This window comes from Acidovorax sp. CF316 (assembly GCF_000276605.1).
In the GTDB taxonomy this organism is placed as follows: Bacteria; Pseudomonadota; Gammaproteobacteria; order Burkholderiales; family Burkholderiaceae_C; genus Acidovorax.
In genome coordinates, this window is sequence record NZ_AKJX01000124.1 from 1 (window position 1) to 55691 (window position 55691).

Sequence of the window (55691 nt, forward strand, 5' to 3'; positions counted from 1 at the left end):
CTGCGCGAGTCGGGAGGGGGACGCCCCCAGTGCGGCGGGGCGGCCCTTGCACGGGGGCACTGGCTTGGGGCGCGCCAGTTTCCAGGAGGCTGCGCTAAGCCGACAACTTGCGGGCCATGCGCACGGCCTCCACCAGACTGGAGGCGTCTGCGATGCCCTGCCCCGCAATGTCGAAGGCCGTGCCGTGGTCCGGGCTGGTGCGCACGAGCGGCAGGCCCAGCGTCACGTTCACGCCCTTGTCCACGCCGAGGTACTTCACGGGGATCAGGCCCTGGTCGTGGTACATGGCCACCACCACGTCGAACTCGCCGGGGTGGCCGGGCGCGTGGCGTGCGCGCATGAACACCGTGTCGGGCGCGAACGGTCCCTGCACGTCCATGCCCTGCGCCCTGGCTGCCGCGATGGCCGGGGCGATGGTCTCCACCTCCTCCTGGCCGAACAGGCCGCCCTCCCCCGCGTGCGGGTTAAGCCCCGCCACGGCGATGCGCGGCGCGCGGCCCAGGGTGCGCAGCAGGGCGGCATGGGTGATCTGCAACGTCTGCGCCAGGTTGGCGGGTGTCACGGCCTCGATGGCGTCGCGCAGCGATATGTGGATGCTGACGAGCACCGTGCGCAGCTCGTCGCTGGCCAGCATCATGCGCACCGGCATGGCGGCCAAGGGCACGCCCTGGTGCTTCGCCGCCTCGGCCTGCAGCAGCTCGGTATGGCCTGGAAAGGCCACGCCAGCGGCCGACAGCGCCTCCTTGTGCAGCGGTGCCGTGACCAGCGCCGCCACCTCGCCGCGCAGCGCGGCCCGCGCCGCCCAGACCACGCATTCGGCCGCTGCGCGGCCGGCCTCGGCACCGATGCGGCCCCAGGGCTGCGGCCCGGGGAGCCCCGGCAATGGCAGCACTGGCACGCAGCGCAGGGGCACCTGCAGGGCCTGTGCCGGCGCCTCGATCAGCGCCACCGGCAGCGAAGGCATGCCGGGGCGCTCGATGCACTGCGCCGCCCGGCGCAGTGTGGCCACGTCGCCCACCACAAAGCAGCCGCGCAGATCGTCGGGCGCATCGCGGAAGGCCTTGGCAATGATTTCGGGGCCTATGCCGGCCGGATCCCCCTGGGTAATGGCAATGGCAGTGCTCATGCGGGGTTGTCCACCTCGATGAAGACATGCTCCACACCCGCCTGCTGCGCCACATGCGCAGCCACCGCCGGGGCGCCATAGCGCTCCGTTGCGTGGTGGCCGGCCGCGATGAAGCACACACCCGTCTCGCGCGCCAGGTGGGCCTGGGGTTCGGAGATTTCCCCGGTGATGAAGGCATCGGCCCCGGCGGCAATGGCCGGCTCGAAGTAGCCCTGTGCCCCGCCCGTGCACCAGGCCACGCGGCGAATCGGTCGGCGCAGGGCCGCCTCGGGCTGCACCAGCGTCACCGTTCGCCCCAGTGCTGCGGTGACATGGTCGGCCAGCGCCTGGCCATCGGCAAAATCCGCGTCCGCGGCACAAGCCAGGTCCTGCTCGCCAAAACGCGCATCGGCCGCCAGGCCCAACACACGACCGAGCTGCGCGTTGTTGCCCAGCTCGGGGTGGGCATCGAGCGGCAGGTGGTAGGCAAACAGGTTGATGTCATGCGCCAGCAGCAGTTGCAGGCGCTGCTTCATCCAGCCCACCACGCGGCCGTCCTGCCCGCGCCAGAACAGGCCGTGGTGCACGAAGATCGCGTCGGCCCGCTGGGCAATCGCTGCCTCGATCAGCGCTCGGCTGGCCGTCACGCCGCTCACGATGCGGGTGATGGTCTCCTTGCCCTCGACCTGCAGGCCGTTCGGGCCGTAGTCCTTGAAACGCGCGGGTTGCAGCAGCGCATCGAACGCCTGCAGAAGTTGGTGCCGGGAAATGCTCATGCGCCTATTGTCGCGCGGGTGCGGCACCACCCCCTCGCCCCCCAGCGGCATGCATGGAGGACAATGCGGTCATTCCCGCGCCGCGCGCGCCCGTCCTCCCGATGTTTTCCCCGTCCAACCCATGAAGCGACTCTGGCTGCTGTTTTCCCAAACCGTGACGGTGCTCGTCGCGGCCTATTTCGTCGTGGCCACCCTGCAGCCCGGCTGGCTGGGGCGCGGCACGGTGCGCTCGGGCGCCGGCATCGCGCTGATCGAGGCACCCGCCAACACCTCCGCCGCAGGCCAGCCACCGGCCGCCGGCAGCTTCAGCGCCGCTGCGCGCAAGGCCGCGCCGGCCGTGGTGAGCATCAACACCAGCAAGGCCGTGCGCCACCCGCGCAGCAACGACCCGTGGTTCCAGTTCTTCTTCGGCGACCAGGGCAACAACCAGCAGCAGCAACAGCAGGCGGGCCTGGGCAGTGGCGTCATCATCAGCCCCGAAGGCTACATCCTCACCAACAACCACGTGGTGGAAGGCGCCGACGAGATCGAGGTCACGCTCACCGACAGCCGGCGCGCCCGGGCGCGCGTGATCGGCACCGACCCCGAGACCGACCTGGCCATCCTCAAGATCGAGCTCGACAAGCTGCCCGTGATCGTGCTGGGCAACTCGGACACCCTGGACGTGGGCGACCAGGTGCTGGCCATCGGCAACCCTTTCGGCGTGGGCCAGACGGTGACCAGCGGCATCGTCAGCGCCCTGGGCCGTACCCAGCTCGGGATCAACACCTTCGAGAACTTCATCCAGACGGACGCAGCCATCAACCCCGGCAACTCCGGCGGCGCCCTCGTGGACGTCAACGGCAACCTGCTGGGCATCAACACCGCCATCTACTCGCGCTCGGGCGGCAGCATGGGCATCGGCTTTGCCATCCCGGTATCCACGGCACGCCTGGTGCTCGACGGCATCGTCAAGGACGGCCAGGTCACGCGCGGCTGGATCGGCGTGGAGCCCAACGAGCTCTCGCCCGAACTGGCCGAGACCTTCGGCGTGAAGGCCTCCGAAGGCGTCATCATCACCGGCGTGCTGCAGGACGGCCCCGCGGCCCAGGCCGGCATGCGCCCGGGCGACGTGATCGTGAAGGTGGACGGCAAGAACGTGGGCAATGTCTCCGAACTGCTCACGGCCGTGGCGGCCCTGAAGCCCGGCACGGCGGCCCCGTTCAACGTCAGGCGCGCCGACGCCCTGGTGGAGTTGAACATCACCCCAGGCCTGCGCCCCCGACCGCAGCGCAATGTCAAGAGGTGAGCCCTCCCGGAGCGCTTCGAGCCATCCTTCCAAGGTAAGCGAAGCACCACATCCAGCCTGCGGGCACCCATGAAAAAAGCAACTGGCGCTCCTGGCGGCAGTTGCTTTTTTTGCTCCGCCCCGTCGCGGGACGGGCGCCCCTCGGTCAGGTCAGGAGGAAGAGGACGACGAGGCCGTGCTCTCGGCGTCTTCCGGCGCCTTGGTGTGCTTGATGAAGATCTGCGCGGCCCAGATGCCCACCTCGTAGAGGATGCACATGGGCACGGCCAGCGCGAGCTGGGAGACCACGTCCGGCGGCGTCACGATGGCCGCGACGACGAAAGCACCGACGACGAAGTAGCCGCGAAAGCTCTTGAGCTTTTCCACGCTGACGATGTTCATGCGTGCCAGCACCACCACGGCAATAGGAACCTCGAAAGCCATGCCGAAGGCCAGGAACATCGAGAGCACGAAGCTCAGGTAGGCCTCGATGTCTGGCGCAGCCGTGATGCTCTTGGGCGCGAAGCTCTGGATGAACGCAAACACCTGCCCGAACACGAAGTAATAGCAAAACGCCACGCCGATGAAGAACAGCAGCGTGCTGGAAACCACCAGCGGCAACACCAGTTTCTTCTCATGCGAATACAGGCCCGGCGCCACGAAGGCCCAGACCTGCCACAGCACGACGGGCAGCGCCAGCAGGAAGGCCGACATCAGCAGGATCTTGAGCGGCACCATGAACGGCGAGATCACCGAGGTGGCGATCAGCGTGGCGCCCTTGGGCAGGTGGGCCACCAGCGGGGCCGCCAGGAAGTCATAGAGCGCGCCAGGACCGGGAAAGAAGAACAGGATCGCCGCCGCAATGGCGATGGCGATGATGGCCTTGACCAGCCGGTCGCGCAGCTCCATCAGGTGCTGCACGAACGGCTGCTCGGTGCCGGCCAGTTCGTCTTCTTTGGGGGGAGTTTCGGACATGTTGGATTTTCAGGGGCGTGGGGGCCGCCCATGCAGCGCGCACCGGGTGCTGCGCGGCATCGTCAATGGAATTTCTGGGGCCGGTAGCGGGCAACGCGTGCCGCGCCGGACTGTGCCTTGGTGCGCACGCCGCTGCGCGACTTGTACCACTGGGGCGTGGCTCCGCGCTTGAGACGCCAGTTCTTGCCCGGGTGCTTGTAGGCCGGCACCACCACCGAAGTCTCGAAGGGCTCGGCAGCCGTCATGTCCGTCGCCGCGGCCCAGTCCTTCTCGAACTCGCTGGCGCCGGTCTGGATGGACTGCTGCACGTCGCGTGCGGCACCTTCCACCGTGTCCTTCATCTTGCGCAGCTCGTCGAGCTCCATGGACCGGTTGACCTCGGACTTGACGTCGGCCACGTAGCGCTGCGCCTTGCCCAGCAAGGTGCCCACCGTACGCGCCACGCGCGGCAGCTTCTCGGGGCCGATGACGATCAACGCCACGGCGCCGATCAGCGCCATCTTGGACAGGCCAATATCAATCATGAAGCAGGTGTCCGCTCAGCGGTCAGCTCTTTTGCTTGGCTTCGACGTCGATGGTGGTCTTGTCGGTCGCCTGGCTGGCAGTGACCTGGCCAGCGGGAGGATTGACCGCACCGCTCTCGGCCGTGGAACCGTCCTTCATGCCGTCCTTGAAGCCCTTGACGGCGCCCCCGAGGTCGGAGCCCATGTTCTTGAGCTTCTTGGTGCCGAACACCATGACGACGATCAGCAGCACGATCAGCCAGTGCCAGATGGAAAAAGAGCCCATGGAATATCTCCTAACGTATTGCAATCATTTTAGACCCCGGCAGTGACCGGAGTTCAGGCCCCCTGTTGCGAAACAGGGGTCTATCGGGTCGAAACATCAGCTGGGGTCAGCCTTTGAGCCACGGGCGGGGGCCACCCATCACGTGGATATGCAGATGGTGGATTTCCTGCCCGCCTTCAAGCCCCGTGTTTACCACGATGCGAAAACCGCCATCCGGGTAGGGGTTGCAGCCCTGCTCCAGGGCCAGCTTGGGTGCCAGCGCCATCATGCGCCCCAGCACACCGGCATGCTCTTCGGTGACCTGGGCCATCGAAGGGATATGTGCCTTGGGGACCATCAGGAAGTGCACCGGTGCCCAGGGATGGATGTCATGGAAGACGAACATGTCATCGTCTTCATGGACCTTCTTCGAAGGAATCTGGCCCGCGATGATTTTGCAGAAAAGGCAGTTCGGATCGTGCATGGTGGAAAAGGGAGGACGAAATCTGGCTGCACGAAGGCAGGTTCACGCATTGTCTGCGATCTTGATGCTCGGCCGCACTCCCACGTCCCGGCGGTGCGCCTTCATCCAGTCCTTGCCCGCCCGGCGCCCGAGCTCGAACAGCTGGCGCACGAAGGCCGTGTCCGCACGCACCTTGCTGTCGGCGCCAAAAGGGGCCAGCACCGCCCCCCCGTCAATGCGGTGCATCAGCACGTTCTTGTAGCGGCGCGCATCGAGCTTGCCCTCGGCCAGCAGCCGGCGCACGAACTCGATGGCGCGCAACTCGGCCAGCAGGCTGGCGTTGAAGGTCACCTCGTTCATGCGCTCCATGATCTCGTGCGCGTTGTCGGGCACGGAGAGGTGCTCGATGGGGTTGATCTGCACCAGCAGGATGTCCGACGCCTCGGTCTGGTAGATCAGCGGGTGCAGCGCCGGGTTGCCCGAGTAACCACCGTCCCAGTAGTGCTCGCCATCGATCTCCACGGCCTTGAACACCATGGGCAGGCAGGCCGAAGCCATCACGGCGTCGGCGCTCAGGCGCGGACCCGCAAAGATCTCGCCGCGCCCGGTGCGCACATTGGTCGCACACACGAATACCTGGGGCACCACGCTTTCGATGCTGGCGCGCGCTGAACACAGCAGGCCGAAATCGACCTCGCGCTCGAGCAACTGGCGCAGCGGATTGAAGCCCAGGGGGTTGGTCTGGTAGGGCGAGAACCACTGCGCCATCATGCCCATCAGCGGATTGGCCGCCGACAGCGGCGTGCCCCAGGTCAGGCTGCCCAGGGAACCCACGCCCTCCCACAGCCGCGTGAGCGACTCGCGCGCCAGGGCGCAGCCCGCGGCGTGGGCCTCGAGCGGGTCCTTGTGGGTTTCGACGGCGCGGGCAAAGCCGTGCGCCAGGGCCACGGCATTCATGGCCCCCGCGCTGGTGCCGCTGATGCCCTCGAACTGCCATCGCCCGTCTTCGAGCAAGGCGTCGAGCACGCCCCAGGTCAGCGCACCATGCGAGCCCCCGCCCTGCAGCGCCAGGTTCAGGCGCCGCGGCGCGTGGGGTTCAGGCATCCACCGCCTGGTTCTTGCTCATCGCCAGCATGCCGCGCACGATGCGGTACAGGAACCACAGCGAGATGATGCCCCAGGCGATCCAGCCGGGGATGAAGAACAGCAGCCACAGCGGCGCGGTCACCGCGTACAGCACGCCCGCCCAGATCACCGAACGGATGCGCCAGGAGAAATGGTTCTCCTGCCAGGTGCCCTGGGCGTCACCGCGCTTGACCAGGTCGAGCACCAGGGCGATGACCAGCAGCAGCGCGCTGGCCTGCGTGCCCGGCAGCACGGCGCCCAGCGCCACGATCAGGTGCAGCGCATAGCTGACCCAGCCGATGTTCTTGAGGCTTTCGGCCTTCTGGTCATTGGTTCGCACGTCGATGATGTCGCTCATGGGGATCCTTCCTCGTGGGCTGCACGCGCAACGGCCTTGCGCAGGGCTTTCTCCTCGATGCCGCTGGTGCCTTCGCGGCGCTCGAGCTCGTTGACCACGTCGGCCGGCGACAGGCCATAGTGGGCCAGCGCGATCATGGAATGGAACCACAGGTCGGCCACCTCGTAGACCAGCTTGCTGGCGTCCGCGCCATGGTCCACGTCCTTGGCGGCCATCACCACCTCGGTGGCCTCCTCGCCGATCTTCTTGAGGAAGGCATCGGGCCCCTTGTGCAGCAGGCGCGAGACATAGCTTTTCTCGGGGTCGCCGCCGTTGGCGGGCTTGCGGCTTTCGATGACGGCCGCCAGGCGTGCCAGGGAATCGTTGGAACTCATGGTCTTACTTGTAGATGGATTCGGGGTCTTTCAAGACCGGATCGACGGCTTTCCATGCGCCGTCCCTGAGCACGCTGAAGAAACAGCTGTGGCGGCCCGTGTGGCAGGCGATGCCGGGCTCATGGCCCAGCTGGGTCACCTTGAGCAGCACCACGTCGTTGTCGCAGTCCAGGCGGATCTCGTGCACCGTCTGCACGTGGCCGGACTCCTCGCCCTTGAACCACAGCTTGCCGCGCGAGCGGCTGAAATACACGGCGCGGCCGAGTTCGGCGGTCTTTTCCAGCGCCTCGCGGTTCATCCACGCAAACATCAGCACGTCGCCCGTGCCCTGCTCCTGCGCGATCACGGGCACCAGGCCCTGCGCATCCCATTTCACTTCGTTGAGCCAGTTCATGGCCCGGATTGTCGGCGATTTGAATGACCGACCCCGGGCATGGCATTGCCAGCGCCCCAAAAGGCAAAAGGCCCGGGCCCCGCCTGCACGGGACAGGCGGGGCCCGGGCCGGGCGGCACAACACCCTTCAGCGCAGGTTCAGGACATTGGAGTAGCGCCCCGCGCGCAGCATCTCATAGAGCGCGGCCAGGGAATTCACCCCCAGGCCATACCCCAGGTAGAGTTGGCTGCCCGCCAGGGAGCTCAGGTCCATGCCGTTGATGTCCAGGACCGGGGCCGACACCGGCAGGGCCCCCGTGTACAAGGCAGCCATGGCGGGCACGAAACTGACCGTTGCGCCATCGAGCATGAGCAGGCGGCCATCGGACAGCAGCAGGGCCACGAAGATGGCGCCAGGCTGGCCCGCATGGGAGGCAGGCAGGGTGACACCGGCCTTGGCCGTGAGATTGTTCAGCGGACCGCTCTGGGCCGTGCTGAAGGCCGGCTCGGTGCCGGGTGCCGGCGTGCCGGTGCCCGGGTTCGTGCCGCCCGGATTGCCGACGTTGCCCGGGTTTGCGCTGTTGTCCACGCCGGCGTTGAGCGCAATGCGCGTGGGCGTGCTCACGATCCCGTTGGCAGTGGTCACCCCGTTGCCCAGCACGCCGCCGTCGGTACGACCCCAGGTGTAGACCGTGCCATCGGGCATGAGCGCTGCGGCGGCAAACGCACCCGTGAAGACATACGACACCGGGCCCGGCAGGCCCTGCACCCGCACCGGGCCCGCCTTGGCGTTGGCCGGCACCGAATCCCACTTGGTGGACACCGTGGTGCCGTCCCCCAGCAGGCCTCGCTCCCCCTGGCCGCAGGCGAACACGGCGCCGGCGCCGTCCACGAACAGCGCAGCACCACCGCCCGCGGCGATCTGGCGCAGGTTGGACAGGTTCTTGATGGTGTAGGGCTGGGCCGCCGTCTGCGCGCTCTCCTGGCCGCAGGTCAGCATGCCGCTGTTGGTGTCGCCCCAGGCCAGCGCCTGGCCATTCTTGATGCCGTAGTACAGGCCGGCGGCATTGCCCGTGGCGGTCGCGTCGATGAACGACAGCCCGACGGGCTTGAGGGCCGTCACCCCCAGCGGATCGGTGGCGGCGGTGACGGCCTGCAGCGGGTTGTCACGGCTGCTGTTGCTGCCCCAGCCGATCAGGCTGCCGTCCTGGCGGCGGCCAATCATCTGCGTTCCCGTCACGGCCAGCTGCACGATGCCGGTGGCACCGGCCACGGGCAGCGGCTGGCCCCGCTGCTGCGGGCCTCCCGGGCCCAGTCCCAGGTTGCCATAGCCGCTGTCATAGCCCCAGGCCCAGATCTGGCCATTGCTGTCCGTGGCGTAGAGCGAGTAACCGTTGGTCGCGGCCAGCACCGATACGATGCCCGAGAGACCCGGTACCTGGACGGGCTCGTAGCGGAACTGGCCGCCCGAGGTATTGGCGCCGATCAGCCCGTCCGAGACATTGCCCCAGACCCACACGCTGCCATCGCGCTTCACGGCCGCGGACAGTTGCCCCCCGGCGGTCAAGGCGACCACCTCGTTGCCCAGCGATGCGATCTTGGCGGGCGCAGGGTTGCTGCGGTCGGCCTGGCCACGGCCCAGTTGTCCCGAGTCGCCGCGTCCCCAGGAGGTGACGCTGCCGTCCGCATTGAGCAGCAGCATGTGGTAGTCGCCGATGACGACATGCGGAATGGCCGCCATCGCCGGGCAGGCCAGCCCGGCCAGGGCACCGGCCAGCACGAGGGCCCGGCGCAAGAACCGGTTCAAGGAATCAGACATGGAGCAACTCCTGCGAGCAGTGAAGGTGCATGGATTCTTCCGCCACCTGCCGTATCCGTCTGTCCCTCGAACACGGGACAAAACGGTTCATGTGCAAGCAGCTGTGACAGCAGGCCCCGCGTATCATGAAACGCACCGCCGAGCTTCCAAGGCCTGTCCACCCATGTCCGCTTTGCTCTCCGTGCTCGTGATCGAGGACGACCCGCTCTTCAGGCAGCGCCTGTGCGACAGCATTGCCGCCGCGCCCGACCTGCGCCTGGTGGGCGCCGCCGGTGACGCCGCCTCGGGCCTGGCCCTGCTGGCCCGGCACCAGCCCCAGGTGCTGCTGCTGGACCTGGGCCTGCCCGACCTCAACGGCATCGAGGTGATCGCGCGCAGCGCGGACGTCGCGCCCCATTGCGAGGTGGTGGTGGTCACCGTGTTCGGCGACGAGGCCCATGTCATGCAGGCGCTGGCGGCCGGCGCCACGGGCTATGTTCTCAAGGACACACCGGCCCTGGACCTGGCCGAGATGGTGCGTGCCGTGCACGCGGGCGGCAGCCCCATCAGCCCCGTCATCGCGCGCCGCCTGCTGACCCGGCTGGCCCCCGCGGGCCCCTCGCGCCAGCGTGCGCAGGCCGGCCCGCCGGACACCGCGGTGAGCGAAGCCGATGCGGGCCTGCTCAGCGAGCGCGAATGCGAGATGCTCGGCATGGCCGCCAAGGGCTACAGCTACCGCGAGATCGCACAGATGATGGGCGTGACCCAGCAGACCGTGCTCACCTACGTCAAGCGCAGCTACCGCAAGCTGCAGGTGCACTCCCGGTCGGAAGCGGTCTACGAAGCCCGCAAGCGCGGGCTGATGGGCGACTGAAGGCCCTGGCACTGTGATGCCCGTGGCGCGCGCCCCCCGCACCAGACCGGCACACCCCGGCCTGCCCTGGTTGGTGGCCGCCAGCCTGGTCCTGGCGGCGATGCTGGCACCGGCCCGCACGGCCGCAACCGGCGTCCCCGAGACCACCGACTCCCTGGTGGTCACACGCGTGGAGCGCTGGACCCCGGCACCGGGGACCGAGCCCTCCATCGGCCCGCCGGCGGATGCCGCGCAAGGCGCCTGGCAGCCGGTCGAGCTGCCGCAGGCGGTGCGCCGCGACCCGACCACGCGGGCCGCCGTCAACCTGCCCCTGCCCACCGTCTGGTACCGCACCGCATGCCCGGCACCCGTCGCGCAGGAAACCCTGGCCCTGTACCTGCCGCGTGTCAACGGCGGCCCCCTGCAGGTCTGGCTGCGCACCGGGCAAGGCACGCGGCAGCTGCTGGACAACAGCCCGGCCTGGCCCTCGCAGTGGAACCAGCCCATCCTGCTGCGCCTGCCCAGCGCCGCCTCCCAGCCGGGCGGCAGTTGCCGGCTGTTCCTCGCGCTGCCGCCGCGCGCCGACGGCAGCTATGCCCTGAGCCGCCTGTGGATGGGGCCGGAGCCCGAGGTCCAGGGCCTGTGGTCGGCACGCCAGCGCTGGGTCGTCACCGTGCCCCTGGCGGCCAGCACCACGCTGGTCATGCTGGGGCTGTTCTCGCTGGCCTTCTGGTGGCGCCGACGACAGGACACCGCCTATCTGTACTTCGGGCTCGCGTCGCTGGCCTGGTGGTTCCGCAACCTGCACTACGGCATCGAGCTGCCGCAGAACCTCGACGCCCTGCGCTGGTTCTGGTGGGCCACCGATGCCTCGATGACCTGGGTCATGCTGCTGGTCTACCTGTTCTCGCTGCGCTTTGCGACGCGCAGCTTCCCCTTTGTGGAGCGCCTGCTGCTGGGCTTTGCACTCCTGGTCTCGGCCGTGTCGATGCCGGTGCTGCCCTGGGCGCTGGACACGCCGCTGCTGCTGCATGCCGCCAATACGCTGGTGGCGATGGGCGTGACCCTGCTCATCGCCTGGTCGGCCTGGCGCGGTAGCCGCGAACTGCGCGTGCTGGCACTGGCGCTGTGCATCTGCCTGGGCCTGGGCGTGCACGACCTGGCGCTGCTGCAGCTGCGCATCCCGCCCGAAAGCCTGTACCTGATGCCCTACGCCATGGTGCTGGTGCTGGGCGCCTTTCTGTACGCCGTGAACCGCCGCTACATCGGTGCGCTGGAGCATGCCGAGGGCGCGGCCCAGGTACTGCAGGACCGGCTGGCCGAACAGCAGCGCGCGCTGGAGGCCAATTTCGCCCTGCTGGCCGAGGTGGAGAACGAGCGCGTGCGCCTGACGGAGCGCCAGCGGCTCACGCGCGACATGCACGATGGCCTGGGCGCGATGCTGGTGTCATCGCTGGGCCAGATCGAGCAGGGCCGACTGTCGCAGGGCGAGATGGCCCAGGTGCTGCGCGAATGCCTGGAAGACCTGCGCCTGACCATCGATTCGATGGAGCCCATCGACCAGGACCTGACCACCCTGCTGGCCACTTTGCGCCAGCGCGTGGGCCACCGCCTGGCGCAGGGCGGCATCGCCCTGCACTGGCACATGGACGACCTGCCGCCGCTGCCCTGGCTGGACGCCCCCGCCGCGCTGCACGTGCTGCGCATCGTGCAGGAGGCGCTGGCCAACGTGGTCAAGCACTCCGGGGCGGCCAACGTCACGCTGTCGGCCACGCTGGATGCGGGGCCGGGGGTGTGCGTGCAGATCGAGGACGACGGGCGCGGGCTGCAGGCCCGGCCGGATGGGCACCAGGGCCGCGGGCTGGGCCACATCGAGGAGCGCGCACGGCAACTGGGCGGCCATGCGCGGATCGTGCTGGGGGCCGGGGGCGGTACGGTGGTGCAGCTGTGGCTACCGCTGCAGGGCCCACCCCCTGCGTTGGACGGGTTCAGGCATTCGCACTGGCCTGCGCCCTGACCGTTCGGGGCCTCAGGGCTTGGCTACAGTCAGGAAGACCCGCTTGCGGTCCCAGTTCTTGCGCCCCAGGTACTTGATGGCCATGGCGTAGCGCCCTGGGGGCAGGAAGTCTTGCGTCAGAGTGTCCTGCTGCGTGACCACGGGCTGGCCATTGACGCGCACATCCTGGCGCGCCACCAGCTCGGGTTCGCTGTCCAGGTCCTGGCCATCGAGGGCATAGACCGTGACATCGGGCTCTTCCTTTTCTTCGCCCACGTGGGGCAGGCCCATGGCGCTGGGACGCGTGAGCACGTCCAGGGCCACCTTGCCATCCACCGGCTCGCGCACGATCCAGTAGACCTCGCGCACGTTCTCGTTGAGTTCGGCCAGCAAGGCCTTGAGCTTCTCGAACTCGGCCTTGTCGGCGATCACCTCGACAGCCTTGCCACCGATGGTCGCATCAAAGCAGCGGCCGATGCGGTCCACGCAGGGCAGGCGGTCAAAGTAGCCGCGTGCATAGGATGGCGCAGGCACCTGCTGCGCAGCGGCAGGCACGGCCATCGAGCCCAGGCACAAGGCCATGGCGGCAGCGGCCAGCGCCCTCACAGCCGCACCGGGATGCCGCGCCCCGCCATGTGCCGCTTGGACTGGCCCACGGTGTATTCGCCGTAGTGGAAGATGCTGGCGGCCAGCACCGCATCGGCACCGCCGATCTGGATGCCGTCGGCCAGGTGGTCCAGGTTGCCCACACCGCCCGAGGCGATCACGGGCACGCTGACTGCATCGCTCACAGCGCGCGTGAGCGCCAGGTCGAAGCCGGCCTTGGTGCCGTCGCGGTCCATGCTGGTCAGCAGGATCTCGCCCGCGCCGCGGCGCGTCATCTCGGTGGCCCAGGCCACGGCATCCAGGCCCGTGTTCTTGCGCCCGCCATGGCTGTAGACGTCCCAGCCAGCGCCCACGGGCCGGCCGTCGGCACCGGTGCGCTGCGCGTCCGCGTCGGAGCGGCGCTTGGCGTCGATGGCCACCACGATGCACTGCGCGCCGTACTTGGCCGACACCGCATCGATCACCTCGGGGTTGGCGATCGCGGCCGAGTTGAAGCTGGTCTTGTCGGCGCCTGCATTGAGCAGGCGGCGCACGTCCTCGACCGTGCGCACGCCGCCACCCACGGTGAGCGGAATGAACACCTGGCTTGCCACCGCTTCGATGATGGGCAGGATCAGGTCGCGCCCGTCGCTGGTGGCGGTGATGTCGAGGAAGGTCAGTTCGTCGGCGCCCTGGGCGTTGTAGCGCGCGGCGATCTCGACGGGGTCGCCCGCATCGCGCAGCTCGACGAAATTGACGCCCTTGACCACGCGGCCTCCGGTCACGTCCAGGCAGGGGATGATGCGTTTGGCAAGCATGTCAGAGGTCCAATGGGGCGGCGCTGCCACCCCGGGGGTTATCCATTGAGTTCGTCGGCGCGCGCCTGCGCGGCCGTGAAATCGAGGTCGCCGCTGTAGATGGCACGGCCGCAGATCACGCCTTCCACGCCTTCGCCCTCGACGGCGCACAGCTGCTCGATGTCGGCCATGTTGGACAGGCCGCCCGAGGCGATCACCGGGATGCTCAGCGACTGCGCGAGCTTGACGGTGGCATCGATGTTGATGCCCGAGAGCATGCCGTCGCGGCCGATGTCGGTGTAGATGATGGACTCGACGCCCCAGTCCTCGAACTTCTTGGCCAGGTCCACGACCTCGTGGCCGGTGAGCTTGCTCCAGCCGTCGGTGGCGACCTTGCCATCCTTGGCATCCAGGCCGACGATGATGTGGCCGCCGAAGGCACTGCAGGCGTCCTTGAGGAAGCCGGGGTTCTTCACGGCCGCCGTGCCGATGATCACGTAGCGCAGGCCGCCGTCGATGTATTTTTCGATGGTGTCCAGGTCGCGGATGCCGCCGCCGAGCTGCACCGGGATGTCCTCGCCCACTTCCTTGAGGATGGACTTGATCGCCGTGAAGTTCTTGGGCACGCCGGCGAAGGCACCATTCAGGTCCACCAGGTGCAGGCGGCGCGCGCCGGCCTCCAGCCACTTGCGCGCCATGGCGGCAGGGTCTTCACCGAAGGTGGTGGATTGGTCCATATCGCCTTGCTTGAGGCGTACGCAGTGGCCGTCCTTGAGGTCGATGGCGGGAATGAGCAGCATGGTGGGTTCGGGTGGAAAGGGGCGAGGCCGGGCTCGGCCCGAACAGGGTTGTGAAGGGTTGGGAACGTGGGGACGTTCTCAGGGATTCCAGTGGAGGAAGTTGCGGTACAGCGCCAAGCCGTGCTCCGCACTTTTCTCGGGGTGGAACTGGGTGGCAAAAATATTATCGCGTGCAATCGCCGCGGCGAACACACCGCCGTAGTCCGTCTCGCCCGCGCAGTGGGCTGCGTCCTTGGGACGGGCGTAGAAGCTGTGCACGAAGTAGAAGTAGCTGCCATCGGGCACGCCGGCCCAGACCGGGTGCACGCCAGCAGCCCCGTGGGGCACCTGGCGCACCTGGTTCCAGCCCATCTGCGGCACCTTGAAACGGCTGCCATCGGGCTGGTTGCGGCCGACCAGGTCGAACTTGCGCACTTCGCCGGGGACCAGCGACAGGCCAGGCGTATCGCCCTCGGCGCTGTGGTCGAGCAGCATCTGCATGCCCACGCAGACGCCGAACATCGGCTTTTGCGCCGCTGCTTCAAGCACCGACTCCTGCAAGCCGGAGTCACGCAGCTCGCGCATGCAGTCGGGCATGGCACCCTGCCCCGGCAGCACGATGCGCTGCGCGGCACGCACATCTTCGGGGCGCGAGGTGACGACCACGGTCCAGCCCGAGCCCTCGGCCGCGGCCTGCACGGCCTGCGATACCGAGCGCAGGTTGCCCATGCCGTAATCAACCACGGCGACGGTTTTTGCTTCCATATTCATAGCTATCGGCGCTTGGTGAAAAAGCGGTAGCGGCCTTTTTCTTGGCGAAGGGGGATCAGAGACTGCCCTTGGTGGACGGAATGGTGCCGGCGGCGCGCGGGTCGCGCGTGAGGGCTGCGCGCAATGCGCGGGCGAAGGCCTTGAACACCGTTTCGCACTGGTGGTGCGCGTTGATGCCCTTAAGGTTGTCGATGTGCAAGGTCACGCCCGCATGGTTCACGAAGCCCTGGAAGAATTCGTAGGTGAGCTGGGTGTCGAAGCCACCGATGCTGCCCGCCGTGAAGGGGATGTGCAGGTGCAGCCCGGGGCGGCCCGAGAAATCGACCACCACGCGGCTCAGCGCCTCGTCCAGCGGCACATAGGCGTGGCCGTAGCGGGTGATGCCCTTCTTGTCGCCCACGGCGCGCGCGAAGGCCTGGCCCAGGGTGATGCCCACGTCTTCCACCGTGTGGTGGCCGTCGATGTGCAGGTCGCCGTCGCAGTCGATCTCCAGGTCGATCAACCCGTGGCGGGCGATCTGCTCGAGCATGTGGTCGAAGAAGCCGATGCCGGTGTGCAGCTTGGCCTGGCCGGTGCCGTCGAGGTTGATGCGCACGGTGATGTGCGTCTCGGCGGTGTTGCGGCTGACCTCGGCGGTGCGATCGGCCTGGGGATCGGCCGATGCGGAAGGTACGAGAGCAGAAGAAGTCATAGGGAGGCTTGGAGCGCAGCGAGCATCTGCGCGTTGTCGTCGGCGTTGCCCACCGTGAGGCGCAGGCAGTTGGCCAGCAATGGGTGCATTGTAGAAACGTTCTTGACCAGGACCTTGCGCTTTTTCATGCCCTCGTAGGTTGTGGCGGAATCGGCCACACGCACCAGCACCATGTTGGCCTCGCTGTCCCAGCATTTTTCGATGCCCGGCATGGCCTTGAGCGCCTGCACCAGGACCGTGCGCTGGGCACGCAGCTCGGCCGCCTGGCCGGCGAACACGTCGGCATGCTCCAGCGCGAACAGCGCGGCCTCGCAGTTGAGCACGCTCACGTTGTAGGGCGGGCGCACCTTGTCGATCTCGGCCACCGCGGCGGCCGGACCGATGAGGTAGCCCAGGCGCACGCCGGCCAGGCCGAACTTGCTGAGTGTGCGCATGAGCAGCACATGGGCATTGCGGTCGGGCTCGGCACGCATGCGGTCGATGAAGCTGCGGCTGGCGAAGGGCTGGTAGGCCTCGTCCATCACCACGAAGCCGCCCTGGGCACCCACCGCGTCGACGATGCGCTGCACGGCGCCCTCGTCCCACAGCGTGGCCGTGGGGTTGTTGGGGTAGGCGATGTAGGTGATGGCCGGGCGGTGCTGCGCAATGGCGGCCAGCATGGCGGGTTCGTCGAGCTCGAAATCGGGCGTGAGCGGCACGCCGACGAAGTCCAGGCCCTGCAGCTGCGCGGAGAGCGGGTACATCACGAAGCCCGGCATGGGCGCCAGCATGGTGGCACGCTCGCCGGGCTGGGCGCAGGCCAGGGCCAGCAGGGTGATGAGCTCATCCGAGCCATTGCCCAGCACGATGCCATGGCCCTCGGGCAGGCCGGCGTACTTCGCCAGCGCGGCCTTGAGGTCGTTCAGGCGCTCGCCCGGGTAGCGGTTGAGCGCCAGCCCACCCAGGCGCTGGCCCAGCGCCGCCTGCAGATGGGCCGGGAGGCGAAACGGGTTCTCCATGGCATCCATCTTGAGCATGCCGGTGGAGGGCTGCACGCCATAGGCGTGCATGGCACGCACGTCGGCACGGATGCGGTTCAGGGCGGCGGGAAGGCTTGCGGGAGTGGTCATTCGGCGGTGTCCAGTTCGTTGGGGGCCACAAGGAAAGGGTTGATGCAGCGCACGGCGTCCAGCACCTGGTCGTGCGGCAGGGCTTCGGTGAGCAGGTAGCGGCAGCCCTGCTGGTGCGCGGAGGAGACGATGAGCGCGTCCCAGTAGCCCAGGCGGTAGCGGTCCTGCAGGTCCCAGGCACCGTCCACGGTGTAGGCATCGAGGTGGGGCGGCAGCCACACGCGCAGCCGGCGCACCTGGGCACGCACCAGTTGCACGGTGCGCGGACCCTCGAAGCGCTGGATGGCCTGGTTGTACAGCTCGTTGAGCACCTGGGAGCTGATGCGCCCACTGCGCGTCTGCCAACAGAAGCCGAGCCACTCCCGTGCACGGACCTGGCGGGACGGGTCGCGCTCGTCCACGCTGGCCAGCAGCACTTCGGTGTCGACGAAGAGGGGGGTCGTGCCGCTGCTCATCGCTGGAACAGGGTTTCGCGCGGCACATAGGGCCCGCTGGAAGCGCCCCAGCTCTCGAAGCCCAGGGCCTCGCGCATGGCCTGGGCGTAGGCGTCTTCCTGGCGCATCTTCTCGGCCAGCCATTCGCCCAGCAAGCGCGAGACGCTGCTGCCGCGCCGCGCCGCCTCGACGCGCACCCATTCGGCAACTGTGTCGTCCATGGTGATGGTGACGTTCTTCATGCAGTCAATATTACACGAAGTTCGTGCTCCACGAACTTCGTGTAAAAAATTCAGGCCGCTTTCCGCCCACTGGCCAGCAGCACGCGGCAGGCCATGTCGCCCACCTTGCGCAGGGCCACCAGGTGCGCAGGGGTCCAGTCGCCGCCGACGCCGATGCGCAGGCAGTTGCGAAAGCGCCCACTGGCACTGAACACGGTGCCGGGCGCGATCAGGATGTGCTCGCCCAGGCAGGCCTCGTGCAACTGCACCGAGTCGAGCGCACGCGGCAGTTCCACCCACAGCAGCATGCCGCCGGGCGGATCGCTGACCCGCGTGCCCGGCGGAAAGTGTGCGCCGATGATGTGGCGCACCTCGTCGAGCCGCGCCGCCGCGGCAGCACGCAGCTGGCGCATGGCGGCCGCGTGCCCGCTCTGGTTGATCAGGTCGGCCAGCGCCAGCTCCAGCACGGCGGATTGGCCACCGGCCTGCATGTCCTTGATGCTGCGCAGCTGTTCGGTCCAGCGCCCGGCCTCGACCCAGCCCAGGCGCAGGCCCGGGGCCAGGGTCTTGGAGAACGAGTCGCAGAGCATCACGTGGCCCGTGGTGTCGTAGGACTTGACGGTGCGGCGCATCTCGTCGGGCTCGGCCAGGTCGGTGTAGATCGCATCCTCGATGACCGCCATGCCATGGCGCGCGGCCATCTGCGCCAGGCGTCGGCGCTCGGGTTGCGGCATGCAGCTGCCCAGCGGGTTGCTCAGCGTGGGCACCACCATCAAGGCCTTCACGGGCTGGGTATCGAGGGCGAGCTGCAGCGCGTCGAGCGAGATGCCGTGGCGCGGGTGGGTGGGGATCTCCAGCGCCTTGAGGTGCAGGCCCTGCAGCACCTCGAGGAAGGAGAAATGCGTGGGCGACTCCAGTGCCACCACGTCGCCCGGCTGGGTGACGGCGCGCAGGCACAGGGCGATGCTGTCCATGCAGCCGCCGGTGATCACGATGTTCTCGGGGTCCAGGCTGCAGCCCAGGCCCACGGCATAGCGCGCCAGGGCGCGCCGCGCCTCTTCCTGCCCTGCCGACGACGGGTAGGTGCACAGCAACTGGCGGTTGCGCTGCACGGCGCGCACCACGGCGCGGCGCACGCGGTCGGGGTTGAGCATGTCGGGACCCGGCGTGCCGCTGCTGAAGGAGAGCATGTCCACCGGCTGGGCGCGGCCCATGATGCGCTGGCCCAGCCAGTCCACCGAGACCTCGCGCGGGCGGCGCAGCGGGCGCGGGGTGGTCGGCTCTGGCAGGTTGACCGGGCGCGCCGCCACGAAGAAGCCCGAGCGCGGCCGCGCGGTGATCAGGCGCGCATCCTCGAGCCAGTGGTAGGCCTGCACCACCGTGCTCTGCGCCACGCCGCGCTGGCGGGCGAGTTCGCGCACCGAGGGCATCTTCTCGCCGCGCGACAGGGTGCCGTTGCGCACCAGTTCGGCCAGCTGGGCCGCGATCTGCAGGTACAGGGGCGTGGTCTCTTGGGCGTCCATGGGTCCATTCTGTACTGCCCAAGGCAATCATGGCCAATACAGATGGCCCCGAAACAGTACAGCACAGAGGCCTGTGCGCGCGCATCTGTGCTGTACCAGCTCGGTGCGCGCTGTGGCTGGCGACGGATGCCGCCGCGCAGCACAGTGCAAGGCATGAACACCACCACCCTGCCCTCCCCCTGCCCCCCTCCGACCACCACGGTGCAGCCGCTGCGGCCCCAGGCCCTGGCGCTGCGCTGGAACCGCCAACCCCTGCCGCCCCCGCAGGCCGTGCAGACGCTCGAATTCCGCGCAGGCGAAACCGCCCTGCTGGAGGTGGAGCAAGGCCGCGTCTGGGTGACCTGCGACGGCCTGCTCGAAGACTATTTCCTGGAAGCGGGGCAACGCCTGAGCTTCACCGGGCCGGTGCGGCTGCGCGTGAGCGCCGAGGGCCAGCGCCCTGCGCGCCTGAACTGGGCGTGCCTGCGCGCCAGCGATGCGGCCGGCCGCGCCGCCACCCCGCAGGCCGGTGCGCTGCCTGCCGCGGGCCTGCGCATGCGCGCGGCCTGACGAGCCCTGTCAGCCCCGCGCCGGGGGCACGGGCACGAGCCGCAGCTCGGCGGCGCGTGCGTGGGCCTGCAGGCCCTCGCCATAGGCCAGTTCGGCCGCGATGGTGCCCAGGGCCTGGGCCCCGGCCTCGCTCACCTCGATGAGGCTGCTGCGTTTTTGGAAGTCGTACACCCCCAGCGGCGAGCTGAAGCGTGCCGTGCCGCTGGTGGGCAGCACGTGGTTGGGGCCGGCGCAGTAGTCACCCAGGCTCTCGCTGGTGTAGGCCCCGAGGAAGATGGCCCCAGCGTGGCGCAGCAGCGGCTCCCAGCGGTGCGGCTCGTTGCTGCTCACCTCCAGGTGCTCGGGGGCGATGCGGTTGCTGATGGCGCAGGCCTCTTCCATGCTGCGCGTGTGGATCAGCGCGCCGCGGCCATTCAGGCTCTTGGCGATGATCTCGGCGCGCGGCATGCTGGGCAGCAGGCGGTCGATGGCCTCCTGCACGGCGTCGAGGTAGGCCGCGTCAGGGCACAGCAGGATGCTCTGCGCCAGCTCGTCGTGCTCGGCCTGCGAGAACAGGTCCATGGCCACCCAGTCGGCCGGGGTGCTGCCATCGGCCAGCACCAGGATTTCGCTGGGGCCGGCGATCATGTCGATGCCCACGGTGCCGAACACGCGCTTCTTGGCGCTGGCCACATAGGCGTTGCCCGGGCCGGTGATCTTGTCGACCTTGGGCACGGTGGCCGTGCCATAGGCCAGGGCCGCCACGGCCTGGGCGCCGCCGATGGTGAAGGCGCGCGTGACGCCGGCCACGTAGGCCGCGGCCAGCACCAGTTCATTGCGCTCGCCTTGGGTGGACGCCAGTTGCGCGCCCGAGCCCCCGGTGGCCACGCTGCCGCGCACGGGCGTGGGCACCACCATGATGATCTCCTGCACGCCGGCCACGTGGGCGGGGATGGCGTTCATGAGCAGGCTCGACGGGTAGGCCGCCTTGCCGCCGGGCACGTAGATGCCCACGCGGTCGAGCGGCGTGACCTTCTGGCCCAGCAGGGTGCCGTCTTCGTCGCGGTAGCTCCAGCTCTCGCCCGAGGCTTTCTTCTGCGCCTCGTGGTAGCTGCGCACGCGCCGGGCAGCGGCCTGCAGGGCATCGCGCTGGGCCGCGGGGATGGCGTCGAAGGCGGCCTTGAAGTCAGCCTGCGTGAGTTCCAGGGCCGCCATGGACTCGGCGGCCAGGCCATCGAAGCGGGCCGTGTAGTCGAGCACGGCGGCATCGCCGCGCACCTGCACGTCGGCCAGGATGTCGGCCACGCGCTGCTCGATGGCCGCATCCGTGTCGGCGGACCAATGCAGGCGATCGCGGAAGGCGGCTTCGAAATCGGCGCTGTCGGTACGGAGGCGAACGGGCTTGGCTTGCATGGCTTTCGGGTCTCTATCGCAGTGGGAAATCGGTGGTTCGTTCAGGCGCGCGCCGCGGTGGCCGCGGCAAACGCATCGATGATGCGCCGCAGCGGGGCCTGCTTGAGCTTGAGTGCGGCCTGGTTGACGACCAGGTAGGAGCTGATGTCCATGATGCGCTCAACTTCCACCAGGTGGTTGGCCTTGAGGGTGTTGCCGGTGGACACCAGGTCGACGATGGCGTCGGACAGGCCGATCAGCGGCGCCAGCTCCATGCTGCCGTAGAGCTTGACCATGTCCACGTGCACGCCCTTGGTGGCGAAGAAGTCGCGCGCGATGGAGGTGTACTTGGTGGCCACCTTCAGGCGCGAGCCCTGCTTGACGGCACGCTCGTAGTCGAAGTCGTTGCGCACGGCCACGCTCACGCGGCACTTGGCGATCTGCAGGTCCAGCGGCTGGTACAGGCCCTGGCCGCCGTGCTCGATCAGGGTGTCCTTGCCGGTCACGCCGATGTCGGCACCGCCGTACTCCACGTAGGTGGGCACGTCGGTGGCCCGCACCAGCACCACGCGCACGTCGGGCTGGTTGGTGGGCAGGATGAGCTTGCGCGATTTTTCGGGGTCTTCGAGCACTTCGATGCCGGCGGCAGCCAGGAGCGGCAGGGTCTCGTCGAAGATGCGGCCCTTGGACAGGGCGAGGGTGATCATGGTCATGGGGTTTCTCTCTTAGGACATGCGCTCGATGTCGGCGCCGATGCCGCGCAGCTTGGCTTCCATGCAGTCATAGCCACGGTCCAGGTGGTAGATGCGGTCCACCACGGTCTCGCCATCGGCCACCAGGCCGGCGATGACCAGGCTGGCCGAGGCACGCAGGTCGGTGGCCATGACGGTCGCACCCGACAGGGGCGGGTCCACGGCCTCGGCGTTGCCCAGGCCCTCGATCACGGCCACCTTGCCGTCGGTCTGGATGCGGGCGCCCAGGCGCACCAGCTCATCCACGTGCATGAAGCGGTTCTCGAAGATGGTCTCGGTCACCGTGGAAGTGCCCTGCGCCACGCAGTTGAGGGCCATGAACTGGGCCTGCATGTCGGTGGGAAAGCCCGGGTATTCGGTGGTGCGAAAGCCCTGGGCGCGCAGCTTGCCGGCGCCGGGGCTCTGCACGCGGATGCCGGCCTCGACGGCCTGCACCTGCACGCCGGCCTCGCGCAGCTTGTCGATCACCGCGTCGAGGTGGTCGGCGCGGCCATGGCGCAGCACCACGTCGCCGCCCGTGGCGGCCACGGCGCACAGGAAGGTGCCGGCCTCGATGCGGTCGGCCACCACGCGGTGGGTGCAGCCGGACAGGCGCTCCACGCCCTGGATGCGGATGCGGCTGGTGCCGTGGCCCTCGATCTTCGCGCCCATGGCGATCAGCATCTCGGCCAGGTCGATGATCTCGGGCTCCTGCGCGGCGTTCTCGAGCACGGTCTCGCCCTCGGCCAGCGCGGCGGCCATGAGGAAGTTCTCGGTGCCGGTCACGGTGACCATGTCGGTGGTGATGCGCGCGCCTTTCAGGCGCGTGGCGCCCGCGGGCAGCCTGGCGATCATGTAGCCGTGCTCGACGACGATCTCGGCGCCCATGGTGGCCAGGCCCTTGATGTGCTGGTCCACCGGGCGCGAGCCGATGGCGCAGCCGCCGGGCAGGGACACGGTGGCCTCGCCAAAGCGTGCCAGCAGCGGCCCCAGGGCCAGCACCGAGGCGCGCATGGTCTTGACCAGCTCGTAAGGCGCCTCGGGCGTGTTCAGGCCGCTCGCGTCGATGCGCACGGTGCCGTCAGGGGCACGCTCGGCCGCCACGCCCATGTTGCGGATCAGGGTGAGCATGGTGCTCACGTCCTGCAGCTGGGGCACGTTGAGCAGGGTCACCGGCTCGGCCGTGAGCAGCGCGGCGCACAGTTCGGGCAGCGCGGCGTTCTTGGCGCCGGAGACCAGCACCTCGCCCTGCAGAGTGCGGCCGCCACGGATAAGGAGTTTGTCCATCGCGAAACCCGTGAAAAAGTAGTGGGAGGTGCCGTGGGCGCAGTCGCCGCTCAGCGCGGCTGCGCCGCCCATTCGGCGGGCGTGAAGGTCTTCATGGACAGGGCATGCACCTCGTCCGTCTGCATGCGCGTGCCCAGCGTGGCGTACACGCGCTGGTGGCGCTGGATGGGGCGCTTGCCCTCGAACTCGGCCGAGACGATGGTGGCGTACCAGTGGCGGCCATCGCCCTGCAGGTCGAGGTGCTCGCAGGCCAGGCCGGCGGCGATGAGGTCTTTGAGTTGGTCGGCGGTCATGGGTGGGGCGTGGTGGTCTGCGTCATCCGGGGCGGGCGGCAAGGGTACCGCGAACCGCCCCCGGGCGGTTCAGTATCGGTCAATGGCGGATCTTGTAGCCCGTGCGCAGCAGGTGCACGGCCAGCCAGCTGACCGCGAGCCAGGCCACGCCGACGATGGACAGGCTGAGCCAGGGCGAGGTGTCGCTCTGGCCGAAGAAGCCGTAGCGAAAGCCATCGATCATGTAGAAGAACGGGTTCAGGTGGCTCACGGTCTGCCAGAACGGCGGCAGGGACTGGATGGAGTAGAACACGCCGGACAGGAAGGTCATCGGCACGATCACGAAGTTCTGGAACGCCGCCATCTGGTCGAACTTGTCGGCCCACAGGCCGGCGATGAGCCCCAGCGTGGCCAGCAGCGCGGCCCCCAGGAAGGCGAAGGCCAGGATCCACAGCGGCGCGGCGAACTCGGGCCGCGCGAAGGCGATGGTGACGAGGAACACCCCCAACCCCACGGCCAGCCCGCGCACGATGGACGAGCCCACATAGGCCACGAACCAGGCCCAGTGCGACAGGGGCGTGAGCAGCACGAACACCAGGCTGCCCATGATCTTGCTCTGGATCAGGCTCGACGAGCTGTTGGCAAAGGCGTTCTGCAGCACGCTCATCATGACCAGGCCGGGCACCAGGAAGGCGGTGTAGCTGATGCGGTCGTAGACCTTCACATGGTCTTCGAGCACGTGGCCGAAGATCAGCAGGTACAGCACGGCGGTGAGCACCGGGGCGGCCACGGTCTGGAAGCTGACCTTCCAGAAACGCAGCACCTCCTTGTAGAACAGGGTCTGCCAGCCGGTCATGCGCGCACCTCCACGGGGGCCGCGGTGGGCGCAGGCGGGGGATGGGACGAGGAGGTGCCGGCCATGACCTGCAGGAACACGTCCTCCAGGTCGGGGCGGCGGATCTCCATGTCGTGCACCTCGACGCCGGCCAGGCGCAGGGCGGCCAGGTGCTCCTCGATCTCGCGCGCGTCATGGGCCGGCATCTGCACGATGCGCCCGGTGACGCGCGCCAGGCGCGCGAGCGCAGGCGGCAGGTCCACGTCGGCCTTGAACTGCAGCACGTTGCCCGAGGCAGCCTTGAGCAGGTCGCTGGTATCGGCCAGGGCCACCACCTGCCCGGTCTTGAGCATGGCGATGCGGTTGCACAGGGCCTCGGCCTCTTCGAGGTAGTGCGTGGTGAGCAGCACGGTGTGCCCTTCCTTGTTCAGGCGGGCGATGAATTGCCACAGCGTCTGGCGCAACTCCACGTCCACCCCCGCGGTGGGCTCGTCGAGCACGATGATGGGCGGCTTGTGCACCAGCGCCTGGGCGACGAGCACGCGGCGCTTCATGCCGCCCGACAGCTGGCGCATGTTGGCGTTGGCCTTGTCGGTGAGGCCCAGGTGGTGCAGCAGTTCGTCGATCCAGGCGTCGTTGTTCTTGACGCCGAAATAACCGGACTGGATGCGCAGCGCCTCGCGCACGTTGAAGAAGGGGTCGAAGACCAGCTCCTGCGGCACCACGCCGAGCTTGCGGCGCGCCTGCGCGAAATCCGCCTGCACGTCGCTGCCCTGCACCAGCACGCGGCCATGGCTGGGACGCGCCAGGCCGGCGAGGATGCTGATGAGGGTGGTCTTGCCGGCGCCATTGGGGCCGAGCAGTCCGAAGAACTCCCCTTCCTCGATGTCCAGGCTGACCTGGTTGAGTGCCTGGAATGGGCCTTTGGGGGTGTCAAAGGTCTTGGAAACGGCTTGGAATGAGACTGCGGGCATGAGCCGCTGATTTTAAGGCCTGGTGCACAAACCTGCTGTGCCGGCCCCGGGAACCCCTGCCGAAGGGATCAGGCCGCAGGCAGCAGGTCGGCCACGCCGTACAGGCCAGCCATGCTGTTCAAGGCTGCGGGCAGGCCCTGCACGGCGAAGGTCTTGCGGTCCGAGAGCGCTTCGCGCCGGCACTCGAGCAGCACCGCCAGCGCAGAGGTGTCGAACACCGCCAGCGCCTGGGCGTCCACGACCACGCTCGGCTCCTTGTGCACCTTGAGGCCCTGCAGGAGCATGCGCAGGCAGGCCGGTGCCTGGCGGTGGGTCAGCTCCTGCGGAAGGACCAGCACGGGCATGGAGGCAGGCCCCGCGTCAGCCCTTGGTACCGGCATTGGACTTGTTGCGCGCCTCGAGCGAGGCGATCAGGCCATCCACGCCCTTGGCGTTGATTTCCTGCGCGAACTGGCCCTTGTACGTTTCCACCAGCCACACGCCGAGCACGTTGAGGTTGTAGATCTTCCAGCCTGCGCCGTCGCCCGGGGTCTTTTCCAGGCGGTAATCGAGCTGGATCGGGTCGCCCCGGCCCACGATCTCGGTGCGCACCAGCACGTCCTTGTCGGCCGGATCGGCACGCAAGGGCTTGACCAGGATAGTCTGGTCGTTGACCTGGGCCAGCGCACCCGCATAGGTGCGCACCAGCAGTATCTTGAATTCGTCCTGCAGGCGCTTTTGCTGCTCGGGCGTGGCCTGCCGCCAGCCCGGCCCCACGGCGGCGGCGGTCATGCGGCGGAAGTTCACGTTCGGCATGACCGTCTTGTCCACCAGCGCGATCACCTTGGAGATGTCGCCACCCTGGATGGACTTGTCGGCCTTGACCGTGTTGAGCACGTCGGTAGACAGGCGCTTGATCAGGGCGTCGGGGGCTTCGTCGGCAGCAGCAGCGGACAACGGCAGGCCCAGGGAGGTCACAGCCACCAGGGTCAGGGCCATGTGGCCCATGAGTCGTCGGTTTATCATCATCGTCGTCATCATCTCGTCTTCTTTCATGGGGGCGGGCAAGGCACCCTTGATTTCATTGTGGGCGCTCAATGCCTGCCATGTGCTTCTGCCCGGTAGCGGATTGCAAGCAAGTGCAACACCCCGCCGAGCTTGAATCCTCCGCCGGTTCAGCGGGTTTTGGTATTTGCCGGTGGGGGCTCCTCGGGCAGCACGCCGTCATTGGCGTCGCGGTCGCTGTCGTCCTTGTCGTATGGGGCCGCCCCGGCCTGGCTTCGCACCTGCAGGAACACATCGCGCGTGAAGCTGTATTTGTCGAGCGCCGCGCTGTCGAGCACCGAACCGGCGCGCAGCAGGTTGGCACGCGCGTCCACCGCGCGCAGGGCGTAGAGCGAATTGCGGGCCGAGGTCGGGTCCACATAGCGCACGGGGTTGCCCACCATGTCCACCGGCAGCGCGAAGGTATCGCGCACGGTGGACGGCCCCAGGATGGGCAGGACCAGGTAGGGGCCGGTATCCACGCCCCAGCGGCCCAGCGTCAGGCCGAAGTCCTGGCGGTAGCGGTCGATGCCGATCTCGCTGGCCACGTCAAGCACGCCGCCCAGACCGAGGAAGGTGTTCACGTTGACGCGCATGAAGCTGGAGGCAGCACCTTCGAGCCGGAACTGCAGCACGTTGTTCACGAAGGACCAGACGTCGGTCAGATTGGCAAAGAAGTTGCTCACCCCGGTGCGCACGGGAGCGGGCGTGACTTCCTTGTAGGCCGTGGCCACGGGCTTGAGCACGATGGCATCGACCTGTTCGTTGAACTTGGTGACGCCGCGGTTGTAAGGCTCCAGCGGGTCGCGCGGATCGTTGCGCGGGCCGCTCGCACAGCCCGCCAGCAGGGCCAGGCCCAGTACGGCCACCAGCGCGCGGCCGGCGCGGCGCAGCGTTGCAGCGCCATCCGCGCCGTGGTTGTCATCGTCGCGGGCAGGGCCCGCTTGCATCCTGTTCATCATTTTTTGCCACCTGCCCCTGCGGGCTTACTGCCGTCTTCGGCTTTGCTGTAAAGAAATTGTCCAATCAGGTTTTCGAGCACCACGGCGGACTGCGTGGCGGTGATCGTGTCTCCCGCTGCAAGGTTCTTCTCGTCGCCACCGGCCTCGATGCCAATGTATTGCTCACCCAGCAGGCCGCTGGTGAGGATCTTGAGCGAACTGTCCTTGGGGAACGCATAGCGGTCCTGCATGGCCAGGGTGACGCGCGCCTGGTAGGTCTTGTCGTCGAAGCTGATCGACTCGACCCGGCCCACGACCACGCCGGCGCTGCGCACCGCAGCCTGGGGCTTCAGGCCGCCGATGTTGTCGAAGCGCGCGGTGAGCTGGTAGCCACGCTGGAAATTGAGGCTCAGCAGGTTGGCCGACTGCAGGGCCAGGAACACCAGTGCCGCGATGCCCAGCATCACGAACAGGCCTACCCAGACATCATTCTTGGAGCGTTGCATCGTTAAGGTCTCTTTTCTTCGTCTGCCGGCAGCCCGGCATCAGATGCTGAACATCATGGCGGTGAGGAGGAAGTCCAGCGCCAGCACTGCCAGCGAGGCCATCACCACGGTGCGCGTGGTCGCGCGGGACACCCCTTCGGGCGTGGGCTTGGCGGAATAGCCCTGCAGCAACGCCACGAAGGTGACGGTGATGCCAAAGACAACGCTCTTGGCAACACCGTTGCCGACGTCCTTCCAGACATCCACCCCGCCCTGCATCTGGCTCCAGAAGGCGCCGGGGTCGATGCCGATCAGCACCACGCCGACCACCCAGCCGCCGATCACGCCGACCGCACTGAACACCGCGGCCAGCAGCGGCATGGTGATCACGCCGGCCCAGAAGCGCGGCGCCAGGATGCGGCGCACGGGGTCCACCGCCATCATCTCCATGGCGCTGAGCTGCTCGCCCGCGCGCATGAGCCCGATCTCGGCCGTGAGCGAGGTGCCCGCCCGGCCGGCGAACAGCAGCGCCGTGACCACGGGCCCGAGCTCGCGCACCAGCGACAGCGCCACCAGCATGCCCAGCGCCTCGGACGAGCCGTAGCGCTGCAGCGTGTAGTAGCCCTGCAGGCCGAGCACGAAGCCCACGAACAGGCCCGAGACGGCGATGATGGCCAGCGAATAGTTGCCCAGGAAGTGCACCTGGTCGCGCACCAGCGAAGGCCGCAGAAAAGTGGCCCCGAACAGGCGCACCAGGCGCACGAACAGGTGGGCCGCGGCCCCGATGTCCGCGAGCTGGCTGCGCACGGCCAGGCCCACGTCGGAAGGCTTGTACCAGCTCACAGGCCTATCCCCCCGGCAGGGCCGAAGTCCTGCTCGGCCGTGGGGCCCGGGTAATGGAAGGGCACAGGGCCCGTGGGCAGCGCGTGCACGAACTGGTGCACCAGCGGGTCGGTGCTGGCACGCACCTCGTCGGGAGTGCCCTGCGCGGCGACCACGCCCTCGCCCAGGATGATCACGTGGTCGGCCAGGCGGAAAGTTTCCTCCAGATCGTGCGAGACCACGATGCTGGTGAGCCCCATGGCGTCGTTGAGCTGGCGGATGAGCTGGGCGGCCGTGCCCAGGGAAATCGGGTCGAGCCCGGCGAAAGGCTCGTCGTACATGACCAGTTCGGGGTCGAGCGCAATGGCCCGGGCCAGCGCCACGCGCCGCGCCATGCCGCCCGAGATCTGGCTGGGCATGAGGTCGCGCGCACCCCGCAAGCCCACGGCATTGAGCTTCATGAGCACCACGTCACGGACCAGCTCTTCGGGCAGCTGCGTATGCTCGCGCAGCGGGAAGGCCACGTTCTCGAACACGTCGAGGTCGGTGAACAGGGCGCCGAACTGGAACAGCATGCCCATGCGCCGGCGCGCCGTGTACAGGGCGGTCGCATCCATGCGCCCGACGTTCTGGCCGTCGAACAGCACCTCACCCTGCTGGGCCTGCTGCTGCCCGCCGATGAGGCGCAGCACCGTGGTCTTGCCCCCGCCCGAGGCCCCCATGAGCGCCGTGACCTTGCCGCGCGGCACGGTCAGCGACACGTCGCGCAGGATGGCGCGGTCACCATAGGAGAAGGTGACGTTGCGCAGTTCGGCAAAGGGCGAAGGCTCGGGCATCAATGAGGAACAGAGGGGCAGGTATCAGAAAACGGCGGTCCACACGCAAGGCAAGCCATGCGCGCAAGACAGCAGCGATGGTAGCCGAATCAACAAACATACATACATGTATGTTTGCATTTTTCCCATACGGCGTTGCAGGCGGTGTCCGGTATGCCAGTGTCTGGTATTCCCGGAGGGACATTGCTTCCAATTGTGCCTACATCCGGCGTCGCGCGTGCGCAACGGTTTTTTCCCGGTGTCTCCTCCTGCACGCGCCATGAAAAACGGCGCCGCTCGGGCGCCGCTCTCAGCCATTGGCCTGCCAGCAATCAGCGCGGCAGGTCCGAGTAGCCCATGAGGAACTCGTCGACCGAGCGCGCAGCCTGGCGGCCTTCGCGGATCGCCCAGACCACCAGGGACTGGCCACGGCGGATGTCGCCGGCGGCAAACACCTTGGGGGCGCTGGTGGCATAGCCGCCATCGAACTCGGTGGTGGCACGGGCGTTGCCGCGGGCATCCTTCTCGACGCCGAAGGCTTCGAGCACGGCGGCGACGGGGCTCACGAAGCCCATGGCCAGCAGCACCAGGTCGGCCTTGAGGATCTTCTCGGAGCCCGGGACTTCGACCATCTTGCCGTCCTTCCACTCCACGCGCACGGTCTTGAGGCCGGTGACCTTGCCCTTCTCGCCAATGAACTCCTTGGTGGAGATGGCGAACTCGCGCTCGCAGCCCTCTTCGTGGCTGGAGCTGGTGCGCAGCTTGATCGGCCAGTAGGGCCAGGTCATGGGGCGGTTTTCGACTTCGGGAGGCTGGGGCATCAGCTCGAACTGGGTGACGCTGACCGCGCCGTGGCGGTTGCTGGTGCCCACGCAGTCGCTGCCGGTGTCGCCGCCACCGATGACGATGACGTGCTTGCCGTCGGCGCGCAGCTGGTTCTTGAGCTTGTCGCCGGCGTTGACCTTGTTCTGCTGGGGCAGGAACTCCATGGCGAAGTGGATGCCATCGAGGTCGCGGCCGGGCACCGGCAGGTCGCGGCTCTGCTCGGCACCGCCGGTGAGCAGCACGGCGTCGAACTCGGCCTGCAACTGCTCGGGGGTGATGGTCTCCTTGGCCCAGTTGGTGACCTTGGAGCCCTTGCCCAGGCCGTCCTTGGCCGCGCCGACGAAAACGCTGGTGCGGATGGTGACGCCTTCGGCCTTGAGCTGCTCGGCACGGCGGTCGATGTGCGACTTCTCCATCTTGAAGTCGGGGATGCCGTAGCGCAACAGGCCACCGATGCGGTCGTTCTTCTCGAACAGGGTCACCTCGTGGCCGACGCGCGCCAGCTGCTGGGCCGCAGCCATGCCGGCCGGGCCGGCACCGATCACGGCGACCTTCTTGCCGGTCTTGTGCTTGGACGGCAGGGGCTTGACCCAGCCCTCTTCCCAGGCGCGGTCGATGATCGCGTGCTCGATGGACTTGATGCCCACGGCGTCATCGTTCACGTTGAGCACGCAGGCCGCCTCGCAGGGCGCGGGGCAGATGCGGCCGGTGAATTCGGGGAAGTTGTTCGTGCTGTGCAGCACGGCAATGGCGCTCTTCCAGTCGGCCTGGTAGACCAGGTCGTTGAAGTCCGGAATGATGTTGTTCACCGGGCAACCGCTGTTGCAGAACGGCGTGCCGCAGTCCATGCAGCGCGCGCCCTGTAGCTTGGCTTGGGACTCATCGAGCCCGATGACGAATTCCTTGTAGTGCTTCAGGCGCTCGCCGACGGGCTTGTAGCCCTCTTCGATGCGCTCGTACTCCATGAAGCCGGTGGTCTTTCCCATGATTGCGTGTCCTTGTCTATGAATGCTGTGCGGGTGTTCGGTGGGGCCGCGCCTTACTTGGCGGGCACGGCCACGTTCTTGGAGGCCGGTGCCACCGCGGGGGTGGCAGGCTCCTCGAGCACCTTGCGTTCATAAATCTCGGCCAGCGCGCGCTTGTACTCGGTCGGGAAGACCTTGACGAACTTGCTGCGCGATGCCGCCCAGTTGTCGAGCAGTTCGCGCGCGCGCTTGCTGCCCGTCCAGCGGTTGTGGTCTTCCAGCAGCTTCTTGAGCTGGGCTTCGTCGGTCTGGCCGCCATGCCAGATGGCGCGTGGCACCGTGGCTTCCTGCTCGGACGACGGAAGGATGCGCTCGAGCGTGACCATGGACATGTTGCAGCGCGTGTCGAACTGCCCGTCCTCGTCGTAGACGTAGGCCACGCCGCCGCTCATGCCGGCAGCGAAGTTGCGGCCGGTCTTGCCCAGCACCATCACGGTGCCGCCGGTCATGTATTCGCAGCCATGGTCGCCCGTGCCTTCGACGACGGCCGTGGCACCCGACAGGCGCACGGCGAAGCGTTCGCCGGCCACGCCACTGAAGAAGGCTTCGCCCGTGGTGGCGCCGTACATCACCGTGTTGCCGACGATGGTGTTGCGCACCGAGTCGCCACGGAAGTCGATACTGGGGCGCACGATGACGCGCCCGCCCGACAGGCCCTTGCCGGTGTAGTCGTTGGCGTCGCCGATCAGGTACAGCGTGATGCCACGCGTGAGGAAGGCGCCGAACGACTGGCCGCCCGTGCCTTCGAGCTGGATGCGGATGGTGTCATCCGGCAGGCCTTCGGGATGGGCCCGCGTCACGGCACCCGAGAGCATGGCGCCCACGGAGCGGTTGACGTTGCGCGCCACCTCGATGAACTGCACGCGCTCGCCCTTGTCGATGGCAGGGCGGCTGCGCTCGATGAGCTTGCGGTCCAGCGTGTGCTCGATGTTGTGGTCCTGCACGTCCACATGGAAGCGTGGTACGTCGGCAGGCACGTTGGGCTGGGCGAACAGGCGGCCGAAATCGAGGCCGCGAGCCTTCCAGTGGGCGATGCCGGAACGCGTGTCGAGCAGGTCGGAGCGGCCGATCAGGTCGTCGAACTTGCGGATGCCCAGCTGGGCCATGATCTGGCGCACTTCTTCGGCGATGAAGAAGAAGTAGTTGACCACGTGCTCGGGCTTGCCCGAGAACTTGGCGCGCAGCGCCGGGTCCTGCGTGGCCACGCCCACCGGGCAGGTGTTCAGGTGGCACTTGCGCATCATGATGCAGCCTTCGACGACCAGCGGCGCCGTGGCGAAGCCGAATTCGTCGGCACCCAGCAGCGCGCCGATGGCGACGTCGCGGCCGGTCTTCATCTGGCCGTCGGCCTGCACGCGCACGCGGCCGCGCAGGCGGTTGAGCACCAGGGTCTGCTGGGTTTCGGCCAGGCCGATCTCCCAGGGACCGCCCGCGTGCTTGATCGACGACCAGGGCGATGCGCCCGTACCGCCGTCATGGCCGGCGATCACGATGTGATCGCTCTTGCACTTGGTGACGCCCGCGGCAATGGTGCCCACGCCGACTTCGGACACCAGCTTGGTGCTGATGCTGGCATGCGGCGCCACGTTCTTCAGGTCGTGGATCAGCTGGGCCAGGTCTTCGATGGAGTAGATGTCATGGTGCGGCGGGGGCGAGATCAGGCCCACGCCGGGCACGCTGTGGCGCAGCTTGCCGATGTAGTTGGAGACCTTGCCACCAGGCAGCTGACCGCCTTCGCCGGGCTTGGCGCCCTGCGCCATCTTGATCTGGATCTGGTCGGCCGAGGACAGGTACTCGGCCGTGACGCCGAAGCGGCCCGAGGCCACCTGCTTGATGCGGCTGCGCAGGGAGTCACCGTCCTGCAGGGGCAGGTCGACCTCGACGTTCTCGGCGCCGATCACGCTCTTGAGCGAATCGCCCTGCTTGATCGGGATGCCCTTGAGTTCGTTGCGGTAGCGCGCAGCGTCCTCGCCGCCCTCGCCGGTGTTGCTCTTGCCGCCGATGCGGTTCATGGCCACGGCCAGCGTGGCATGGGCTTCGGTGGAGATGGAGCCCAGCGACATGGCGCCGGTGGCGAAGCGCTTGACGATCTCCTTGGCGGGCTCGACCTCGTCCACGGGGATGGCCTTGGCAGGATCGATCTTGAACTCGAACAGGCCGCGCAGCGTCATGTGGCGCTTGCTCTGGTCGTTGATGATCTGCGCGTATTCCTTGTACGTGTTCCAGTTGTTGGCACGCGTGGAATGCTGCAGCTTGGCGATCGCGTCGGGGCTCCACATGTGCTCTTCGCCACGGGCGCGCCAGGCGTATTCGCCGCCGGCGTCGAGCATGGTTTCGAGCACGGGGTCATCGCCGAAGGCGGCCTTGTGCATGCGGATGGCTTCCTCGGCGATCTCGAACACGCCGATGCCTTCCACGCGGCTGGCGGTGCCGGTGAAGTACTTGCCCACGGTGTCGGTGTTCAGGCCGATGGCCTCGAACAGCTGTGCACCGCAGTAGCTCATGTAGGTGCTCACGCCCATCTTGGACATGATCTTCGACAGGCCCTTGCCGATGGCCTTGACGTAGTTGTAGATGGCCTTGTCCGGCGACAGGTCGCCGGGCATGTCCTTGTGCATCTCGGTCAGGGTTTCCATCGCGAGGTAGGGGTGCACGGCTTCGGCGCCGTAGCCGCCCAGCACGGCGAAGTGGTGCACTTCGCGCGCGGTGCCGGTCTCGACCACCAGGCCGGCCGTGGTGCGCAGGCCCGCGCCAACCAGGTGCTGGTGGATGGCCGACAGGGCCAGCAATGCGGGGATGGCCACCTGCGTGGCGCTCACAGCACGGTCGCTGACGATCAGGATGTTGGCGCCGCCCTTGATGGCGTCGACCGCCTGTGCGCACAGCGAGGCCAGCTTGGCTTCCACGCCCTCACGGCCCCAGTCCAGCGGGTAGGTGATGTCGATGGTGGCGCTCTTGAACTTGCCTTGCGTGTACTTCTCGATGTCGCGCAGCTTGGCCATGTCGGCGAAGTCGAGCACGGGCTGGCTCACTTCGAGCCGCATCGGCGGGTTGACCTGGTTGATGTCCAGCAGGTTCGGCTTGGGGCCGATGAAGCTGTTGAGCGACATCACGATGGCCTCGCGGATCGGGTCGATCGGCGGGTTGGTCACCTGGGCGAACAGCTGCTTGAAGTAGTTGAACAGCGGCTTGTTCTTGCCCGAGAGCACGGCCAGCGGGCTGTCGTTGCCCATGGAGCCGATGCCCTCCTCGCCGTTCTTGGCCATGGGGGCCATCAGGAACTTGATGTCTTCCTGCGTGTAGCCGAAGGCCTGCTGGCGGTCGAGCAATGGCAGTGTGGCAGCCTGGGCCACGGGCGCGTCCGCGGCAGCGTCGATGCTGTCGAGCTTGATGCGCAGGTTCTCGATCCACTGCTTGTAGGGCTTGGTGTTGACGACGTTGGCCTTGAGCTCCTCGTCGTCGATCATGCGGCCCTGCTCCAGGTCGATGAGGAACATCTTGCCGGGCTGCAGGCGCCACTTGCGCACGATCTTGTTCTCGGGGATCGGCAGCACGCCCGATTCCGAGGCCATGACGACCAGATCATCGTCGGTGATGCAGTAGCGCGAAGGGCGCAGGCCGTTGCGGTCCAGCGTGGCGCCGATCTGGCGGCCATCGGTGAAGACGATGGAGGCCGGGCCGTCCCACGGCTCCATCATCGCGGCATGGTATTCATAGAACGCGCGGCGGCGCTCGTCCATGGTGGTGTGCTGCTCCCAGGGCTCGGGGATCATCATCATCACGGCCTGGCTGATGGGGTACCCGGCCATGGTCAGCAGCTCGAGGCAGTTGTCGAACGTGGCGGTGTCGGACTGGTCGGCGAAGCTGATGGGATAGAGCTTGTGCAGGTCGGCCGCAAGCACGGGCGAAGCCATCACGCCCTCGCGCGCCTTCATCCAGTTGTAGTTGCCCTTGACGGTGTTGATTTCACCGTTGTGCGCCACGTAGCGGTAGGGGTGGGCCAAGGGCCACTCGGGGAAGGTGTTGGTCGAGAAACGCTGGTGCACCAGGCCGATGGCCGAGACGCAGCGCTCGTCCTGCAGGTCCATGTAGTAGGTGCCCACCTGGTCGGCCAGCAGCAGGCCCTTGTAGACCACGGTGCGGCTGGACATGCTGGGAACGTAGTATTCCTTGCTGTGCTTGAGCTTGAGGTTCTGGATGGCGGCGCTGGCCGTCTTGCGGATCACGTAGAGCTTGCGTTCCAGCGCGTCCTGCACGATCACGTCGTTGCCGCGACCGATGAAGACCTGGCGCAGGATGGGCTCCTTCTTGCGCACGGTGGGCGACATGGGCATGTCGACGTTCACCGGCACATCGCGCCAGCCGAGCAGCACCTGGCCTTCGGCCTTGATGGCGCGCTCCATCTCCTGCTCGCAAGCCAGGCGGGAGGCGTGCTCCTTGGGCAGGAAGATCATGCCCACGCCGTATTCACCGGCGGCAGGCAGCGTGACGCCCAGCTTGGCCATTTCTTCGCGGTACAGCGCGTCGGGGATCTGGATCAGGATGCCCGCACCGTCGCCCATGAGCTTGTCGGCACCCACGGCACCACGGTGGTCGATGTTCTCCAGGATCTTCAAGGCCTGCGTCACGATGTCGTGGCGCTTGACGCCCTTGATGTGGGCGACGAAACCGAGGCCGCAGGCGTCGTGTTCGTTGGACGATGAATACAAACCGTGTTGTTGGAGATGCTGTATCTCGGCAGCCGTGGTCATGGCGCACTCCTCATGAATTTTCGCAGGGAGTGCAAGATTAGTGCATTGCAACATGCAAGGCAAGCATATTAATTGGGGTCAGATTCCATTTAAATTAACCAACTGAAAAAGTCGGATTTAATTGGGGACATATCAAAATGGGCGAAATGGCGCGTACGCATTACCGTCGCCCCCGATCTTCCTCAGACTTCTTCTTCGGAAGCAGCAGACACAGGGGGCCGGCCCGGCTTGGCCTTGGTCACCCTGCGGGATGTGAGCTTCTGCAGCCCGGCCACGAAATCGGGCTCACCCAGGGCCCAGCCGCTCAGCGCGGATTGTGTAAGCGCCTGGAGCTGTCTCTCGCCCAGGCCCGATTGCACCAGTGCAGCATAGGCGGCCTCGCGTGCAAAGGGCGTGTTGCCCAGAGCCCAGTAGAGCGCGTGGGTGGTGAGGAGCCGGTCGGTGCGCAGACCGAGCCAATGGCCATGGCTGGACCAGGGGTAGTCGGCCGGTCGCTGGGCGATGCCGGCGCGCACGGGGTTGAGGTCGATGTAGACCATGCAGGCCAGCAGGTAGCGCTCGGCATCGATCACGGTGGAGCGGTAGCGCCCCTCCCACAGGGTGCCCGTGCGGCCATGGCGCTGGTTGAAGGAGCGCACGTAGCTGCGGCCTATGGACTGCATCATCTGCGGCAGGCCGCCGTCGGTGGACGGGGTGGCCAGCAGATGAAAATGGTTGTCCATAAGCACATACGCATGCAGGGCCACCTGGAACTTGCGGGCGTTTTCATCCAGCAGTGCGAGCATGGCCTCGAAATCGGCCCGGTCCAGGAAGATCGCCTGGCGGTTGTTGCCGCGCTGGATCACATGGTGGGGGAAGCCGGGCAGTGTGAGTCGAGGCAGGCGGGCCATGGCGAAGGCAGGTGATCAGATGGGGTGGGAGGGGCATGATATACCTGTCCCCATTTTCATCCGATGCGCCGCCCGCCACCCACGGGCACCCGCCGAGGGATCTAAGGCGCCGCAGTTTCGGCGCTGCTGTCGGCCTCTGCCCCGAGTACCGCCACGGGCTGCAGGCCGAAGCGCGCCGCCATCGCCTGCTCCAACCCCATCTCGCGCAGGATGGCCCGCAGGCGCTCGGCGGCGCTGCGCTTCTTCTGGCCTGTGTAGCGCGCGATGATGAGCTCGTTCTTCATGCTGTGCTCCCAGCCAACAAGCTCGGTCACCGTGACCTGGTAGCCGCTGGCTTCCAGGTACAGGCAGCGCAGTACGTTGGTGACCTGGCTGCCCAGCTCGCGTGTGTGCAGGGGGTGGCGCCACAACTCGGCCAGTGGCGTGCGCGACAGTTGCAATGCCTTGCCCTGGCGCAGGCAGGCAGCCATCTCGGCCTGGCAGCAGGGCACCAGGACCATGGCCCGGGCCCGCTTTTGCAGGCCGAAGGCAATGGCGTCGTCAGTGGCGGTATCGCAGGCGTGCAGCGCGGTGACGAGGTCGATCTGCACGGGCAGTTCGGCGGCATCGGCGGATTCGGCCACCGACAGGTTCAGGAAGGACATGCGCCCGAAGCCAAGCCGCTGGGCCAGTGCCCGCGACTTGTCCACCAACTCGCTGCGCGTCTCGATGCCATAGATATGGCCACGCGAGAGCGCCTTGAAATACAGGTCGTAGAGGATGAAGCCCAGGTAGGACTTGCCTGCCCCATGGTCGGCCAGACTGGGGCTGTGCCCGTCGGCCGACAGCTCGGCGAGCAGGGGTTCGATGAAGTTGAACAGGTGGTACACCTGCTTGAGCTTGCGCCGCGAATCCTGGTTGAGCCGGCCATCGCGCGTGAGGATGTGCAGCTCCTGCAGCAGCTCGAGCGACTGGCCAGGGCGCAGCTCGGACAGCACAGGATCCACTGGCGAGCCAGAAGCGCCCTTGCCCGTGGGCTTGGCGCCCTGCTTGTTGCGGGGCGCGTTCATGCCTTACTTCCGGTCGCGGTGGTCGACACATCCGGCACTGCTGCTGCAGCAGTCGCGGCAGCACAACTGGGGCCGACGTGCAATGCCTCCCACCCCGGCAGACCGAGCTGCTCGAGCACCTCGATGTTGCGCTCGTAAATGGTTTCCGCCTCGGGGAAAACTTCCACGGCACGGTCGATGCTCTCTTCGCGCAGCAGGTGCAGTGTGGGGTAGGGGGAGCGGTTGGTGCAGTTGGTCACGTCTTCAGCGCGCGTGCCGGCAAACTGGAATTGCGGGTGGAAGCTGGCGATCTGCAGCACACCGTCCAGCTCGAGTTCTTCGAGCAGGTCCTCCGCCTCGCCCAGAAAGTCGTTGAAGTCCAGGAAGTCCGCCAGCAGCGGCGTCGGCACAACCAGCAGGGTGGTGTCGCGCACGGCAGCCGCCAGACCCGCCAGGGCCAGGAGCTCCCCACGCAGATCGGCCAGCAGTTGCTGCGCATCCTGCGCCTGGCTCACGGCATAGTGGATCTGCCCCTTGGCATGGACCCCCTTCGCAAAAGGGCATAGGTTCAGGCCGATGACGGCGCGTTCCAGCCACTGGACCGTGTCCCGGATGGCAGGTTGCGAGGCAAGGGACGAAGAGGCTTCGGTCGATGGCGAGGCCGCGAAAGAGGGGGAGTTCATGCAAAGGCGCTGGGCGCGTGGGGTGGCCTGCCATTTTAGCGGGCGGGCCCCAACCCGGTCTTTGGCGGTGCCTTGCAGCCGAAAGCCAGCGGCGGTCGCCGTTGTTCCTCAGTCAAGCAGGCGCTGGCCCGTCAGACGTTCGTGCTCGCGCGCGGCGAAGCGGTCGGTCATGCCCGCGATGAAATCGGCAATCGCCCGCGCCTTGAGCGTGCTGTCCCCAGCGCTGGCTTGCTGGGCAAAGGCAGGTTTCATCTCCTGTGGTGCCTGCCTGTAGGCGGCGAAGAGATCCCGCACGATCTGCTGCGCCCGCCCGGTGGTTTCCATGACCTGCGGATGGCGGTACAGGTTCTTGAACAGAAAGCGCTTGAGCACCACGGACTGCTCCCGCATGCTGTCGCTGAACATCACCAGCGGCGGGGACTGGCGCACCGCATCGGCATTGCCGGGCGCCACCCGCGCCAATGCCGCCGAGGTGGCATCGATCACGTCGTACACCTGGGCACTGAGCATGAGTCGGATTGCCTCGAACAGCAGGCGGCGGTGCATGGCAGACTCGCCCAGGTGGGGATGCATTGCCTGGGCAGCGTGGCGGTACTGGTCGAACAGGGGCACCTCGCCCAATTGCGCCAGGGTTATGAGGCCGGAGCGCACCCCGTCATCAATGTCGTGGGCGTTGTAGGCGATCTCATCGGCCAGGTTGCACAACTGGGCTTCCAGGCTGGGCTGCTCGCGGCGCAGGAAGCGCGCGCCCACGCCGCCGGGCTCGGCCTGTTCGAGCTGCTGCGCGTGGGCGCGCGAGCAATGCTTGAGGATGCCTTCGCGGGTCTCGAAAGTCAGGTTGAGCCCGTCGTATTGGGGGTAGCGCTCCTCCAACTGGTCCACGACCCGCAGGCTCTGCAGGTTGTGCTCGAAACCGCCATGGTCGGCCATGCAGCCGTGCAGTGCGTCCTGCCCCGCATGGCCAAAGGGCGTGTGGCCCAGGTCATGGGCCAGCGAAATGGCTTCGACCAGGTCTTCATCGATGTGCAGCGAGCGCGCGATCGACCGCCCCAGTTGCGCGACTTCGAGTGAATGGGTCAGGCGTGTGCGGAACAGGTCGCCTTCGTGGTTGAGGAAGACCTGGGTCTTGTAGACCAGCCGGCGGAACGCCGTGGAGTGCACGATGCGATCACGGTCGCGCTGGTATTCCGAGCGGGTCGGTGCCGGCACTTCGGGGTGGCGCCGCCCCCTGCTGGATGCAGGGTGGCTGGCGTAGACGGCAAGGTCGGATCTAGGGTTCAACAACAGGCTCGCAGTGCTCGTTCGTCAACAGGAGGGCCTCATTGTGGCCGCGAACGGTGACCAGCGCCTGGCAAGGCTGAGACGATCGACAGGCACAGCCTGTCTGCCAGCCATCCCATCTCATCCCACAAACCCGCCCGCCCTGCATGCGCTAAGCGCAGCAGGCATCGATCACTTCGCGCACCAATGCATCGGGCGCCGCACGGACGATGGCCTTGCCAGGGCCGTCGATCAGCACGAAGCGGATCTCGCCCGCCTCGGACTTCTTGTCGATGCGCATGAGCTCCAGGTAGCGGCCGGCATTGTCGGCTGCATCGATGACGGGCCCTTTTGTGGGCAGCCCCGCGCATTCGATCAAGGACACCAGGCGCCGCACGAAAGCATCGTCCACCAAGCCCAGACGGCGCGACAACTCGGCGGCCATCACCATCCCTGCCCCCACGCCTTCGCCATGCAGCCACACGCCGTAGCCCATGCCTGCTTCGATGGCATGGCCAAAGGTATGGCCGAAATTCAAAATGGCCCGCAGACCGCCTTCGCGCTCGTCCTGGCTCACCACCCAGGCCTTGATCTCACAGCTGCGCCGCACAGCATGGGCCAGCGCCCTCCGGTCACGGGCACGCAATGCGTCGACGGAGGATTCCAGCCAGTGCATGAACTCCATGTCGGCAATGGGGCCGTACTTGAGCACTTCCGCCAGCCCGGCGCTCATCTCGCGCGCGCTCAGGGTGTCGAGCGTGGCCAGGTCGCAAACCACCAGCCGGGGCTGGTAGAACGCGCCCACCATGTTCTTGCCCAGCGGGTGGTTGATGGCCGTCTTGCCCCCCACCGAGGAATCCACCTGGGCCAGCAGGGTCGTGGGAATTTGCACGAAGGGAACGCCGCGCATGTAGGTCGCGGCGGCAAAGCCGGTCATGTCGCCGATCACACCACCACCCAGCGCGAACAGCACGGCCTTGCGGTCGCAGCCATTTGTCAGCAGGGCGTCGAAGATCAGCTGCAGGGTTTCCCAGCCTTTGAACTCCTCGCCGTCCGGCAAGGTCACCGTGTGCACGACCGGGTAGCGCTTGCGCAGCGCTTCGATCACAGCAGCCCCGTACAGCGGGCCCACGGTGTCATTCGTGACGACCAAGGCCGACGAGCCATTGGGAAGCTCCAAGCCGTCTTGCAGGCAACCGAGAAGACCGGCGCCGATTTCAATGCCGTAGCTGCGATCGCCCAGATCGATGGCGACTCTGTGCGAGGCGATACCTGCAGAGGCTACGGGACGAGAAGCGGGGATCAGATCGACGGTTTCAGGCATAGGCCCGTAGTTTACGCAGAATGCCACCGCGACTGCAGACCACTCACCGACGAGAAAACCTGCAAGGCCCCCCCAAAAAAGAAAAACCCCGTGGGCTCAGGCCCACGGGGTTTTTACTCTAGCAGCGGGGGCCCGACAGATCCAAGAGATCTGAACCAACCGCCGACCCTATTAAGGGCAAGCCGCCGTATTGGCACCGATCTGCACAGACACCTGCTGGGTCACGGTAACCGTACCGCGGGTCGCTGTCACCAGGAACCTGGCATTGCACGAAGCAGTGGGGGTGCCGCTGATCACGCCGCTGTTACCCGTGCTGCCCCCTCTCAAACCTGCAGGCAGAGGAGTAGGCGCATAGGTCCAAACGACAGGTTGCGTCGTATTTCCGCCCGACACCGACAGACTGTAGAGATAAGACTCACCCACATTTCCTGCTGGCAGCGCGCAAGCGGCGCTGCCGTTGCTGACGCACCCGTTCAGCGTGAGGGGATTGGTCACCACGGGTCCCGTTGACGCAGTCACGTTGAAAATCACGTTGCCATTCACCTTGGCACCCAGGGCATCTACCACCGTGAGAATCCCGTTGTAAGCCCCGTCAGGACCTTGTGGCACGCCACTGACGATACCGTCAGGGCTGATGCTCAGGCCACCTGGCAGAGCAGTAGCAGACCATGTGTATGGACCCACCCCGCCCTGAACAGTGAACACCCCTGCATATGGCAAACCAACGGTTGCACTGGCTGTAGCTGGCAACAGGCTCAACGGCGCTGCAGCAACATTGTCAACAACGGGTACCGCATGAAGAGCTGTCACCGGATCCTGAATGCCATTGGTGACATCATTGTCAAACCGGTCAGTGACGTACTCCAGCACGATGGAGCCGTTATTGGGACCACTTGACAGCGAGAACAGCCCCACGCCGCCAATTGTACGGACTTGCAACACGCTGCCCGATTGGTTCCCTTGCAGCAAACGTGCACCCACTGCCGCGGTGCCAATCGACCGGATACTGACCTGCAAATTGGGAGCAGATGGTTCTGGAATAGGCTGATTTGCATCGTCCATGACAAAGGCTTGCACACCGATGTTGTTACGGTAAGGGGGTCGTGCAGTGGTATCTCTCGAAGCCAAGACAAACGGAGCTTCAGCCCTACCGATTACGCTGGCAACTTTGCCAGTCGCTGCGCCCACCCGGATATCAACACTTGCGCTATAAACCTTCCCATCACGGGGATCGGTAACTGAGCACACGATGCGTGCCGTGCCCGCTTGGTTGGCTGCATGAAAATGGAAGGATGCGCCACCAGAGTTCGCACCGAGAACGATGGACCGGAATGCCGCCGGAGTACCATCTTCATTCTCATGCTCTTCATCACCATCAATATAGTACAAAGCGCCGGAATCTAGGCCCTGAACAATATTGCAGGCAAAAATCTCTTCCCCCCCCGGGATGGGGTTAGAACCGACTCGCGCATCGACATACAAAGTCGTAGTGTAAGGGGCGAAAGCGCCTATGCTTGCCGGTTGATTCGCTATGTTGATTGGCAGCTGCGACTTCGCGGTGCTCAGCGTAATACGGTATTGCAGCGCCGATTCACCACCACTCCCACCGCCCCCACCACATGCTGCCAGCAATGCGGCGGAAGCGAGGAGAAGACTCTTCCATAATTTTTTCATTTTCTTTCCCATTTCAAAAAACTTAACGGAATGCCGAGCGATCTGTAATAACCTTAGGCGTAATAAAAATCAGCATTTCCTGCTTGTTGGCCGATTTTGTACGGGTTTTAAATAAGTTCCCAACACCTGGTATATCGCCAAGAAGTGGAACTTTGGTCTCCGAATTGTCTTCAAACAGTTCAAAAATACCACCAATTACCACAGTTCCGCCATTCTCAACCAGCACTTGGGTCTTGATGTGCTTTGTATTAATCGCGCGAACGTTGTTCAGCACCTCGCCAGGGCTATCTTTGTTGACATCTAGGTCAAGAATGATGTTGCCTTCGGGAGTGATCTGAGGAAGTACTTCCAACTTCAAGACAGCCTTCTTGAAGGCAATCACCGTACCGCCATTAGGCGCAGTCACCGGATAAGGAAATTCTGTACCCTGTTCAATAGATGCCTTCGTTTGATCGGCCGTCACAACCCTCGGGCTGGAGACGATCTTACCTTTCCCATCGGCCTCCAAAGCAGAGATCTCCAAATTCAAAAACCGGTTGGCTGCTGAGTTGAAAATGGAAATTGCGAAACTGGACGGATCGTAGCCTCCAATAGCAGTCGCTGGCAGATTGACAAAGTTACCATTTGTATTCACAGCCCCACCAGCCGACGTTGACGCCACGGCATTGCTGTAATTGGTTCCAAAGCCAATCCGATTGCCACTGGTCCCTAATGAGTAGCCACCATCTCCCCCCCGCGAAGCACGAAGGTCGGTCGCGCCCAGCCGCACACCAAGGGAACGCCCGAAGGTATCGGAAGCTTCCACGATCCGCGCTTCAATCATCACCTGCCGAACTGCAACGTCCAAAGTAGAGAGAAGCTGACGTACTTCTTCCAGTTTGTTTGCGGTATCAGTAACAAACAACTGATTGGTGCGAGGCTCTGCAATGGCACTCCCACGCTCACTCAAGAACCGATTAGTAGTGCCACCGCCACTCCCCCCCGAACTGGCTGACAGTTGCGTCACCATATCCACGGCCTTGGCGTAATTCATTTGAAAGGCTTGGGTCCGCAAAGGCTCCAGCTTTTGGATAGCCATTGCAGCTTCAAAATCCTTCTTGGTTCTGTCATCGATTTCGTCTTTGGGCGCGATCCACAGAACGGAGCCATTCTTCCGCATACCGAGGCCCTTGGCATCCATGATGATTTGCAGTGCCTGATCCCAGGGGACATCCTTCAAACGAAGCGTCAACGCGCCGGTCACAGTGTCAGATGTCACGATATTGAAGTTGGTGAAATCAGCGATCACCTGCAGCAGTGAGCGAACCTCGATGTTCTGAAAGTTGAGCGACAGCTTTTCACCGCTGTAACCAGGACCTTGCGTCAACTTCGTCAAGTCCACCTTTTTTTGGCGCACTTCCACCACGAACTGATTGTCGCTCTGGTATGCGCTATGCTCCCACTCGCCTACAGGCTCAATCACCATGCGCACCCGCTCGCCTTGCTGGGTCGTCGATATGATCTGCACAGGCGTGCCAAAGTCAGTGACATCCAGACGGCGACGCAAACCCTCAGACAGGGAGGATTTCAAAAAATCCACCGTCAACCCTTTGCCAATGGGTCGCAGGTCTACGCCCACCTGATTATTTGGCAAGGTCACAACCACCCTGCCAGCCCCATCGGCCCCACGTCGGAAATCAACGTCCTTGATGGCCATCACTTCCGTATTCGCATTGTCTGCAAAGCTCACCGGCTGCGAGGTGGTCGCGATCACAGGGGCCGCAGTGGTATCCAGATACACCAGAACCGACTTCCCCTGAAGCTCTGTACGATAAGAAGCCGCTTGCTTCAGGTTCAGCACCACCCGCGATCGCCCGGGGGCCTGGACCAAATTGGCTGAGCGGATGTTTCCCTGATTAATCTGAACGGCCGATTTTCCCAAGGCACTGGTCGTGTCAGGAAAATCCAAGGCAATTCGCGCAGGAGACTGCGTCACGAAGCCGGTCGGTAGTGCCGACACAGGTTCGGAAAAATCAATCCGCACAATCTCAACGCCGCCTTGCATGGCACCGGAGATATTTTCAATGGAACCCTGCGCCCATGCCAGCGAAGTTGCGGCAACCGATGTCGCAAGAAGTACACCGCGATTGAGAAATCGCATCATCCCGAAACTTTTCTGCTTCATTTTTTTACCCCTTCTTGCAACTCAAGCGACGTTACCCGTTCAATCCAGTCTCCCGTCGCATCCTGCACAATTTCGCGCAGTTGAATAGCTGTTTCATTAATTGACGTGATGCGCCCATAGCTCTGCCCAAGATACTGACCCACCGTAACTTGGTACAGCAGTTTGTCAGCCGTGACCAAAGCTGCGGGTTGCCCCTTCCTCTGCAAGCTACCGACCATCTTGATGGTATCCAATGGATAGGCTTCCAAAGGCTCTTTGCGGCGCGCCATTTCCGGTGCGATCAGCGCGGCATTGGACGCGAGTTGCGCGGAATCTCGGCGTAGGGCCTGCGTTAATTTAAGCGGATTGAATGGTTCCAACTGCGCATCCGCAGTGTATGCCTCTGGCTTGAATTGCTTGGGCTCGGTAAGTGGCGTAACCCGTGGCCGTGCCTGGGCACGCTCCTCGCCGATCCACTGCCGCACTTCATCCTCACCAGAACCCATACAGCCGCCGAGCAACACTGCACAGCAAAGCGCCAAAATGCATTTATGAATTCTCATTTTGCAGCTCCCTTCGCTGCTGTTTTACGCTGAGCTTGAATTTCCTCAGTATCTAGATAGCGAAAGGTTCGTGCCGTCGCATCCATGGTGAGGACTCCGTTGGCAATATCGCGCTCCTTATCCTTTCCCTGAGGGGCAGCAATCGCCACGTCATTCAACGTAACAATGCGCGACAAATGCGCGATATCAGAAGCGAATGCCCCCATGTCGTGATAGCGCCCCGTCACCCGAACCGAGATGGGCAACTCTGCATAGTACTCGCGCACAACAACTTGCCCCGGCCGGAAAAGCTCAAATTGCAGACTGCGTCCTAATCCAGATTGGTTGATGTCAGAGAGAAGCGCAGCCATTTCCGCTTTACTAGGCAGTTGCTTTTCCAACTGAATAACATATTGTTGAATCTGCTCGCGCTGCTTTTTCAAGGCATCCAGACTCACTGCTTTTTGCAGCTTCTTCTTGTAATCCTCACGAAGTGTCAACTCCGTGGTTTTTTCCGTTTGCAGCTCCACCTCATAATCCGTCAGTTTGACAAACCACAAAGCAGCCACCACCGCCACAACAATGAACAGACACAGAATGTACCGAGGTAGGGGCGGCCACAAGGATGGGTCCTTGGTATCCAGATTGGTGAACTGGCGCTGCAGGTTCGCAAATTGCTCAGACACGTCGACTTTTTGAACTTTTTTCGTTGCCATGGGTCAGCCTTTAGCAGAGCTTGCCGCTGTTTCCATTGCCTTGCGGGCTTCGCTGGATTTCACCAATTGGAAGCGAAGGTTGAATGACGCCACGCGCCGACTGTCCCGCGGGCTCAGCGCCACGTTGCTGGCCACGATCTCCACCAGTTCAGGCTTGGACAACCAAGGCGTGTTGTTGGACAGGTTGCGCAGCATTTCCGAGATGCGTTCATTGGACTGCGCAACCCCTTTGATTTCAATCGACTGATTGGTCTGCTTCAAACTGGTCACGTACACACCGTCAGGCAGTTGCTTGACCAACTCCGTCAACAAGTGAACCGGCAGATTGCGGTCCGCCTGCAGGTCTTCTACCGATTTCTGGCGTGCGCGCAGTGCAGCGATTTCCTCTTCGATATTCGCAATTTCCTTGATCTGACCTTCAAGCACTTGAATTTCAGCCTTGAGGACCCCATTCCTGGCTTGCTGGTCTGCGATCAGCGTTTGCAAGACCCAGTAGATGAGGCCGGCAATCAGCAGGCCGACAATGGCAGAGGCCACCATCGTCGCCTGAAATCCTTCGCGGCGGCGTTTTCTGGCGGCTTCCCGGTGGGGAAGTAAGTTAATCAAGATCACTGCAGAAACCTCCGCATGGCAAGGCCGCACGATGTCAGGTAGGAAGGCGCTTCGCGCACCATCTTCTTGAGCCGCACCGAGTTGCCAATTTCCATGCCGTCAAAGGGATTGGCCAGGCTGCAGGCAAAGCCTGTCTGCTGGGTGACTGCTTCCGTCAACCCTGGCAGCGGGGCCGAACCGCCCGCCAGGACGATGTGATCGATGCGGTTATGGGGCGTGCTGGTAAAGAAGAATTGCAGCGCCCGTCCGATTTCCTGGGCCATGTTGTCCACAAAAGGACGCAGCACCGCCGCCTGGTAATCCTCGGGCAGATCGCCACTGCGCTTCTTGTTCTCGGCCTCTTCCACCGAGAAACCATACTGCCGAACAATCAGCTGGGTCAGCTGCGCGCCACCAAATGCCTGGTCGCGGTCATAGACCACTTCCTCATTGCGGATGACCTGCATACTGGTGGTCACGGCGCCCACCTCGAACAATGCCACCAGGGCATCTACACCCTTGTTGGGCAATGCCTCGATCAAACGGCCTGCGGCGAGGCGCGAGGCATTGGACTCAATATCCACCACCACCGGCTTCAGACCGGCAGCTTCTGCGAGGCCCTGGCGGTCCTGCACCTTTTCCTTGCGGGATGCGGCAATCAACACTTCCACATCACCCGGGGAACTCTTGCTGGGGCCTATGACACAAAAGTCCAGACTCACCTCGTCCAGAGAGAAAGGAATGTACTGATTTGCTTCAGACTCGACCTGGACTTCGAGCTCCTGCTCGGTCATGCCGCCGGGCAAGGTGATCTTTTTGGTGATCACCGCGGAAGGCGGCAAAGCCAGCGCCACATTTTTGGTGCGGGTGCCGCTTTTCTTGACGAGGCGACGCAGGGCTTCCGCCACTTCGTCGAACTTTTCGATATTGCCATCGGTGATCCAGCCGCGTTCCAGCGGCTCGATGGCGCAGCGCTCAAGGACCAGGCCTCCCGCCTTGTCCCGCCCCAACTCGACCAACTTGACGCTGGATGAGCTGATGTCGATACCCAGCAGAGGCGCAGCCTGGCGACTGAACAAAGATCCCGTTGAGATCAAGATTGGTCCCCTGTAACTTGTCAAAATGACGCAACAAAACTTAACACTTCACATGAATGCTATCAGTAAGGTAGTTCACCGGCAAAGAATTTTCCCCATCTGAACCGTTCAGAGCGTTGCCAAAACCACACGATCGGTTGGGCAGGCTCGGCGCAATTGCAAGACCGTAAAGCGGCCGCCGAGACCGTTGGTCGGAGCCTTGGGGCCGTTTCCACTGAAAGAGGCCCGAGATTTTTATAATGGCGTCTCCACCAATCGGAGCGATATGCCGCCGCCCTCTTCTCCACAGCAAAAGCCAACCGACTCTTCGACGACCGCTTCCGCGCCTTCCCGCCCCACCTGGCTTCGCTGGCTGCTTCGCTTCGTACTCTGGACCACGGGCCTTGCGGTTGCGGGTGCGCTTGGCCTGCTGCTGACCATTGCCGTGGCACTGGCGGTGGCCTATCCCAACCTGCCGGACATCTCGGATCTGGCGGACTACCGCCCCAAGCTGCCTCTGCGGGTCTATTCCTCCGAGGGAGCACTGTTGGGTGAATTCGGTGAAGAGCGGCGCAACCTCACCCCGATCCAGGAGATCCCTAAGGTCATGAAGGACGCCGTACTGGCCATCGAGGACTCGCGCTTCTTCCAGCATGGCGGTGTGGACTACAAGGGCGTGGTCCGCGCCGGCCTGGCCAATCTCGGCCGCGTCAAAAGCCAGGGGGCTTCCACTATCACAATGCAGGTGGCGCGCAATGTTTATCTCTCCTCGGAGAAAACATTTACTCGCAAAATTTACGAAATATTACTGACATTCAAACTGGAGCATATGCTGACCAAGGACCAGATCCTTGAGATTTACATGAACCAGATTTACCTGGGAAACCGTGCCTACGGATTTTCTGCGGCTGCAGAGGCTTACTTTGGCAAGCCCCTCAAATCCATTTCGATTGCCGAGGCGGCTATGCTCGCCGGCCTGCCCAAGGCGCCTTCTGCCTACAACCCCATCAGCAACCCCAAGCGGGCCCGCTCGCGCCAGCTCTACATCATCGAGCGCATGGAAGAGAACGGCTTCATCACTGCCCAGGAAGCCGCCGCCGCCAAGAAGGAAGACCTCAAGATCCGCAGCGGCCCGGACAACACGCGCATCCATGCCGAATACGTGGCCGAGATGGCGCGCCAGCTCATCTTCACGCAGTATGGCAACGAGGCCTACACCCGCGGCCTGAACGTGTACACCACCCTGAACGCAGGGGAGCAGGAGGCGGCCTACACCGCACTGCGCCGCGGCATCATGGACTATGAGCGCCGCCAGCAGTACCGAGGCCCCGAAAAGTTCGTGGTGCTGCCCACGGCCGCCCAGGAAGTCGAAGACGCCGTCGACGATGCTCTGGCCAACCACCCCGACAACGGCGACGTGATGGCGGCCGTGGTGCTTGAAGCCGGCCCCCGCAAGATCGTTGCCGCCCGTGCCAATGGCGACAACCTCGAGATATCGGGCGATGGCCTCAAGCCCGCGCAGTCCGGCCTGAGCGACAAGGCACCGCCCAACATCAAGATCCGCCGGGGCGCCGTGATCCGCGTGGTCAAGACCCCCAAGGGCGCCTGGGAGATCACCCAGCTGCCCGAGGTCGAAGGCGCCTTCGTGGCCCTCGACCCGCGCAGCGGCTCCATCCGCGCCCTGGTCGGTGGTTTCGACTTCGACAAAAACAAGTTCAACCACGCGGCGCAGGCCTGGCGCCAGCCGGGCTCCAGTTTCAAGCCGTTCATTTATTCGGCGGCCCTGGAGAAGGGGTTCACGCCCGCTACGGTGGTCAACGACGCTCCGCTGTTCTTCGATGCCGGCACCACCGGCGGCCAACCCTGGGAGCCCAAGAACTACGACGGCAAGTACGACGGCCCCATGACGCTGCGCACGGGCCTGGCGAAGTCCAAGAACATGATCTCCATCCGCATCTTGCAGGCCGTCGGCCCCAAGACTGCGCAGGAATGGGTGTCGCGCTTCGGCTTCGATGCGGAAAAACACCCCGCCTACCTGACCATGGCGCTGGGAGCGGGCTCGGTCACGCCGCTGCAGATGGCCTCGGCCTACGCAGTGTTCGCCAATGGCGGATACCGCGTGAACCCCTGGCTGATCGCCAAGGTCACCGACCACAAGGGCCGCGTGATCTCCGAAGTCACGCCGCCCGCAGTGTCCGAGCTGCCGCGCGCCATCGACGCGCGCAATGCCTTCGTGATGAACAGCCTGCTGCAGGAAGTCACCCGCTCCGGCACCGCCGCACGCGCCCAGGGCACCCTGAAGCGTTCGGACATCGGCGGCAAGACCGGCACCACCAATGATTCGGTGGATGCCTGGTTCGCAGGCTACCAGTCGACCATCGCCGCGGTGACCTGGATCGGCTACGACACGCCGCGCAACCTGGGCAGCCGCGAAACCGGTGGCGGCCTCAGCCTGCCGGTGTGGATCAGCTTCATGGAGCGCGCGCTCAAGGGCGTCCCCGTGACCGAGCAGGTCGTTCCTCCCGGCGTGGTCAACGTGGGCGGAGAATGGTTCTACGAGGAATATGCACGCAACGCAGGCATTGCCAGCGTCGGGCTGGAGGAGCAGCAGCGCACCACCGGCGGTCCCGATGTGGCACCGCATGCGCCGCCGCCCACGGAAGAGCGCAACCGAATCCTCGATCTGTTCCGCAACTGATAGCCAGGGTCTGAAGCAAGGGCCGCCGTGTACGGCCCTTGTTCTTTTTCGCTGCCCGTTCTTTCAGCGCTGCCGGCGTGTCAGGCGGAAAAGACCAGCGGCAGTCCCGACTGCGTGCGCGCGTCCTCGGTCAGCCGGGCAAAGAACTCACCGCTCCCCTTGGTGTCCTGCCACACCGCACCATCGAACTTGTAGTGGTAGCCACCGGACTTGGCGGCCATCCACACCTCGTGCAGCGGCTTTTGCAGGTTGATGACGATCTGGCTTCGGTTCGCAAAGCTCAGCGTGATCATGCCGCCCGAGCGCTGGTTGTCGATGTCGGCGTCGGTCGTGTCATTGAGTTCATCGCAACTGCGCTCGACAGCCGCCAGCAGTTTCTCGGCGTGGTCCTGGAATTCAAGGTCAGTCATTACAATTTGCGCATGTTGAAAGCATCCCAAATTCTAGTCAGGACGCTTGTCCTTGCTGCCAGTGCGGCGGCCATCGCCGGTTGTGGCCAGCGCGGGCCGCTGTACCTGCCCTCCGGCCCCGCCGCTGCACAACGCGCCACCCTGCCCGAAACGCTCACGCCGGGCGCCACTCCCTCGACGGCCACGTCAGCACCCCAGGCACCCGCTTCCACCGCGCGCTGATCCCATCTCAGGGAACCGGGTGTCCCTGGACCCCTGATTGCCCATGGCTTGATTTCCATCAAGCCGCTTGGCCATGCCCCGTCCTACAGTCGGTTTTTCACTGCACTGCAGCATTGCCATGGCCATCGAACTGTACCGAGACAAGAACCACGCCTGCCTGATGTTCACCGACCTCATCGAGGAGGATGGCCAGGCCGTGCAGGCCAACCAGTTCCTGATCGTCGACGACGGCACCGGGGCCATCATCGATCCGGGCGGCAACCTCGCGTTCAACGAGCTGTTCATCGGCATGACCAAGCACTTTGCGCCGCACAAGCTGTCCTACCTGATTGCCTCGCACGCCGACCCGGACATCATTGCCTCGCTGGATCGCTGGATGACCAGCACCAAGGCCTCGCTCGTGATCTCGCGCGTCTGGGAGCGCTTTGCGCCCCACTTCACCAAGGTCGGCAAGACCGAGAACCGCGTGATCGGCGTGCCCGACAGTGGTGGCCACCTGCCCCTGGGCCGCAACGAACTGGTGCTGCTGCCGGCCCACTTCCTGCACTCGGAAGGCAACTTCCACTTCTACGACCCGGTGAGCCGCATCCTGTTCACAGGCGACCTGGCGGTGTCAATGACATCGGGGGCGGAAGCCAGCGTTCCCGTCACCGACCTGGCCGCGCACATTCCGCGCATGGAGGGCTTCCATCGCCGCTACATGGTGTCCAACAAGATCCTGCGCCTGTGGGTGCGCATGGTGCGGCAACTGGACATTTCCATGTTGGTACCGCAGCATGGCGCGCCCATCCTGGGCAAGCAGGCCATCAACGACTTCTTCGACTGGGTGGAGAACCTCATGTGCGGCATCGACCTCTTCGACGACCGCGCCTACCAGATCCCCACTGCGCACATCGACCCCGTCACCCGCCAGATGCGCCCTGCCCTGCGGGCCGTGGGCTGACACGCAAATTCAGCGGGACGCCGCGGCAGCGGTACCGGCCTTCACCGACCGCCGGCGCGCGGCCTGCCACACGCGCCAGCCCAGCAGCATCGCGAGAATGGCCGCATACACCGCCACCTCGCCAAAATCGTTCTTGCCCGCACGCATCCAGAAGAAGTGCAACACCGCCAGACCCGCCACGGCATACACCGTGCGGTGCAGCGCCTGCCAGCGCTTGGCACCCAGCGCCCGGATGGCACGGTTGAACGAGGTGGCCGCCATCAGCACGAGCAGCACGAAGGCGGCAAACCCGACGAGGATGAACGGCCGTTTGGCAATGTCCACGGCGATGTCCGACACCTCGAAGCCCATGTCGAACCAGCTGTAGCACAGCAGGTGCAGTAGAGCGTAAAAGAAGACAAAGAGCCCCAACATGCGCCGAAAGCGCGCCATCTGCGGGGTGGAGGTCAACACCCGCAGCGGCGTCACCGCCAGCACCAGGCACAGGGCACGCAGTGTCCAGTCCCCGGTGGAGCGGATCAGGGCTTCGGCGGGGTTGGCTCCAAGCTGGTTGGAGACGGCCGCATAGACCAGCCAGGCCAGCGGCAGCAGGCACAGCGTGAATACCAATGGCTTGGCCAGAGGATGAAGCAGCAGCTTTCGCATGGCAATGACCACAGGAACCACCGTGCGCGGCCGGTCAGTAGAACTTCTTGAGGTCCATGCCTGCGTACAGCTGGCCGACCTGGGCCTCGTAGCCATTGAACATCAGCGTCTTGCGCTTTTTGGCGAACAGGCCGTCCTCGCCGATGCGCCGCTCGGTCGCCTGGCTCCAGCGCGGATGGTCCACGTTGGGATTCACGTTGGAATAGAAGCCGTACTCCTGCTGCGCCGCCTTGTTCCAGGCCGTGCCCGGCTCCTTGTCGGTGAAGCGGATCTTGACGATGCTCTTGGCGCTCTTGAAGCCGTACTTCCACGGCACCACCAGGCGCACCGGTGCGCCGTTCTGGTTGGGCAGCACCTCGCCATACATGCCAAAGGCCAGCAGGGTCAGCGGGTGCATGGCCTCGTCCATGCGCAGGCCTTCAACATAGGGCCAATCGAGAACGCGTGAGCCCACGAAAGGCATGGTGGCCTTGTCCGCCAGCGTCACGAACTCCACGTACTTGGCACTGCCCTGCGGCTCCACGCGCTTGATGAGCTCAGCCAGCGAGTAACCCACCCACGGGATCACCATCGACCAGCCCTCCACACAGCGCAGGCGGTAGATGCGCTCTTCCTGCGCGCTGAGCTTGAGCAGGTCCTCGATGCCGTACTTGCCCGGCTTTTTCACCAGGCCCTCGATCTCCACCGTCCAGGGAGATGTCTTGAGCGTGTGTGCATTGCGCGCCGGATCGGCCTTGTCGGTCCCGAACTCGTAGAAGTTGTTGTAGGTGCTGGCGTCCTTGTAGTCGGTCAGCTTTTCCATGGACACGGCCCCCGCCACGGACGACTTGGCGCCCGCCAGCGCCGCCAGCTTGCCCGGCCGGCCGGGCGCAGCCGCCTGCGCCAGGGCCTCGCGCCCAGCCCAGGCGGCCATGGCAGCCCCCGCTGCGCCACCGGCCATCAGGCGCAGCATGTCGCGGCGCCCTTCGTAAGCCGCACGGGGTGTGATCTCGGAAGAATGCGGGTGGTTGAAACCCGGGTTGCGGGAATGGAAGGGCATGGGGGCTCCGGTCAGGCAGTGGTGGTTTCGGCTACGGGTAGAGCCATTCCACCCCTAGTTCGTTCCAGATACGGATCAGGTTACACCGTGGATGCGATATTTGCAGAAACTCGGCCCCACAGTCCCACGTCGCGCAGAGGTCCTACAAGGTGCCGTAGCTGTGCAGCCCGCTCAGGAACATGTTGACCCCGAGGAAGGCAAAGGTCGTGACCGCCAGGCCCACCAGGGCCCACCAGGCCGACACCGTGCCGCGCAGGCCCTTCATGAGACGCATGTGCAGCCAGGCCGCGTAGTTGAGCCAGACGATCAACGCCCAGGTTTCCTTCGGGTCCCAGCTCCAGTAGCCGCCCCAGGCCTCGGCCGCCCACAGCGCCCCCAGCACCGTGGCAATGGTGAAGAAGGCAAAACCCACGGCGATGGACTTGTACATCACGTCGTCCAGGATCTCAAACGAGGGCAGGCGCTCGGCGATGCGCTTGCGCCCCAGCAGGATGCCGGCCACGATCAGCGCCGAGATGCCGAAGTACACCATCCAGTAGCCGCCGCCATTCTCGGTGGCGCCCTGGCGGAACACGATGGGCTCGAAGCACAGCACCACGCCCAGCAGCCACAGCGGCGCCAGCTTGTACCAGCGCGTTTCGGTCGCCTGCTGCTTGATCAGGTAGGCAAAGGCCACCATGGCCGACAAAGCGAAGGTGCCGTAGCCGATGAAGTTGGCCGGCACATGCAGCTTCATCCACCAGCTCTTGAGGGCCGGCACCAGGGGCTGGATCTCGTGCGCCTCGCGCACCACCGTGTACCACAGCAGAAAGCCCACGGCTGCGCTCACCACCAGCATCACGAAGCCGCCCAGCGCGCGCGTCCTGTACTGTGCTTCGTAGTACAGGTAGAAGGCCGCCGTCATCCAGCAGAACAGCACGAACACCTCGTACAGGTTGCTCACCGGGATGTGGCCAATGTCCGGGCCGATCAGGTAGCTCTCGTACCAGCGCACCAGGGTGCCGATCAGCGCCATGCCCACGGCCACCCATGCCAGGCGCGAGCCGATCAGGTTCATCGCATGCCCCTCGCCGCGCGCGAACATGCCGATCCAGTAGAACGCCGTGCTCATGAAGAACAGCACGCTCATCCACAGAATGGCCGACTGGCTCGACAGGAAGTACTTGAGCCAGAACACCGTGTCCGCGCGCGCCAGGCTGCCAGCCCCGTCCACCTGGTACAGGCCGATGGCCATCAGCGCCACCGCGGACACCACCAGCATCAAGGTGCGCAGCGGTCGCCAGAACCAGCCCAGCCAAATGGCAGAAGGAATCGTGCCCAGCAGGATGCCCTTCTCATAGCCATCCATGAAACTGCCATAGCGCTGCAGAGCAAACAGCCCGCCTGCCACCACGATGGCGGCAAAGGCCCAGTCCAGCCAGTTGCGGCGGGAGAAATACCCCTCGTTCAGGGTGATCGTGGTGTTGCGGGTGGCCGTGTTCATGGGTTGCCTTGCAGGGGCTTGGCCCCGATCAGTTTTTCTGCGAGTTCCACGAACTCGTTGTCTCCGTCCATGGTCTTGCGGTTGGTCGAGAGTGCCATCATGGCATGCGTCTTGTCCCCCTGCGGCGCCACCCAGACCCAGATCCGGCGTTCGCGAATGTAGAGCATGGCAAAAACCCCCAGAATGAGCAAGGCACAGCCCAGGTAGACGATGTTCCTGCCGGGCGCGCGGGCCACCTGGAACACGCTGGCCTGCACCTGCGTGAAATCCTTGAGCTCGAAGGCAATGGCCGCCGGGTAGATCTGCACGTCGCTGAGCGACAGCACGGCCTGCGTCATGAAGCCGCGCGTCTTGTCGTCCGGCAGCATGGGCTGCAGGCCGGCGTTCTTGCGCGAGAGTTGCGCCAGCTCGAACAGGGTGCCGTTCAGGATGCGGATCAGCACCTCGCCCGCCCGGCCGCGCTCGGCCTCCGGCACG

At 65.4% G+C, this 55691-nt stretch carries 57 protein-coding genes (1 of these 57 running past the window's edge); 7 read left to right on the forward strand and 50 right to left on the reverse strand.

The window, feature by feature from the left end; genetic code table 11:
* Positions 1–94: 94 nt before the first annotated feature.
* Together pdxA and PMI14_RS14970 are read right to left on the reverse strand one after the other, a co-directional pair.
* The gene (gene pdxA, locus PMI14_RS14965) at positions 95–1126 is read right to left on the reverse strand and encodes a 4-hydroxythreonine-4-phosphate dehydrogenase PdxA (protein ID WP_007855717.1); all 1032 of its coding nucleotides are present in this window, start codon (positions 1124–1126) and stop codon (positions 95–97) included.
* A complete protein-coding gene (locus PMI14_RS14970) occupies positions 1123–1881 on the reverse strand; it encodes a Nif3-like dinuclear metal center hexameric protein (protein WP_081497336.1) in 759 nt (252 codons plus the stop codon). The genes pdxA and PMI14_RS14970 overlap by 4 nt, the downstream gene beginning before the upstream one ends.
* A gap of 121 nt (positions 1882–2002) precedes the next feature.
* Between PMI14_RS14970 and PMI14_RS14975 the strand changes: the two genes are divergently transcribed.
* Positions 2003–3169, forward strand: a complete 1167-nt coding sequence (locus PMI14_RS14975) for a S1C family serine protease (protein WP_007855723.1) — start codon at positions 2003–2005, stop codon at positions 3167–3169.
* 150 nt (positions 3170–3319) lie between these two features.
* On the opposite strand, the gene tatC is transcribed toward PMI14_RS14975, so the two are convergent.
* The 9 genes from tatC to PMI14_RS15020 all read right to left on the reverse strand — a co-directional run bounded on the left by tatC (position 3320) and on the right by PMI14_RS15020 (position 9403).
* A complete protein-coding gene (gene tatC, locus PMI14_RS14980; RefSeq protein WP_007855724.1) occupies positions 3320–4123 on the reverse strand; it encodes a twin-arginine translocase subunit TatC in 804 nt (267 codons plus the stop codon).
* A 62-nt stretch (positions 4124–4185) separates the two neighbouring features.
* The gene (gene tatB / locus PMI14_RS14985) at positions 4186–4647 is read right to left on the reverse strand and encodes a Sec-independent protein translocase protein TatB (protein WP_007855725.1); all 462 of its coding nucleotides are present in this window, start codon (positions 4645–4647) and stop codon (positions 4186–4188) included.
* Between the two features lie 22 nt (positions 4648–4669).
* Positions 4670–4912, reverse strand: a complete 243-nt coding sequence (gene tatA / locus PMI14_RS14990) for a Sec-independent protein translocase subunit TatA (RefSeq protein WP_007855727.1) — start codon at positions 4910–4912, stop codon at positions 4670–4672.
* A 106-nt stretch (positions 4913–5018) separates the two neighbouring features.
* On the reverse strand, positions 5019–5375 hold the full coding sequence (locus tag PMI14_RS14995; protein ID WP_007855728.1) for a histidine triad nucleotide-binding protein: 357 nt from the start codon (positions 5373–5375) through the stop codon (positions 5019–5021).
* 42 nt (positions 5376–5417) lie between these two features.
* Positions 5418–6458: a patatin-like phospholipase family protein gene (locus PMI14_RS15000; RefSeq protein ID WP_007855729.1), complete on the reverse strand. Its 1041-nt coding sequence runs from the start codon at positions 6456–6458 to the stop codon at positions 5418–5420.
* Complete coding sequence (locus tag PMI14_RS15005) at positions 6451–6837, reverse strand: hypothetical protein (protein WP_007855730.1); 387 nt, start codon at positions 6835–6837, stop codon at positions 6451–6453. The genes PMI14_RS15000 and PMI14_RS15005 overlap by 8 nt, the downstream gene beginning before the upstream one ends.
* Positions 6834–7211 (reverse strand): phosphoribosyl-ATP diphosphatase, encoded by a 378-nt coding sequence (locus PMI14_RS15010; RefSeq protein ID WP_007855731.1) that lies wholly within the window; start codon positions 7209–7211, stop codon positions 6834–6836. Before PMI14_RS15010 ends, PMI14_RS15005 begins: the two co-directional genes overlap by 4 nt.
* Positions 7212–7215: 4 nt before the next feature.
* Positions 7216–7614, reverse strand: coding sequence for a phosphoribosyl-AMP cyclohydrolase (gene hisI, locus PMI14_RS15015; RefSeq protein WP_186457775.1), 399 nt, complete (start codon positions 7612–7614; stop codon positions 7216–7218).
* A gap of 118 nt (positions 7615–7732) precedes the next feature.
* A complete protein-coding gene (locus PMI14_RS15020) occupies positions 7733–9403 on the reverse strand; it encodes an RCC1 domain-containing protein, alpha-tubulin suppressor (protein ID WP_007855733.1) in 1671 nt (556 codons plus the stop codon).
* 163 nt (positions 9404–9566) lie between these two features.
* On the opposite strand from PMI14_RS15020, the gene PMI14_RS15025 reads away from it, so the two are divergent.
* Together PMI14_RS15025 and PMI14_RS15030 are read left to right on the forward strand one after the other, a co-directional pair.
* On the forward strand, positions 9567–10256 hold the full coding sequence (locus PMI14_RS15025) for a response regulator transcription factor (RefSeq protein ID WP_007855734.1): 690 nt from the start codon (positions 9567–9569) through the stop codon (positions 10254–10256).
* Positions 10257–10278: 22 nt separating this feature from the next.
* Complete coding sequence (locus PMI14_RS15030) at positions 10279–12252, forward strand: sensor histidine kinase (RefSeq protein ID WP_158279164.1); 1974 nt, start codon at positions 10279–10281, stop codon at positions 12250–12252.
* A gap of 12 nt (positions 12253–12264) precedes the next feature.
* Here the strand turns inward: PMI14_RS15030 and PMI14_RS15035 are convergent, their stop codons facing one another.
* The 9 genes from PMI14_RS15035 to PMI14_RS15075 form a co-directional block, all read right to left on the reverse strand.
* Positions 12265–12813, reverse strand: coding sequence for a hypothetical protein (locus tag PMI14_RS15035; RefSeq protein WP_007855737.1), 549 nt, complete (start codon positions 12811–12813; stop codon positions 12265–12267).
* 20 nt (positions 12814–12833) lie between these two features.
* The gene (hisF, locus tag PMI14_RS15040) at positions 12834–13634 is read right to left on the reverse strand and encodes an imidazole glycerol phosphate synthase subunit HisF (RefSeq protein WP_007855739.1); all 801 of its coding nucleotides are present in this window, start codon (positions 13632–13634) and stop codon (positions 12834–12836) included.
* A 38-nt stretch (positions 13635–13672) separates the two neighbouring features.
* On the reverse strand, positions 13673–14413 hold the full coding sequence (gene hisA, locus PMI14_RS15045; RefSeq protein WP_007855741.1) for a 1-(5-phosphoribosyl)-5-[(5-phosphoribosylamino)methylideneamino]imidazole-4-carboxamide isomerase: 741 nt from the start codon (positions 14411–14413) through the stop codon (positions 13673–13675).
* Positions 14414–14491: 78 nt separating this feature from the next.
* Positions 14492–15163, reverse strand: coding sequence for an imidazole glycerol phosphate synthase subunit HisH (hisH, locus tag PMI14_RS15050; RefSeq protein ID WP_007855742.1), 672 nt, complete (start codon positions 15161–15163; stop codon positions 14492–14494).
* A gap of 55 nt (positions 15164–15218) precedes the next feature.
* The gene (gene hisB, locus PMI14_RS15055; protein WP_007855743.1) at positions 15219–15854 is read right to left on the reverse strand and encodes an imidazoleglycerol-phosphate dehydratase HisB; all 636 of its coding nucleotides are present in this window, start codon (positions 15852–15854) and stop codon (positions 15219–15221) included.
* Positions 15851–16963, reverse strand: a complete 1113-nt coding sequence (hisC, locus tag PMI14_RS15060; RefSeq protein ID WP_007855745.1) for a histidinol-phosphate transaminase — start codon at positions 16961–16963, stop codon at positions 15851–15853. Before hisC ends, hisB begins: the two co-directional genes overlap by 4 nt.
* Positions 16960–17418, reverse strand: coding sequence for a PIN domain-containing protein (locus tag PMI14_RS15065; RefSeq protein WP_007855746.1), 459 nt, complete (start codon positions 17416–17418; stop codon positions 16960–16962). The genes hisC and PMI14_RS15065 overlap by 4 nt, the downstream gene beginning before the upstream one ends.
* The gene (locus PMI14_RS15070; protein ID WP_007855747.1) at positions 17415–17639 is read right to left on the reverse strand and encodes a hypothetical protein; all 225 of its coding nucleotides are present in this window, start codon (positions 17637–17639) and stop codon (positions 17415–17417) included. Before PMI14_RS15070 ends, PMI14_RS15065 begins: the two co-directional genes overlap by 4 nt.
* A gap of 50 nt (positions 17640–17689) precedes the next feature.
* Positions 17690–19141, reverse strand: coding sequence for a PLP-dependent aminotransferase family protein (locus PMI14_RS15075; RefSeq protein ID WP_007855748.1), 1452 nt, complete (start codon positions 19139–19141; stop codon positions 17690–17692).
* 153 nt (positions 19142–19294) lie between these two features.
* Here PMI14_RS15075 and PMI14_RS15080 point away from each other — a divergent pair, with 153 nt between their 5' ends.
* On the forward strand, positions 19295–19690 hold the full coding sequence (locus tag PMI14_RS15080) for a DUF2917 domain-containing protein (protein WP_007855749.1): 396 nt from the start codon (positions 19295–19297) through the stop codon (positions 19688–19690).
* Positions 19691–19699: 9 nt separating this feature from the next.
* On the opposite strand, the gene hisD is transcribed toward PMI14_RS15080, so the two are convergent.
* The 25 genes from hisD to PMI14_RS15195 form a co-directional block, all read right to left on the reverse strand.
* Complete coding sequence (hisD, locus tag PMI14_RS15085) at positions 19700–21082, reverse strand: histidinol dehydrogenase (protein WP_007855750.1); 1383 nt, start codon at positions 21080–21082, stop codon at positions 19700–19702.
* Positions 21083–21123: 41 nt separating this feature from the next.
* Positions 21124–21768, reverse strand: a complete 645-nt coding sequence (gene hisG / locus PMI14_RS15090; protein WP_108016683.1) for an ATP phosphoribosyltransferase — start codon at positions 21766–21768, stop codon at positions 21124–21126.
* An 18-nt stretch (positions 21769–21786) separates the two neighbouring features.
* Positions 21787–23079, reverse strand: coding sequence for a UDP-N-acetylglucosamine 1-carboxyvinyltransferase (gene murA, locus PMI14_RS15095; protein WP_035203962.1), 1293 nt, complete (start codon positions 23077–23079; stop codon positions 21787–21789).
* 50 nt (positions 23080–23129) lie between these two features.
* Entirely contained in the window at positions 23130–23372 is a 243-nt protein-coding gene (locus PMI14_RS15100; RefSeq protein ID WP_007855755.1) for a BolA family protein, read from the reverse strand.
* A gap of 79 nt (positions 23373–23451) precedes the next feature.
* Complete coding sequence (locus PMI14_RS15105; protein ID WP_007855757.1) at positions 23452–24207, reverse strand: ABC transporter permease; 756 nt, start codon at positions 24205–24207, stop codon at positions 23452–23454.
* Positions 24204–25160, reverse strand: a complete 957-nt coding sequence (locus tag PMI14_RS15110; RefSeq protein WP_007855762.1) for an ABC transporter ATP-binding protein — start codon at positions 25158–25160, stop codon at positions 24204–24206. The genes PMI14_RS15105 and PMI14_RS15110 overlap by 4 nt, the downstream gene beginning before the upstream one ends.
* Before the next feature lie 68 nt (positions 25161–25228).
* Positions 25229–25498: a lipid asymmetry maintenance protein MlaB gene (locus PMI14_RS15115; protein ID WP_035203965.1), complete on the reverse strand. Its 270-nt coding sequence runs from the start codon at positions 25496–25498 to the stop codon at positions 25229–25231.
* Between the two features lie 22 nt (positions 25499–25520).
* The gene (locus tag PMI14_RS15120) at positions 25521–26165 is read right to left on the reverse strand and encodes an ABC transporter substrate-binding protein (protein WP_035203968.1); all 645 of its coding nucleotides are present in this window, start codon (positions 26163–26165) and stop codon (positions 25521–25523) included.
* A gap of 149 nt (positions 26166–26314) precedes the next feature.
* Positions 26315–27145, reverse strand: coding sequence for a VacJ family lipoprotein (locus PMI14_RS15125; RefSeq protein WP_007855765.1), 831 nt, complete (start codon positions 27143–27145; stop codon positions 26315–26317).
* Positions 27142–27630 carry an outer membrane lipid asymmetry maintenance protein MlaD gene (gene mlaD, locus PMI14_RS15130; RefSeq protein WP_007855766.1) on the reverse strand — a complete coding sequence of 163 codons (489 nt, stop codon included), beginning with the start codon at positions 27628–27630 and terminating at the stop codon, positions 27142–27144. The genes PMI14_RS15125 and mlaD overlap by 4 nt, the downstream gene beginning before the upstream one ends.
* Before the next feature lie 39 nt (positions 27631–27669).
* Positions 27670–28452 carry a lipid asymmetry maintenance ABC transporter permease subunit MlaE gene (gene mlaE, locus PMI14_RS15135; RefSeq protein ID WP_007855767.1) on the reverse strand — a complete coding sequence of 261 codons (783 nt, stop codon included), beginning with the start codon at positions 28450–28452 and terminating at the stop codon, positions 27670–27672.
* Positions 28449–29267, reverse strand: coding sequence for an ABC transporter ATP-binding protein (locus PMI14_RS15140; protein ID WP_007855768.1), 819 nt, complete (start codon positions 29265–29267; stop codon positions 28449–28451). The genes mlaE and PMI14_RS15140 overlap by 4 nt, the downstream gene beginning before the upstream one ends.
* 311 nt (positions 29268–29578) lie before the next feature.
* On the reverse strand, positions 29579–31057 hold the full coding sequence (locus PMI14_RS15145) for a glutamate synthase subunit beta (RefSeq protein ID WP_007855769.1): 1479 nt from the start codon (positions 31055–31057) through the stop codon (positions 29579–29581).
* Between the two features lie 53 nt (positions 31058–31110).
* On the reverse strand, positions 31111–35847 hold the full coding sequence (locus PMI14_RS15150) for a glutamate synthase-related protein (RefSeq protein ID WP_007855770.1): 4737 nt from the start codon (positions 35845–35847) through the stop codon (positions 31111–31113).
* 182 nt (positions 35848–36029) lie between these two features.
* The gene (locus PMI14_RS15155) at positions 36030–36737 is read right to left on the reverse strand and encodes a transposase (protein ID WP_007855771.1); all 708 of its coding nucleotides are present in this window, start codon (positions 36735–36737) and stop codon (positions 36030–36032) included.
* A 101-nt stretch (positions 36738–36838) separates the two neighbouring features.
* On the reverse strand, positions 36839–37786 hold the full coding sequence (locus tag PMI14_RS15160; protein ID WP_007855772.1) for an SAM-dependent methyltransferase: 948 nt from the start codon (positions 37784–37786) through the stop codon (positions 36839–36841).
* Positions 37783–38448, reverse strand: coding sequence for a DUF1415 domain-containing protein (locus tag PMI14_RS15165; protein ID WP_007855774.1), 666 nt, complete (start codon positions 38446–38448; stop codon positions 37783–37785). The genes PMI14_RS15160 and PMI14_RS15165 overlap by 4 nt, the downstream gene beginning before the upstream one ends.
* 108 nt (positions 38449–38556) lie before the next feature.
* Complete coding sequence (locus tag PMI14_RS15170; protein WP_007855778.1) at positions 38557–39729, reverse strand: deoxyguanosinetriphosphate triphosphohydrolase; 1173 nt, start codon at positions 39727–39729, stop codon at positions 38557–38559.
* A gap of 151 nt (positions 39730–39880) precedes the next feature.
* Positions 39881–41032 (reverse strand): 3-dehydroquinate synthase, encoded by a 1152-nt coding sequence (aroB, locus tag PMI14_RS15175; protein WP_007855780.1) that lies wholly within the window; start codon positions 41030–41032, stop codon positions 39881–39883.
* 171 nt (positions 41033–41203) lie between these two features.
* Positions 41204–42718, reverse strand: coding sequence for an Ig domain-containing protein (locus PMI14_RS34245; protein WP_238541848.1), 1515 nt, complete (start codon positions 42716–42718; stop codon positions 41204–41206).
* 10 nt (positions 42719–42728) lie between these two features.
* On the reverse strand, positions 42729–44870 hold the full coding sequence (gene pilQ, locus PMI14_RS15180) for a type IV pilus secretin PilQ (RefSeq protein WP_007855784.1): 2142 nt from the start codon (positions 44868–44870) through the stop codon (positions 42729–42731).
* Positions 44867–45412, reverse strand: coding sequence for a pilus assembly protein PilP (locus tag PMI14_RS34250; protein ID WP_081497334.1), 546 nt, complete (start codon positions 45410–45412; stop codon positions 44867–44869). The genes pilQ and PMI14_RS34250 overlap by 4 nt, the downstream gene beginning before the upstream one ends.
* Positions 45409–46107, reverse strand: coding sequence for a type 4a pilus biogenesis protein PilO (locus PMI14_RS15185; RefSeq protein WP_007855786.1), 699 nt, complete (start codon positions 46105–46107; stop codon positions 45409–45411). The genes PMI14_RS34250 and PMI14_RS15185 overlap by 4 nt, the downstream gene beginning before the upstream one ends.
* 3 nt (positions 46108–46110) lie before the next feature.
* Complete coding sequence (locus PMI14_RS15190) at positions 46111–46719, reverse strand: PilN domain-containing protein (protein ID WP_035203943.1); 609 nt, start codon at positions 46717–46719, stop codon at positions 46111–46113.
* Positions 46716–47795, reverse strand: a complete 1080-nt coding sequence (locus tag PMI14_RS15195; protein ID WP_007855788.1) for a pilus assembly protein PilM — start codon at positions 47793–47795, stop codon at positions 46716–46718. Before PMI14_RS15195 ends, PMI14_RS15190 begins: the two co-directional genes overlap by 4 nt.
* Before the next feature lie 265 nt (positions 47796–48060).
* On the opposite strand from PMI14_RS15195, the gene PMI14_RS15200 reads away from it, so the two are divergent.
* On the forward strand, positions 48061–50472 hold the full coding sequence (locus PMI14_RS15200) for a penicillin-binding protein 1A (protein ID WP_007855794.1): 2412 nt from the start codon (positions 48061–48063) through the stop codon (positions 50470–50472).
* Between the two features lie 80 nt (positions 50473–50552).
* Here PMI14_RS15200 and cyaY read toward each other — a convergent pair whose 3' ends face one another.
* Complete coding sequence (gene cyaY / locus PMI14_RS15205) at positions 50553–50882, reverse strand: iron donor protein CyaY (RefSeq protein ID WP_007855795.1); 330 nt, start codon at positions 50880–50882, stop codon at positions 50553–50555.
* A 12-nt stretch (positions 50883–50894) separates the two neighbouring features.
* On the opposite strand from cyaY, the gene PMI14_RS34255 reads away from it, so the two are divergent.
* Together PMI14_RS34255 and PMI14_RS15210 are read left to right on the forward strand one after the other, a co-directional pair.
* Complete coding sequence (locus PMI14_RS34255; RefSeq protein ID WP_081497335.1) at positions 50895–51104, forward strand: lipoprotein; 210 nt, start codon at positions 50895–50897, stop codon at positions 51102–51104.
* 118 nt (positions 51105–51222) lie between these two features.
* Positions 51223–52047, forward strand: coding sequence for an MBL fold metallo-hydrolase (locus tag PMI14_RS15210; RefSeq protein WP_007855796.1), 825 nt, complete (start codon positions 51223–51225; stop codon positions 52045–52047).
* 9 nt (positions 52048–52056) lie between these two features.
* Here PMI14_RS15210 and PMI14_RS15215 read toward each other — a convergent pair whose 3' ends face one another.
* The 4 genes from PMI14_RS15215 to PMI14_RS15230 all read right to left on the reverse strand — a co-directional run.
* Positions 52057–52692: a sulfite oxidase heme-binding subunit YedZ gene (locus PMI14_RS15215; protein WP_007855801.1), complete on the reverse strand. Its 636-nt coding sequence runs from the start codon at positions 52690–52692 to the stop codon at positions 52057–52059.
* Positions 52693–52726: 34 nt separating this feature from the next.
* Positions 52727–53731, reverse strand: coding sequence for a protein-methionine-sulfoxide reductase catalytic subunit MsrP (gene msrP / locus PMI14_RS15220; protein WP_007855802.1), 1005 nt, complete (start codon positions 53729–53731; stop codon positions 52727–52729).
* A 142-nt stretch (positions 53732–53873) separates the two neighbouring features.
* Entirely contained in the window at positions 53874–55214 is a 1341-nt protein-coding gene (gene ccsB, locus PMI14_RS15225; RefSeq protein WP_007855804.1) for a c-type cytochrome biogenesis protein CcsB, read from the reverse strand.
* A protein-coding gene (locus PMI14_RS15230; RefSeq protein ID WP_007855805.1) for a cytochrome c biogenesis protein ResB crosses the window boundary here: on the reverse strand, positions 55211–55691 show its 3' portion. Its footprint extends 1673 nt past the window's final position; 481 of the gene's 2154 nt are visible here — the last part of the coding sequence; its start codon lies beyond the right edge, outside the window — the gene reads right to left on this strand; it ends in the stop codon at positions 55211–55213. Before PMI14_RS15230 ends, ccsB begins: the two co-directional genes overlap by 4 nt.

What these genes read in the sequence shown, in the direction of transcription:
- hisH (WP_007855742.1), bottom strand. Translation starts at nt 15,163, where the DNA reads ATGAATATGGAAGCAAAAACCGTCGCCGTGGTTGATTACGGCATGGGC.
- PMI14_RS14975 (WP_007855723.1), top strand. Translation starts at nt 2,003, where the DNA reads ATGAAGCGACTCTGGCTGCTGTTTTCCCAAACCGTGACGGTGCTCGTC.
- PMI14_RS14995 (WP_007855728.1), bottom strand. Translation starts at nt 5,375, where the DNA reads ATGCACGATCCGAACTGCCTTTTCTGCAAAATCATCGCGGGCCAGATT.
- tatA (WP_007855727.1), bottom strand. Translation starts at nt 4,912, where the DNA reads ATGGGCTCTTTTTCCATCTGGCACTGGCTGATCGTGCTGCTGATCGTC.
- PMI14_RS15150 (WP_007855770.1), bottom strand. Translation starts at nt 35,847, where the DNA reads ATGACCACGGCTGCCGAGATACAGCATCTCCAACAACACGGTTTGTAT.
- PMI14_RS15185 (WP_007855786.1), bottom strand. Translation starts at nt 46,107, where the DNA reads ATGGCAACGAAAAAAGTTCAAAAAGTCGACGTGTCTGAGCAATTTGCG.
- PMI14_RS15080 (WP_007855749.1), top strand. Translation starts at nt 19,295, where the DNA reads ATGAACACCACCACCCTGCCCTCCCCCTGCCCCCCTCCGACCACCACG.
- hisF (WP_007855739.1), bottom strand. Translation starts at nt 13,634, where the DNA reads ATGCTTGCCAAACGCATCATCCCCTGCCTGGACGTGACCGGAGGCCGC.
- PMI14_RS15140 (WP_007855768.1), bottom strand. Translation starts at nt 29,267, where the DNA reads ATGCCCGAGCCTTCGCCCTTTGCCGAACTGCGCAACGTCACCTTCTCC.
- PMI14_RS15020 (WP_007855733.1), bottom strand. Translation starts at nt 9,403, where the DNA reads ATGTCTGATTCCTTGAACCGGTTCTTGCGCCGGGCCCTCGTGCTGGCC.
- PMI14_RS34245 (WP_238541848.1), bottom strand. Translation starts at nt 42,718, where the DNA reads ATGGGAAAGAAAATGAAAAAATTATGGAAGAGTCTTCTCCTCGCTTCC.
- PMI14_RS15075 (WP_007855748.1), bottom strand. Translation starts at nt 19,141, where the DNA reads ATGGACGCCCAAGAGACCACGCCCCTGTACCTGCAGATCGCGGCCCAG.
- PMI14_RS15200 (WP_007855794.1), top strand. Translation starts at nt 48,061, where the DNA reads ATGCCGCCGCCCTCTTCTCCACAGCAAAAGCCAACCGACTCTTCGACG.
- PMI14_RS15005 (WP_007855730.1), bottom strand. Translation starts at nt 6,837, where the DNA reads ATGAGCGACATCATCGACGTGCGAACCAATGACCAGAAGGCCGAAAGC.
- PMI14_RS15070 (WP_007855747.1), bottom strand. Translation starts at nt 17,639, where the DNA reads ATGAAGAACGTCACCATCACCATGGACGACACAGTTGCCGAATGGGTG.
- tatC (WP_007855724.1), bottom strand. Translation starts at nt 4,123, where the DNA reads ATGTCCGAAACTCCCCCCAAAGAAGACGAACTGGCCGGCACCGAGCAG.
- PMI14_RS15010 (WP_007855731.1), bottom strand. Translation starts at nt 7,211, where the DNA reads ATGAGTTCCAACGATTCCCTGGCACGCCTGGCGGCCGTCATCGAAAGC.
- PMI14_RS15160 (WP_007855772.1), bottom strand. Translation starts at nt 37,786, where the DNA reads ATGAACGCGCCCCGCAACAAGCAGGGCGCCAAGCCCACGGGCAAGGGC.
- tatB (WP_007855725.1), bottom strand. Translation starts at nt 4,647, where the DNA reads ATGATTGATATTGGCCTGTCCAAGATGGCGCTGATCGGCGCCGTGGCG.
- hisC (WP_007855745.1), bottom strand. Translation starts at nt 16,963, where the DNA reads ATGACCACTCCCGCAAGCCTTCCCGCCGCCCTGAACCGCATCCGTGCC.
- PMI14_RS15165 (WP_007855774.1), bottom strand. Translation starts at nt 38,448, where the DNA reads ATGAACTCCCCCTCTTTCGCGGCCTCGCCATCGACCGAAGCCTCTTCG.
- PMI14_RS15025 (WP_007855734.1), top strand. Translation starts at nt 9,567, where the DNA reads ATGTCCGCTTTGCTCTCCGTGCTCGTGATCGAGGACGACCCGCTCTTC.
- cyaY (WP_007855795.1), bottom strand. Translation starts at nt 50,882, where the DNA reads ATGACTGACCTTGAATTCCAGGACCACGCCGAGAAACTGCTGGCGGCT.
- PMI14_RS15210 (WP_007855796.1), top strand. Translation starts at nt 51,223, where the DNA reads ATGGCCATCGAACTGTACCGAGACAAGAACCACGCCTGCCTGATGTTC.
- PMI14_RS15105 (WP_007855757.1), bottom strand. Translation starts at nt 24,207, where the DNA reads ATGACCGGCTGGCAGACCCTGTTCTACAAGGAGGTGCTGCGTTTCTGG.
- PMI14_RS15120 (WP_035203968.1), bottom strand. Translation starts at nt 26,165, where the DNA reads ATGATAAACCGACGACTCATGGGCCACATGGCCCTGACCCTGGTGGCT.
- PMI14_RS15125 (WP_007855765.1), bottom strand. Translation starts at nt 27,145, where the DNA reads ATGATGAACAGGATGCAAGCGGGCCCTGCCCGCGACGATGACAACCAC.
- PMI14_RS34255 (WP_081497335.1), top strand. Translation starts at nt 50,895, where the DNA reads ATGTTGAAAGCATCCCAAATTCTAGTCAGGACGCTTGTCCTTGCTGCC.
- pilQ (WP_007855784.1), bottom strand. Translation starts at nt 44,870, where the DNA reads ATGAAGCAGAAAAGTTTCGGGATGATGCGATTTCTCAATCGCGGTGTA.
- mlaD (WP_007855766.1), bottom strand. Translation starts at nt 27,630, where the DNA reads ATGCAACGCTCCAAGAATGATGTCTGGGTAGGCCTGTTCGTGATGCTG.
- PMI14_RS15155 (WP_007855771.1), bottom strand. Translation starts at nt 36,737, where the DNA reads ATGGCCCGCCTGCCTCGACTCACACTGCCCGGCTTCCCCCACCATGTG.
- PMI14_RS15215 (WP_007855801.1), bottom strand. Translation starts at nt 52,692, where the DNA reads ATGCGAAAGCTGCTGCTTCATCCTCTGGCCAAGCCATTGGTATTCACG.
- PMI14_RS15100 (WP_007855755.1), bottom strand. Translation starts at nt 23,372, where the DNA reads ATGACCGCCGACCAACTCAAAGACCTCATCGCCGCCGGCCTGGCCTGC.
- hisG (WP_108016683.1), bottom strand. Translation starts at nt 21,768, where the DNA reads ATGATCACCCTCGCCCTGTCCAAGGGCCGCATCTTCGACGAGACCCTG.
- PMI14_RS15000 (WP_007855729.1), bottom strand. Translation starts at nt 6,458, where the DNA reads ATGCCTGAACCCCACGCGCCGCGGCGCCTGAACCTGGCGCTGCAGGGC.
- PMI14_RS15065 (WP_007855746.1), bottom strand. Translation starts at nt 17,418, where the DNA reads ATGAGCAGCGGCACGACCCCCCTCTTCGTCGACACCGAAGTGCTGCTG.
- PMI14_RS15145 (WP_007855769.1), bottom strand. Translation starts at nt 31,057, where the DNA reads ATGGGAAAGACCACCGGCTTCATGGAGTACGAGCGCATCGAAGAGGGC.
- hisB (WP_007855743.1), bottom strand. Translation starts at nt 15,854, where the DNA reads ATGACTTCTTCTGCTCTCGTACCTTCCGCATCGGCCGATCCCCAGGCC.
- msrP (WP_007855802.1), bottom strand. Translation starts at nt 53,731, where the DNA reads ATGCCCTTCCATTCCCGCAACCCGGGTTTCAACCACCCGCATTCTTCC.
- PMI14_RS34250 (WP_081497334.1), bottom strand. Translation starts at nt 45,412, where the DNA reads ATGAGAATTCATAAATGCATTTTGGCGCTTTGCTGTGCAGTGTTGCTC.
- PMI14_RS15035 (WP_007855737.1), bottom strand. Translation starts at nt 12,813, where the DNA reads ATGGCCTTGTGCCTGGGCTCGATGGCCGTGCCTGCCGCTGCGCAGCAG.
- murA (WP_035203962.1), bottom strand. Translation starts at nt 23,079, where the DNA reads ATGGACAAACTCCTTATCCGTGGCGGCCGCACTCTGCAGGGCGAGGTG.
- PMI14_RS15110 (WP_007855762.1), bottom strand. Translation starts at nt 25,160, where the DNA reads ATGCCCGCAGTCTCATTCCAAGCCGTTTCCAAGACCTTTGACACCCCC.
- aroB (WP_007855780.1), bottom strand. Translation starts at nt 41,032, where the DNA reads ATGCCTGAAACCGTCGATCTGATCCCCGCTTCTCGTCCCGTAGCCTCT.
- hisD (WP_007855750.1), bottom strand. Translation starts at nt 21,082, where the DNA reads ATGCAAGCCAAGCCCGTTCGCCTCCGTACCGACAGCGCCGATTTCGAA.
- pdxA (WP_007855717.1), bottom strand. Translation starts at nt 1,126, where the DNA reads ATGAGCACTGCCATTGCCATTACCCAGGGGGATCCGGCCGGCATAGGC.
- ccsB (WP_007855804.1), bottom strand. Translation starts at nt 55,214, where the DNA reads ATGAACACGGCCACCCGCAACACCACGATCACCCTGAACGAGGGGTAT.
- PMI14_RS14970 (WP_081497336.1), bottom strand. Translation starts at nt 1,881, where the DNA reads ATGAGCATTTCCCGGCACCAACTTCTGCAGGCGTTCGATGCGCTGCTG.
- hisA (WP_007855741.1), bottom strand. Translation starts at nt 14,413, where the DNA reads ATGCTGCTCATTCCCGCCATCGACCTCAAGGACGGCCACTGCGTACGC.